The following is a 57,671-nucleotide window of genomic DNA, read 5'->3' on the forward strand; positions in this document are numbered from 1 at the left end:
GAGCAGGACCGCCAGCACGGCCACGGCCGCGAACAGCGCCCCCAGCGTGACCGTGCCGTACCGGCCCAGGTCGTGGAGCACGTGCAGCAGGCCCACGCCGGCCGACTCGTGCGCGCGGGCCAGCGGCGTGCCCAGGTCGAGCTGGTCGCCGGCCAGCCGGCGGCGCAGGTCGGCCAGGGCCGCCTCGTCGCCCTGGAACAGCATGGGCCCGACCACGGCGAGCGCGGCGGGCACCTTCCCCTGCCGCAGCAGCCCGATGACCTGGCCGCCGACCCTGGTCCGCCCGGCGTCGGGGAGCCGGGCCAGCAGCACGGAGCCGATCTGGTCGGCCTGCTCGCCGGTCAGGTCCATCGTCGGGATCCCGGCGGGCCGGCGTCCCTGCGCCATCTGGTCGAGGCCGCCGACCAACACCTGGGTGACGGCGGCGACGTCGTGAGCCTGGAAGGTCGGCGTGCCCGACACCTGCCCGGCCAGGTAGATGGTGGCGAGCTTCGCGATGGCCGCGAACGTCGGGCGCAGGTCGACGCTGAGCGTCAGCGCCGGGCGCTGGCCGGCGAGATAGCCCGACACCTGGGCGCTGAGGTTGTCCACGGCGCCGCGCACCGCCGGGGCCGGCGCGACCAACCGCAGGTTGTCGACGACGACGTCCGGCGGGACGGGCAGCCCGGCGAGCAGGTCCCGGGTGACGCCGGCCAGCGCCGGGTCGGCCAGCACCTCGTCGTAGAGCCGACGGTAGAAGTCGGTCTCGTCGACGGCCTGCCGGTAGTAGCCGGCGCGCTGGACCGTCAGGTTCGTCGTCAGCGCCACGACCGCCACCGGCCAGCACAGCAGCGCGATGCCCAGCGCCAGGGCGATCCACGCCCGCCCACGCCGCACCGCTGCGGCGGAAACGTCGAGGCGGCGCACCGTCGGGACATGCCCGGTCGGGATGGCCCCGATGCCGCCACGGCACCGGGGTCACACTTTCACCTCATCGGGCGGGCCCACCGGCGGGTCGGCGGCGGGCCCACCGGCGGGCTGGCGGCGGGGCTACCGCTCGACCTGGGTCTTCAGGTCGTACAGGGCGGACTCGACCAGTTTGTCCTCCGCCTTTCGGCGCAGCAGGCCGGGGATCGGCACCTTCAGCTCGACCGTCAGGTCGTAGGTCACCTCGGTGCTGCCGTCGCCGAGGTCGGTCAGCGTGTAGCTGCCGTCCAGCGTGCGCACCCGGTCCGATTCGAGCATCGTCCAGGTGACGGAGGTCGGGCCGGCCCAGTCGTAGACGAGGGCGTAGTCCTCCTTGCCGAAGGTGGTCTTCGCCTGGAAACGGGCCTTCGCCGGCAGGCCGGCCGGCGTGGTCTCGATGACCTCCGCCGAGGTGAGCGCTTCCGACCAGTCGGGATAACGGCTGATGTCGGCGATGACGGCCAGAATCGCCGCAGGCTGCGCCTTGATGACGATCGTGGACGAGACGTGATCGGCCATAATGGCAGGTCCTCCACATATTCCGGGTACGTACGGGATTCGGCAGCGACCAATCGTGGCAGCACGACCGATCTTTCCTGACGCGAAACGGAACGTATAAGAGCCCGGGCGGAACGGTAAACATAAAATACCCGAACGTGTGGAATTCTCTTCGATCGCGGGTGCTCGACCGGTCACGCGCGTAAGGGCGGCCTCGGTGCGGCGACCTCGGATTATCCGTCGCGCCTGACCCTCGGCCCGGCCATGCTTTTGCGTCGGGCCGAGGGTTACGGTTGGGAAAGGTTGTTCAGGCGGGGTCGTAGGCGAGGTTGGGGCGCAGCCAGCGCTCGACGTCGGCGACGCCGAGGCCGCGCCGGCGGGCGTAATCCTCGACCTGATCCCGGCCGATGCGCCCCACGGTGAAGTACTTCGAGTCGGGATGGGCGAAGATGAGCCCGCTGACGGCCGACGCCGGGGTCATCGCGAACGACTCGGTCAGGCCCAGGCCGGCCTGGCCGGCGTCGAGCAGGTCGAACAGCGCCTGCTTCTCGCTGTGGTCGGGGCTGGCGGGGTAGCCGAGCGCCGGACGGATGCCGCGGAAGCGCTCCGCGTGCAGATCCGTCAGATTCGGCTCGGCGTCCGGTTCGAACCACTCGCGGCGCGCGGCCAGGTGGATGTGTTCGGCGAAGGCCTCCGCGAGCCGGTCCGCGAGCGCCTTCACCATGATCGATCGGTAGTCGTCCTGGTCGGCCTCGAACTCGGCGGCGAGCTTGGCTGCGCCGTGGATCGCGACGGCGAACCCGCCGAGGTGGTCGCCGGCGGGCGCGACGTAGTCGGCGAGGCTGCGGTTGGGCCGGCCGGCGGGCTTCGCCGTCTGCTGGCGCAGCATCGGCACCCGCAGCCGGCCGTCGCGGGCGCCCGCCACCGCGCCGGCCTCGATCACCAGGTCGTCGCCGTCGGCGAAGGCGGGCCAGAAGCCGTAGACGCCCTTCGCCTGCAGGCTGCCATCCTTGATGATCTGGTCGAGCAGCACGTTCGCCTCGTCGTAGAGCTCGCGGGCGACCGGCTGGTCGAGGATCGCGGGGAACTTGCCCTTCAGCTCCCAGGCGAGGAAGAAGAACTGCCAGTCGATCATCTCGCGCAGCGCGGAGAGATCCGGCGTGACGACGCGGCGCCCGGTGAAGGCGGGGACGGGCAGCTCGTCGAAGGAGACCTGCTCGCGGTTGGCCCGTGCCTGCGCCAGGCCGAGCAGCGGCTGCGCCCGGCGGTTCTCGTGCTGCTCGCGCAGGCGCGCCTGCTCGGCCCGGTTGCGCACGTCGAGCTGCTCGGCCCGCTCGGTGTCGAGCAGATCCGAGACGACCCCGACGACCCGGGAGGCGTCGATCACGTGGACGGTGGTGGCCTCGTACGCCGGGGCGATGCGCACCGCGGTGTGCTGGCGCGAGGTGGTGGCGCCGCCGATGAGCAGCGGCAGGGTCAGCCCGCGGCGCTGCATCTCGGCACCGACCGCGACCATCTCGTCCAGCGACGGCGTGATCAGGCCGGACAGGCCGACCGCGTCGGCGCCCTCGGCGACGGCGGTGTCGAGGATGACCTTGGCGGGGACCATCACGCCGAGGTCGATCACCTCGTAGTTGTTGCAGCCGAGCACGACGCCGACGATGTTCTTGCCGATGTCGTGGACGTCGCCCTTGACGGTGGCGAGCACGACCTTCCCGTTGCCGCGCCGGGCCGCCGGCCGGCCCGCGGCGCTGTCGGCCAGCGCCGCCTGCGCCTTCTCGGCCTCCATGAACGGCTCCAGGTAGGCCACCGAACGCTTCATCACCCGCGCGCTCTTGACCACCTGCGGCAGGAACATCTTCCCCGAGCCGAACAGGTCGCCGACGATCTTCATGCCGTCCATCAGCGGGCCCTCGATCACGTCGAGGGGGCGCGCCGCCTGGGCCCGCGCCTCCTCCGTGTCGGCCTCGATGAAGTCGACGATGCCGTGCACGAGCGCGTGGGACAGCCGCGCCGCGACCGGCGCCTCGCGCCAGGACAGGTCGACGACCCGCTGCGTGCCCTTGCCGTTGACCGTCTCGGCGAAGGCGACGAGCCGGTCGGTGGCGTCGGCGCGCCGGTCGAACAGCACGTCCTCGACGAGTTCGAGCAGGTCGGCGGGAATGTCGGCGTAGACGGCGAGCTGGCCGGCGTTGACGATGCCCATGTCGAGCCCGGCGCGCACCGCGTGGAGCAGGAACGCCGAGTGCATCGCCTCGCGGACGACGTCGTTGCCGCGGAAGGAGAACGACAGGTTCGAGATGCCGCCGCTGATCCGCACACCCGGGCAGCGCTGCTTGATCAGCGGAAGTGCGTCGATGAACGCCTTGGCGTAGCCGTTGTGCTCGGCGATGCCGGTGGCCACGGCGAGCACGTTCGGGTCGAAGATGATGTCGGTGGCGGGGAAGCCGATCTGCTGCGTGAGCAGGTCGTAGGCGCGCCCGCAGATCGCCACCTTGCGCTCGGTGGTGTCCGCCTGGCCCTTTTCGTCGAAGGCCATGACGACGGCGCCGGCGCCGAAGTCGCGGATGCGCCGGGCGTGGTCGAGGAAGACCTCCTCGCCCTCCTTGAGGCTGATCGAGTTGACCACACCCTTGCCCTGCACGCAGCGCAGCCCGGCCTCCAGCACGCTCCACCGGGAACTGTCGATCATGATTGGCAGGCGGGCGGCCTCGGGCTCGGTGGCCAGCAGGTTCAGGAAGGTCGTCATCGCCTGCTCGCTTTCGAGCAGGTCGGCGTCCATGTTGACGTCGAGCAGGTTCGCGCCGCCGCGGACCTGCTCCAGGGCAACGTCGACCGCGGCCTGGTAGTTGTCGGCCTCGACGAGGCGGCGGAACCGTGCCGAGCCGGTGACGTTGGTCCGCTCGCCGATCATGACGAAGCCGGTGTCCGCGCCGATCTCGAACGGCTCCAGGCCGCTGAACCGGGTCCGCGGCGTGGGCGCCGGCACCTGCCGGGGGGCCGTTCCGTCGACGGCGGCGGCGATCCGGGCGATGTGCGCCGGCGTCGTCCCGCAGCAGCCGCCGACGATGTTGACCATGCCGGCGGCGGCGAACTCGCCGATCAGCCGGCCGGCCTCCTCCGGCGTCTGGTCGTAGCCGCCGAAGGCGTTGGGCAGCCCGGCGTTCGGATGGCAGGCGGTGTAGGTGCCGGCGATGCGGGACAGCGCCTCGACGTGCGGGCGCATCTCCTCGGCGCCCAGCGAGCAGTTCACGCCGACGACCAGCGGGTTCGCGTGGGCGATGGAGTCCCAGAACGCCTCGACCGTCTGCCCCGACAACGTCCGCCCGGACAGGTCGACGATCGTCACCGAGATCCACAGCGGTAGCTGCGGCGCGACCTCGCGGGCTGCGGCGATCGCAGCCTTCGCGTTCAGCGTGTCGAAGATCGTCTCGATGAGCAGCAGATCGACCCCGCCGTCGGCCAGCGCCTGGATCTGCTCGGCGTAGGCGGCGCGGACCTGGTCGAAGGTCACCGCCCGGTACGCCGGGTCCTCGACCCGCGGGGACAGCGACAGCGTGACGTTGAGCGGGCCGATGGAGCCGGCGACGAACCGTCCGCCCGCCTCGTCCGCGGCCTGCCGGGCCAACTGGGCGCCGCGCAGGTTCATCTCCCGCACCAGCGACTCCAGACCGTAGTCGGACTGGCCGATGCTCGTCGCGGTGAAGGTGTTCGTCGTGGTGATGTCCGCGCCCGCGGCCAGGTACTGCCGGTGCACGTCGAGGATGACGTCCGGCCGGGTCAGGTTCAGCAGGTCCGGGTCGCCGGTCACGTCCTTGGGATGGTCACGCAGCGAGTCAAGCCGGTAGTCCGCCGGGGTGAGGCCGGCGTTCTGCAGCATCGTGCCCCAGGCGCCGTCCAGAACAACTACCCGTCGCGCGAGCAGTTCCCGCAGCGCGGCCGCGCTGTCACGGGTACCGGGGCGACCCGCCACCTCACCGACGGAAGCAGTTCCAGCCATGAGACACCTCCCTGTCGTGGGAGGCGCCCTTGGTGACCGGTGCGGGTCGAGCGTGGCGGACCTCGGTCCGTTGCAGCGCCTCTCGACCTGACAACGACGATACCGTGCCCGCGTGATCGCTTGGCGCCAGCTCGGGTAGTAGCAGGTCGGCGCAGGGATCCCCGCCTTGCGCGGGGTTCCGGGAGCCGCCCAGCCGGTCCGCGGGGTCCGGGACGTGGCGCGGACCATCGCCGGCCGGGACCGGGCGGCCGACCCGACCGCTCGCGTGATCTTGATGTGGTGTTTCTTGGTGCGTGACGAGTTCTCGATGCGTGACGAGGTCTCGATGCGTGACGCCGACGGGAGGGAGCGCGCGATGGGGTCAGCCCTCGCCGGGCGAGCGGACTACTCCGGGACACCGCTGGCCCGCAAGCTGGGGGTGAAGTCGGGCCACCGGCTCGTGATCCTCGCCGCGCCGCCCGGGTGGGCGGTGCCGGGGCTGCCCGAGGGCGTCGAGCCGGTGCTCCTGACCGACCTGCCCCCCGACGGCGGTGGCCCGGCGGCGATCGACATGTGCGTCGCGTTCTGCCGGCGGGAGGTCGACGTCCACGCGGCCGTGACGGCGTTCGCCGAGGCGATCCGACCCGCGGGCGCGCTGTGGATCGCCTGGCCCCGGCGGGCCGCCGGTCATCGCAGCGACGTCAGCGAGAACCTCATCCGCGAGGTCGCCCTGCCGCGTGGCCTGGTCGACACCAAGGTCGCCGCGCTGGACGAGAACTGGTCCGGGCTCAAGGTCGTCTGGCGCCGCGAGCGCCGCTGACCAGCTATCCCGGCCACCGTGCGGTTCCGCGGAACCGCACGGTTGCCGGGGCCGGATCGGGTGACACCAGAACCCCACACACCAAAGGCCAGCCCCACCCGACCAGGCCGCCTAGTCGAGGCGCTCCTGTGCGATCACGCCCGCGAGGTGCGTCGCCGTGTTGAACTCGGTGAGGGTGAGCTGATCGCCGGTGCGGGTGAAGCGGGTGATGCCGGCGTTGCGGATCCCGCCCTCGGCGGCGATCCGGCCCAGCTCGTCGTAGGACAGCCCCTCGACGAGCTGGCGCAGCATGACCACGACGGCGTCGTGCGCGACGATGAGGACCCGCCGGTCGGCGTGGTCGCGGTGCAGGTCGGCCAGCAGCGAGCCGAGCCGGCGGGCGATGTCGGGGAAGTTCTCCCCGCCCGGCGGCCGGTAGTCCCACTGCCCGGCCGTCCGACGGCGCTCGGCCTCGGCGGGGAAGCGGGCCTCGATCGCGGCCCTGGTCATCAGCTCGAACCGGCCCATCAGCCGGTCCACCAGTCGGTCGTCGATCAACGGCTCGGGCAGCGCCAGGCCGCCGCGGGCCGCCGCCTCGGCGGCGATCCCGTAGGTGCGGCGGGCGCGTAGATAAGGAGAGCAGACGACGATCTCGGGGGGTTGGATGATCGGCGGGTCGGCGGCCAGCGCCCGGCCGAGCGCCGCGGCCTGCGCGCACCCCAGCGCCGTCAGCTCGACGTCGGCGTCCCGGCCCGACACGCCCGCGTCGAGCCGTCCCGCCGCCCGCGCCGCCGGGAAGGCGACATTCGCGACGCTCTGCCCGTGCCGCACCGCCGTCAGCTCGGCGACCAGACCCCCCACGCCCGTCCCCTTGCTCACGCGGCCGGTGCCGCCGGTGCGGCCGGTGTGGCCGATGCGGCCGGAGTGGCTGGCGGACGGAAGGCGTCGAGGATGAGTCGGGTGAACCGCAGCCGGCTGTCGATGTCCTGCTGGCCGGTCTCGACCAGGCGCTGGGCGCAGCCGCTGATCATCGTGCGCAGGTCGGCGGGGGTGACGTCGAGGCGCACCACGCCGGCCCGCTGCGCGCGGACGACCACCTGGTCGACGAGGGTGGTGATGTGGTCGATCTGGATCTCCGCGCTGGCCAGGGTCCGCATCCGCATCACGTCCTGGACCAGCCGGTTCGCGACGATCCGGTCGAACCAGCTCGTGATCAGCATCTCGAAGCCGGTCGCCGCGTCGGGGTCGTGCAGGGCGGTCGCGGCGATCGTGTTGAACCACCGGAGCTGGCATTCGACGACGGCGGTCAGCAGCTCGTCACGGCTGGGGAAGTTGCGGTAGACGGTCGCCTTACCGACCCCGGCTCGGGCGGCCACGTCCGGCACGGTCGCCGACAGCCCGAGCTCCGAGAACACTTCGACCGCGGCCCGGACCACCCGCTCGTGGTTGCGCCGCGCGTCCGACCTGCGCATCTCGGACGTCGTCACGGGACCATTGGAGCACATCAGGCCGCAGCGGGCCTGGCCCCGGGAAACGGTCGAGCCAGGACGGGCCGCGGTGAAAGACGCGTGCTCGGGCGCCGCTGGGAGGCGGATCAGTCGCTGGACCGGGGACATAACAGAGCATTGCACGTGGGTGTCTCAGCGTGACCAGTCGCTGAGGGCCTCGAGGTGACGCCGCATCCGGTGCCGGGCGAGCCCGCGGTCGCCGGCGTTGATGGCGTCGATGATCGCCCGATGCGCGGTCCGGGCGTCGCACACGGCCTGACCGCACCCGCCGGCCGCCGACTCGTCCTTACCGACCGGCGGGGCGGGGCGGGAACCGTCGACGTGGCGCCGCCAGATCGCCGTCAGCACCCGGACGAACGACGCCAGCGCCTCGTTGCCGGTCAGCCGGGCCAGCTCCATGTGCAGGTGGTGCCCGGCGTCGGCGGGGCCGCCGGGCGCCTCGCCGGCGTCGGCGGCGAGCAGTTCCTCAAGCCGGGCGGTGAGCTCGGGCCCGCGGCGCTCGATGAGGATGTCGACGCAGCTCAGCTCCAGCGCGTCGCGCACGATCCGCAGATCGTCGACGCCGGCCTGGCTGTACTCCAGGTACAGCGCGGTTGCCTCGACGGTCGCCGCCGGGTCGGGCTCGGTGACGACCAGGCCGCCGCCGGGGCCGCGACGCATCTGGGCCACCGAGTGGTATTCGAGCAGCCGGACGGCCTCGCGCAGCACCGCCCGGCTCACCCCGTAGCGGGCCAGCAGTTCGCTCTCCGAACCGATGACCACCCCCACGGCGACGCCGTCGCGGGCCACGTCGTCGCGGATGCGCCCCGCGACCGTCTCGGCGAGCTTGCCCGCCGGCATCGTCCCGACCGGTCCTGGTCCCGGGACCGGTCCCAGACCCGATTCGCGGGGCCGGATCCGCCGCCCGCCGGCGCTTCCTGCTGAGTCCGAGTCCGAGTCCGAGTCCGTGCCCGGGGCGGGGGCGGGGGCGTCGTCGTCGGTCGGCGCGGTCATCCACTCGTACATGGCCTCCAGGTGCACCGCCGCGAGGTGCTGGGCGCGGGCGGCGTCCCCGCCGATCACGGCCTCGGCGATCGCGGCGTGGTTGCGGTGCACCTCCTCGGTGCCCTGGGTCCGGCGGGCGGGCGAGGCGCTGTTGCGGGTTGTGGCGTACTGGTGGGCGGCGTAACGGAAGGTCAGGGAGTTGAGGACGTCGACGAACAGCACCAGCACCGGGTTGCCGGTGGCCGCCGCGATCGCGTGGTGAAGCTGGTGGTGGGCGCCGAACTCGGTCGGGTCCGCCGTCTCCTGCCGGGCGATGATCTTGCGCAGGTCGCGGATGCCGTCCTCGGTGATCCGCGCCGGGGCGAGGGTGGCGGCCAGCGACTCGATGATGAACCGCGCCCGCAGGATCGACTCGATGGAGACGCCGACGTACTCCAGATAGACGCCGAGCGCGGTCGTCACCGCCACCTCGTCCGGCGCGCGGACGATGAGCCCCCCGGACGGCCCCCGGCGCATCGTCGCCACCTGATGGTGCTCGACGATCCGCACGGCCTCCCGGAACACCGCCCGACTCACCTTGTAGCGCTCGATCAGTGTCGGCTCGGAGCCGATAACCGCCCCGACCGGCCAGCCCGCGCGGACGATGTCGTCCTCGATCCGCCAGGCAACCTGCGCGGCGAGCTTGCCACGGGCGTCGCCTCGCGGGGGATGTCTGACACTGATGGCCGGGCCGCGCGCCGACTCCACGAGCCTGTCCGTGGAGGGCATCGCCGTCGGCCTCCTCCCGGGATGGGGCATGACCCGACGGGAGGGCGCGGTACCGAACCGGGCCGGCCCCGGTTCGGCGGGGCCAGCGAGCGGAACGGGCATCTCGCCCGGGCTGCCGTCGTACACGCTCGGATGTCCAAGGATATGCGTGCTGGGACACGCCCGGGAGTGCCCTGCGGAACGCGCCGGCCGCGTTGGGTAGTCCGTACGGGGGTGTCCGCGGCCTCCCGTACGGCCGGGACGCCGGCGCTCCACCTGCGGTTGAAGCCCAGATCCCGGGCACATCGGCCGGCGGTGGGGGAGGACCTGCCGCCCGGCGGAGATGGCCCTCAATCGCCTCTCTCGGTGGTCCTCCCTGCCCCGGTCATGGCTCGAACGGGTGGCCCGGCGAGCCCGTAGGTGTGCCGCAGCCGAGCGGAGCACCCGATCGCCCGGCTCTGGCGGCTCCGGCGTGACCGTCCGGCGCGTCGTGCTCAGGTAGCGCCTGGAGAGTTCCTGGATGCTGGGAGCGTTGGGCAAGAATCCACCGCCCCAGCCGGTTCCGCTCGGCCTGCCGTCGTGTAGCATGACCTCCAGATCCTGACGGACTGCACCTCGCGGCCCGCCGGGACGACAAGTGAAGATCGTTGCAAGAACATGGTCCCGTGGTGAAGTCTGGAGTTCACGCCGCCCTGTCAAGGCGGAGGTCGCGGGTTCGAATCCCGTCGGGACCGCGTTCGTATGGCCGGGAGTCATCTCGGTCCCTACGTTTCTGCACAACCCGGGGCAGGTAGCTCAGTCGGTACGAGCGTCCGCCTGAAAAGCGGAAGGTCGGCGGTTCGACCCCGCCCCTGCCCACCACCTCTGAGCAGGCCTTTTGCCTCTCTTTTGAGATCAATTTTGCTATTTGAAGATCGTCGTGTGGCAGCGGATGTAGCAACCCAAGGCGGCTGACGGTCCAGGACATACCCCGCTGACCTGTCTAAATGCCGGACCCGACCCTCCGCCGCAACATATCGGGTCGTTGCTACACCGAGCGGCCTCGGTGGAACGTGGACTCACGGCGGCGGGGCAGGGCGCGGCCTCTGACCGCTCACCTCGCAGGAAGCGCGGGTTCTCGCCTGGATGCTGCTCCGCGCCGGCGAGCAGGATCGACGCCGGAACCGGTTCAGCACGCGGACCGGCAGACCAGAGGTGGCTTCGCAGGCGAGTGGGCCTGAAGAGTCGGCTGAAGGAGATCGTCGCCGAGGCGGAGGGTGGGTCGGCGGCCGGGCTCGGCGCGGACGTCTCGGACTGCTCGCCGCCCGAGTGGCACCGGTGTTGGTGCGGTGGCCTGAGTGGTGGGCGCCTGCTCCCTGACGGACGCCATGGTTGGGGAGCGTCGACATGCCCGCCGCAGCCGCCCAGTGGAGCACGCGGAGGCCCCGAACCATGCGGGCTGGCCGCGTACAGTCGGCGGCATGAAGCGGATGGTCCAGATCCCGTACGAGCTGGAGCAGACCGAGGACGGCACCTGGGCGGCCCATGCCTCGTTCCCCAGCGGTGGCGCGCACGGGCTCGGTGACACTCCCGAGGACGCCGTGGCGGATCTCTACGAGGCCGTCAGTCTGGTCATCGAGGAGCTGGGAGTTCCACCGGTCCTGACGATCGTGCAGGACGTCGCCTGATGCCACCACTTCCCGTCCTGCCTGGCGGGGAGGTGGTCAAGGTCCTCGAGAAGCTCGGCTTCGAGGTGATCCGCACCAAAGGCAGTCACCACATGATGAGGAACGCCGAGGGTCGCTTCACAGTCGTACCAGTTCATCCGGGCCGTGACCTCCCGGTCGGGACACTGCGTCGGATCATTCGTGACACAGGGCTGTCGATCGAGGAGTTCGTCGCCATGCTTTGATCCGCGGTCCGTTGGCCGGAGGTGTAGCAGCGGGTGTAGCAACACCGTCGGAGGCGCGGACCGACGTCGATCGGTCCGCGGCGGTTCGGTGTCAGGCGAGGTTCGACCGGGTCGTGGTCAGTACGGCGGCGACCGGTCGGCGGGGTGTCCGCGGGGCAGGGTCGACGGCCGGTGGCCAGCCGACCCGCAGGATCATCTGCGGGTGGTCGAGCCAGGTCATGAGCGTCCGGACCCGGGTGCGAACTCCAGGCAGGTCGAGTGCCTGCGTCATCGCGGAGGTGGCCAGCCCCAACCGCTCGGCGTCCACCGACAGCCGGGCGTAGGCCTCGCCCGCTCTCAGTCGGGCGGCGTCGTCGTCGTCGAGGCTGAACAGCACCACGTACGCCGGCTGTTCGTCGATCACCTGGCCGCCCCTGATGGCAGTGGACGTCGGGTCGCCGGCCGCGAAGTCGCGGACCGGCACGTCGGTGTGGCGGGGCTGACCGGGTGAGGTGCGCGGGACGGCGGTCGGTGAGATGCCTTCGCCGGCGGCTGCCGCGTCCGGCCGGACCCAGGTGGCCAACTCCGCCCGGTACGCCGGGTCGTTCGTTTCCAGGTCGTCGGCCCAGGACATCGCGACCGCGAGGTTGAGCCGGTCGTCGGCCCGAAGCACGAGGGACGCGTACAGCGAGGGATCGTCGACACCGGCACGCAGGACGTGTAGCAGGTCGGTCGAGACGACGCCAGGACGAAACGGCCGCCGCTCGGTGCGGCGCCGTCCGGCCGCCGCGACCGCCTCGTCGACGTTCCCGTCCACCGGCTGCCGTCCGTCGAAATGAAGGCGAGCCAGCAGGTCGGGCCTGGTCGAGTCGGGTAGCCGTTCGGTCGTGGTCCGCCAGCCCTCGGCCGACAGTCCCAGACCGGCCAGGTACAGCGCGCCGCCGCACGAGATCAGCAACGCCCAGCCGTCCGGGTCGACCGCGGCGAGCTGGCGCTGGCGGTCGGCCCACAGCTCGAGGGCGTCCGCCGTAAGCACGAACCGCCACGGCTGGGTGTTGTGGATCGACGGGGCCCTCACCGCGAGCGCGACGGCCCGCTGGATCTCCTCGACCGACGGCTGCGTGGCTTCGCCGACGCCGCTGCGGGTGGAGGTCATGTCGGCCACCCGTCGGAGGTCGCCGGGAGCTGGCGTCCACCGTCGCCGGGACCGGGAGAGCCGTCGCGGTGGGCGGATGGAATGTTGACGGACAACCGGAGCATGGCGGGTCCCCACAGGGAGAGATCACCGTGAGGTCCGGCGGCGAGCGAGAACGCTCCCGGGCGCGGCGCAGGCGCGGCGCTTCGGTTCCGAACTGGCTGATAGCCCAGCCGCTTGAGATTGCGCGCCCGGCGTCCTTCTTGTCAACTGGCCGACGATCTCGGCCTCAGGCCGGGTCGGTCGGGTCACAGGGATGCCAGTAGCCGCCGGCTCGCGGTGGCGACGTCGGTGTGGGCGTCGCTGGCCCGCCGCTGCAACTCATCGCGAGCTGCCTCGGGCAGTAGGCCCCGGTCGACGAGCGCCCCAACTGCCTGGTCGACGACGCGTTGCTCGGCCAGCGAGGTCCAGAAGGACTCGCCGCTCACGGCCGCTGGCCAGATCAGGTGCTGGTCCACCGCGAGCGGCGGGTGGTTCGGCCCGAGTAGCGTGCCGAGATCCTCGGCCAGCCGCACGAACGCTCCGGGCTTCCCTGCACGCAGGACCAGGACCGCGGCGGGGACGACAGCGGACAGCGGCACCGCCAGCGAGGCGAGCACCGCGACCGGCGCCGCGACGCTGTCGGCCGCCCTGACGTCGATCGCGCCCCCCAGCGAGGCGAGGGTGATCGTCACAACAAAGCAGGACGGCACCGCGAGAACGACGTCCCGGCCGAGCGCACTCAGCTCGGCCGCGAGGCCGTCCCCGCTGAGGTCTTCACCCTGGAGGAGTCGCAGGTGTTCGGCCACTGCCGCGGTGACCTGCACGGTGCTCTCCTGACAAGCGCACATTGCGCCGGGTCCCGGCCCAGTGACGACGTCTGGCGGCACGGCTAGCAGGCCGACACCCGCTCGTCGTGATCCGGGACTGAGTGTGCCAGGCGACGTCCGAGGCGGGATGGGTGAAGCTGTCCGGCCCCGCCGCGTCGCGCAGGCTGCGGATGACTGCCAATCCGCCTCCCCGACCGTAGTCCCCTCCGCGTCCGTCCGCCTCGGCAGTGATGGCTGACCGACGTCCCGCAGTGCGATCAGTACGAGGCGACGTCTGGCCCGGCAGCGGGTTTTCGGGCGCGGGCACGGCGGACCGCCTCCTCCACCAGCACCCGGGCCACCTCGGCGACCTTGACGTGCTGGGACTGGCTCATCGCCCGCAGCCGGTCGAACGCCTCCTCGGGTGTCACTCCCGTCCGACTCATGATCACCCCGAGCGCCTGATCGATGACCGCCCGATTGGTCATGGCCGCTTCCAGCTGCGCTGCCAACCGGTGCGACTGAGCCAGGATCTGCGCGTTGTGCACCGACACCGCCGCCGGTCGGGCGAACAGCTCCCCGATCCGGACTGCCTCCGGACCGAACGCGTTCTTCGCGTGGGCGTAGACGTTCATCGCGCCCACCACCCGGTCGGGAAGCAGCAGCGGCAACGAGAGCACGCTGTGCACACCCATCCGCCCGACCCGCGGGCCGAACCGTGGCCAGCGGGCCTCCCCGCCCAGCGAGCCCGACGTCTGCGTCGTTCGCGACGCGACCGCCTGCAGGCACGGCCCCTCGCCGAGCCCGTACTGCACGTCGTCCACCACGCGCACGAACTCGGCGCTCGCCACCACCGTCTGCGGCCGGTCGTCCTCGAGCATCGTCAGGCCCGCACCCTCCGCACCGGGAATCGCCCGCACCCCGAACTCCGCGATATTGACCAGCGTCTCCTGTAACGGCTGGTAGCCCGTCAGCAGCCCCGACAGCCCGGCCAAGCTTTCATCGAGGTCGTCGTTCACAGACTCTCCGATCCGCTGTGCGACGCATATGCTGCCACCCCTGAAACGGTAGCCCCCTGGGAATCTGCAGGCAGACGCCAGGATCAAGGCCCCAGAAATGTGATGACGGCCGGGCGCGGCACGACGCCGCTACCGGGTCTGTGGACCCGGACACGTACCGATGTGGCCGCCGCGAGCCGGCAGCTACTCGCGACGCTGCGCGCACCGGCGCTGGTTGAGATCGAGGATGTCGGCCGTTGACAGCCGCTGCCTGAGGCGTGCATGCTTTATGAGCTGGGCTATCAGCCAGTTCGGGACCGGAGCGCCGCGCCTACGCCGTGCCTCGGGAGCGGGACCGCTCGCCGCCGGACCTCACGGTGATCTTCCCGTGGAGACACGCCATGTTCCTCCCGCCCAGCGCCATCCTGGGCGCGTCTGTGGTGCTGGTCGCTCTAGCCTTCCTCGCTGTGCGTCGCCAAGTAATCCGAGGAGGCGCCGCGCCCCCGGCGCTGCGTCAGTGCCTCGCGCCGGCATCCGACCCCGTAGAAGTGCTTGCTTGTTCCCAGCGTCGGACGTCGCCGGAGCACGTGAAGGACCCCGGCCGTCTCCAGGACAGGCCACACGCGGTGCTGGCGGACGGGTCCCAGGTGGGTTCTGCGCAGCGCTCAATGCCTCACCGACTGAATCGAGGGCCCATGCGGTCTCGTGCACAGGTCGGGGTAGCCGGGGACGAACCTCGAGGCCTGGTGGCCGTACCAGCGTTCATCAACGAGGCATCCTCGCCCACCACGGCGGCCGGTGCGGACGGGCCGTTCTGCCGTCTCACCGCGTTGGCGAGCTCGCTGCTGGACGGGCCGGTCGCGTTCGTCGCCCTGCCCACGGCACCCGGCTCGGGGCGGCTGTCACCCAGCTCCGGGTCGCCACTTGGCCTGCTCGCGGACGCCTTCTGCCTGGATGTCCTGGACGGCGGAATGCCGCTGGTGGTCGAGGACGCGCGGACCGACCCGCGGACCCGGGACAACCCGCACGTCGCCACCGCAGGCGTCAGAGCGTGGATCTGCCACCCCATGAAGGACCCGGCGGGCGACACCCTCGGCTCGTTCTGCGTCCTGGTCACGCTCGCGCGTGCCTGGTCGGCCAGGGACCGCGAAACGGTCGCCGGCCTCGCGTACGCGGCCGCGGGCGAATTCCACCTGCGGGGCGACATGGCCCGGGCGGCCTGCGACACCCAGCGGCTGAACGCGCTGACCGCGCAGACCGCGGCCCGCTCCCGCTACCTACAGGACAGTCTGCTGCCCCCGCACCTGCCCGGCGTCCCCGGGATGCAGGTCGCCGCGCGCTACCTACCCGCCGCGGACGGGCTCGGTGTGCTCGGCGACTTCTACGACCTGTTCCCCGGGCCGCGGAACATCGGCGGCCCCCGCCCCCTCACGAACAGAGGACCCCGGCCCCTCGCCCGTCAGTGGCCGGGCGGGCGTGGATGGCCCAGAGGACGATGGGACGCGGTCATCGGTGACGTCTGTGGCCACGGCGTGGAGGCCGCGACGGTCACGGCGCTGGCCAGGTACACCATCCGCGCCGACGCGGTGCGCGAGATTTCCCCGGCCCGGGTCCTCGCCCGGCTCAACGCCGCGCTGCTGGCCCAGCGACCCGACAGCGAGCGTTATCTCACCGCCGCCTACGTCATGCTGTTCCCCAGACGGGGACACGTCGACGCCATCCTCGCCTCGGCCGGGCACACCCCCGCCCTGCTGCGGGGCTCCGACGGCACGGTCCGCGCGGTCGGGCACCACGGCCTGCCGCTCGGCCTGTTCGACCGAGCCGACCTGCACGACACCCGCCTGTCGCTGAAGCCCGGCGACACCCTGCTGCTCTACACCGACGGCGTCACCGAAGCCCGGCGAGGCCGCGAAGAGTACGGCGAGGAACGGCTGCGCGGCCTCCTCGCCGACACCGGACGGCTCGATGCGCACGACCTCGCCCACGCCGTCGAGGACGACGTGCTTGCGTTCACCGGCGGCCCACACGCCGACGACATCGCCGTCCTCGCCCTGCGCGTCGCCGACGGCTAGCCGGCTGCCGTGGCCGTCCGACCGCTGGCCCCGATCAAGATCGGCCCCGCGGATCGTCCACCGTGTGGCCCGCCAACGTGCAGGCAACGCGACAGCGGCCACCGCCACCTGCGCCGCCCGAGCGGCGCGGGTCAGACTGCGGAAGGAGATGCCCGGTGACTCTTCTGGACCCGACCCCGACCCGAACCTACAGCCGCAAGGACCTGAACCTGATCGACGCCTACTGGCGGGCGGCGAACTACCTTTCGGTCGGGCAGATCTACCTGCTCGACAACCCGCTGCTGCGCGAACCGCTGCGGGCCGAACACGTGAAGCCACGCCTGCTCGGCCACTGGGGTACAACCCCCGGGCTGAACCTGCTGTACGCGCATATGAACCGCGTCATCAAGGAACGCGACCTCAACACGTTGTACGTGACCGGTCCGGGTCACGGCGGCCCGGGGCTGGTCGCGAACGCGTACCTGGAGCAGACCTACAGCGAGGTCTACTCGGCTGTCGGCCGTGACGAGGAGGGGATGCGGGCACTGTTCCGGCAGTTCTCCTTCCCCGGCGGCATCCCCAGCCACGTCGCACCCGAGACACCGGGTTCTATCCACGAAGGCGGCGAGCTCGGCTACGCGCTGGTGCACGCGTATGGCGCCGCGTTCGACAACCCGGACCTGCTGGTGCTGTGCGTAGTAGGTGACGGGGAGGCCGAGACCGGGCCGCTGGCCGCGAGCTGGCACTCGAACAAGTTCCTCAACCCGGTCACCGACGGCGCCGTGCTGCCGGTGCTGCATCTCAACGGATACAAGATCGCCAACCCGACGGTCCTGGCCCGCATCCCGGAGGCCGAACTCGCCGAGCTCATGCGTGGCTATGGCTACATGCCGCATTTCGTGACCGGAGACGACCCCGCTGACGTCCACCACCAGCTCGCGAGGACCCTCGACGTCGTCCTGGACGAGATCGCCTCCCTCCAGCGCGGCGCTCGGGAGGCGGTCGAGGGGCCTGGTCGGACAGCGGCCACGCCGCCGCCTCGGGCGGCGTGGCCGATGATCGTGCTGCGTACGCCCAAGGGTTGGACCGGCCCGAAGCAGGTCGACGGCGTCCAGGTCGAGGGCACCTGGCGCGCGCACCAGGTGCCGCTCACCGAGACCCGAACCGACCCAGGACACCGCGAACAGCTCGAGCGGTGGATGCGCAGCTACCGGCCGGAGGAGCTGTTCGACGCCACCGGGCGGCTGGTCCCGGAACTACAGGCGCTCGCCCCTGTCGGCAACCGTCGGATGAGCGCGAACCCGCACGCCAACGGCGGCCGGCTGCTGCGCGACCTCGTGATCCCGGACTTCCGTGACTACGCCGTACCCGTCGACCGTCCTGCCACCGCTTCGAGTTCCGCCACCGGTGTGCTGGGCGCGTTCCTGCGCGACGTCGTCGCCCGAAACCCGGACCGGTTCCGCATCATGGGCCCGGACGAGACCGCCTCCAATCGGCTGTCCGCCGTGTTCCAGACCACCGACCGGGCCTGGGACGCGATCACGGTCCCCGGCGACGACCACCTGGCCCCCGACGGCCGGGTGATGGAGGTGCTGTCCGAGCACCTGTGCCAGGGCTGGTTGGAGGGCTACCTGCTGACCGGCCGGCACGGCCTGTTCAACTGCTACGAGGCGTTCGTCCACATCGTCGATTCGATGGTCAACCAACACGCCAAATGGCTGAAGACGACCCGTGCCATCCCGTGGCGGGCGCCGATAGCGTCGCTGAACTACCTGCTGTCCTCGCACGTCTGGCGCCAGGACAACAACGGGTTCTCCCACCAGGACCCCGGATTCATCGACCACGTCATCAACAAGAAGGCCGAAGTCGTCCGCGTCTACCTGCCGCCGGACAGCAACACCCTGCTCTCCGTCGCCGACCACTGCCTGCGTAGCCGCAACTACGTCAACGTCATCGTCGCCGGCAAGCAACCTGCGCTGACGTACCTGACCATGGAAGAGGCGGTCGCCCATTGCACCCGCGGGTTGGGCATCTGGCCCTGGGCAGGCAACACCGACGGCGAACCGGACGTCGTACTCGCCTGCGCCGGCGACGTCCCCACCCTCGAGACCCTGGCCGCCGCCGACCTGCTCCGCACCCACCTTCCCGACCTCAAGGTGCGGGTCGTCAACGTCGTGGACCTGATGCGGCTGGAGCCGGACACCGAACACCCGCACGGACTGCCCGACCGCGAGTTCGACGCGCTGTTCACCTCGGACAAGCCTGTGATCTTCGCGTTCCATGGCTACGCCGCGCTGGTCCACCGGCTCACCTACCGGCGCACCAACCACCGGAACCTGCACGTGCGCGGCTACAAGGAGGAAGGCACCACCACCACGCCGTTCGACATGGTGATGCTCAACGACCTCGACCGCTTCCATCTGGTCATGGACGTCATCGACCGCCTCCCGTCGCTCGGCAGCCGCGCCGCCGTCCTGCGGCAGCGGATGGCGGACAGCCGCCTCGCCGCCCGCGCCTACACCCGCCAGCACGGCGAGGACGATCCGACCGTCACCAACTGGACCTGGCCCGACCGGGCCTGACCAGTCGCGCGGCCGCACCGGTAGGTCCGTCCGGCGGTGCCACCGGCCCGTCGTCAGTCACAGTCCGCAGCAACGTCGGCGAGAGGTACGCACGTGACCGAGTCCCTTGTCGTCGACAAACCGAAGGCCGAACGGGTCGCGGTCGCCGGTGCCGAGTGCAGCACCGACCCCCGCCGCCCGGAGGAACCCTGGCACGCCGTGGACGTGGGCTGCGCGGAGGCGGCTCGATGTCACGGTGGCGCGGGTACCGGCCTACAGAGGGAGGGGACGCTGAAGACAGCGGCGAGATCACGGACGAACCGATACCGGGCGGAGGACCACCGATCATCGTGACGGATCATGCAGACTCCATCCATAACGGGAAGTTGCAGCAGGCCGTCGGGCACCTCTCGACCGGCGCCGCGCGGACCGACGCGGTCGAGTTCGAGCGGGGGGTGACTGCGATCATCGCCTTCGCCGGGCGGCACGGCCACACCCGGCCGTCGGACGGCTACCGCGACGAGTCCGGTTTCCCGCTGGCGGCCTGGGTCGCCAGGCAGCGCGAGGCGTATCTGGAGAACCGGCTGGCCGACGAGCGGCGGGCGGCGCTGGACTGCGTCGACTGCTGGGACTGGATACCGGCCCCGGCTGCCCACCACCACCGCGGCGGCGAGCATCCGGAAGAAGGCCCCTGAGCGATCGGGGTGTCGCGACAGCCCGCTCCCGGTGAACTTCGGCCTGATCCGCGGCCTAGTACTGCAACGGCACTTGCGTCGTCTGTGGTAGATGATCTGGGTTGTGGTGGTGGAGGCGTGGGCGGCTGAGCTGGATGGGCTGTGTGAGCGGGTCGGTGGCCGGTTCGGGCGTGCGGAGCCGCGGCGGCGGGTCCGTGAGTATGTGTCTGGGCTGGTCGCGGGGCTTGATCGGAAGAACGGGTGGACGCTGGCGGAGCGTGCGGGTGAGCGGTCGCCGGACGGGATGCAGCGGCTGCTGTGCCGCGCGGACTGGGATGTGGACGGGGTCCGTGACGACGTTCGGGACTTCGTGGTCGGCCGTCTTGGGGGATCCGGATGCTGTGCTGATCGTGGCTGACACGGGGTTCCTGAAGAAGGGCACCCGGTCGGCGGGGGTGCAGCGGCAGTACTCAGGGACGGCGGGTCGGCGGGAGAACTGCCAGATCGGGACGTTCCTGGCCTACCGGTCCCGGTGGGGGCATGCGCTAATCGACCGGGAGCTTTACCTGCCGGAGTCCTGGACGGACGACCGGGACCGCTGCCGGACGGCGGGTGTGCCGGACGACGTGGAGTTCGCGACGAAGCCGCGCCAGGCGATGGCCATGCTGGAACGGGCGATCACGGCCGGAGTGCCGTTCGGCTGGGTGACCGCGGACGAGGCCTACGGGCAGGTGAAGTACCTGCGGGTCTGGCTGGAAGAACAGAACCCAGTCCTCCCTTGAGTAGGCCAGCCGCCGGGCCAGCGTCGACTTCCCGGTGCCGGGCAGGGCGAATTACCACGAACCCGGCCGAACTCGCCGCAGCGGCGGCTTCTTTGGTCTCGCCGCGCTGACAAAACCGGACGACTCGGACGACCCGATCTACCTCGACTGATCGCCCGCCGTAGCCGCATGGAGAGCGTAGCTCGGCGAACTCCGGCAGCTCGCGGAGCTGGTCGAGCAGTTCCATGGTCGCGGTGACGTCGATGGTGTGGAACACCGTGACCTGCGTGACCTGCGGGACCTGCGTGACCTGCGGGACCTGCGCACTGGCCACCATCGTCCGGGCGGTCGCGGCCCGCACGCCCCGGCCGGCGGTGGGTGAGAGGGACGTGGGCGGTGAGCTCGATCAGGGCGACGTGGATGGTAGATTCTAACGAGCGCACGATTTATCATGGCGAGCGGAGGGTGATGGAGATGCTCGCGGTCCAGGTGGAGGCGCCGGGTGGGATCACGTCCCTGGTCGTGCGGTCCGTCGAGGATCTGACGCCGCGGCCGGACGAGGTGAAGATCGAGTTGATCGCGTCGTCCATCAACCCCGCCGACGTCAAGATCCGCACCGGCGCTGTCGTGCCACTGCGGGGGGCCTATCCCTTCACCCTGGGATACGACCTCGCCGGGACGGTCGTCGAAACGGGTGCGGAGGTGACTGACCTGGCCCCAGGTACACAGGTACTCGCCATGTCGGCCGTGGCGCTCACGGGGGTAGGCACGTGGTCCGAGCGCGTCTGTCTGCCTCGGACGTCCGTGGCGCGCCTGCCCGCGCACATGGATCCGCTCTCGCTGGCCCGACTCCCTCTCGCCGGTCTCACCGCCTACCAGGCGGTCCAGCGAGCGAAGCCGGGGCCGGGGACGGCCGTCCTCGTCTGCGGGGCGGCCGGCTCCGTCGGTCGTCTCGCCGTCGAGCTGCTGCTTGACCGGGGTGCGCGGGTCCACGGACTGGTTCGCCGCCCGGAACAGGCAGATCAGTTGCCGACCCATGAGCTGTTCACCCCACACGTCGGCCAGCCGCCGACCCGTTCGGTCGACGTGGTCATCGACGCGGCCGGAGCCGACTTCTCCCCGGCGCTCGTCGACGGCGGCCTCTACATCTGCCTTGTCCCCGACCGTGCGCCCGCGCGTGACGTGCTCGCGCGACGGTTGCAGCGCCGCACCGTCCTCGTCACTGAGGAGTCCGGCGCCGATCTTGAGGAGTTGGTCGAGCTCTTGGGCGCGGCCGTCCTCACCCTCGAGACGACGAGCATCTTCCCCATGAAGGACATTCACGCCGCGCACAGGGAGTTCGAGCAGGATGGTCAACGAAACGTCGTCCTCATCCGTGAGGACTGGTGACAGTATGCTTCTCGAGAACGCGTTCGAGCATCTCGAGATTGAAATCAGTGGCGCCATTACCACCGTCTGGCTCGCGCGTCCACCGGTAAACTCGGTCTCGCAGGCCATGTACCGTGAACTCGAGGTGTTCTTCTCGTCGCACGACGCCTACGCCCCCAGCACGAAGGCCATCGTGCTTGCCGGCCGGGGTCGTCACTTCTGCGCGGGTAATGATCTGCACGAGTTCGGAACGCTGACCCCGGAGAACTCCGACGAAAGAATGGCCGAGGTCCGCGCCGCTTTCTTTGCCATCCAGGACTGCCCGGTCGCCGTGGTCGGCGCGGTACAGGGCGCGGCGGTGGGCACCGGCCTCGCGATCGCCGCCTCGTGCGACTTCGTGGTTGCCGCCGACAATGCGCGGTTCTGCACCCCGGAGATCGGCGTCGGAATCATGGGGGGCGCCCGTCACCTCGCCCGCCTGGTGCCCGAGCCGATTCTGCGCTGGATGTATCTGACCGGAGAGCCGATCGATGTGCGCCGGCTCGAGGCGTTGGGTGCCGTCCTCGCGGTGACCACACCGGAAGCGGTGGTCGCCCGGGCTCGCGAGCACGCAGGCCGCGTCGTCCGGCACAGCTCGGCCGCGATCCGGATGGCCAAGCGCAGCCTGAACGCCATCGAGGTCATGGATCTTCAGCCCGGCTACACGTTTGAACAGGGCCTCACCCGGGAGCTTTCGGGTCATCCTGATTCGGTGGAGGCGCGCCGGGCCACGCTCGAACAACGGATCCCGAACTACTCCGCGTGATGTTGTTGCCCCGGTCGGCTGAGATCAGCGCGTACGCGGGGCGATCCACAGGCCTTCTGCCTCGGCGACCAGCCTGTCGCCGTGGCACAGTTCGCCGCGGAGGAAGCGCTTGCGGCCATCCACGGCCTCGATCCAGACCCGGCAGTGGAGCTCGACATCCAACGGAGCCAAGCTCCGGTAGTCGATTCGGAGGAAAGCGGTGCGGGCTACGCCGCCGGTCACGGATCCGTTGGCGACCATTCCGAGCGCGTCGTCGAAGAAGAGGCTGAGCGCACCGCCGTGAACGGATGCGGTGCCGCCGAACCGAGGGCTGAACTGAACGCGTCCGACCAGCTGCCCAGTATCCCCGGCGTCGATGGCGAATGCCGGGACGAGACCGCGCTCCGCGGGGTTGAAGCGAGGGTTTCCGGGCGCATGCGCGGGTGCTTCCACGTTCTCAGGCAGAGTTGGCAGCGATCGCAGGGCATCCTCCACCTGCGTCAGGGCTCGCTCGCATTTTCTCAGCGTGTCGGCGTCGGGCTCGATCACCGCAAGTCGATCGAGTATGCGAACCGCGGCGTCGACGGCGTTTCGGTAGGTCCTGCGCTCGAGCGCGGTCGGGGCGCTTGCGACCATGGCATGAATCCTTTCCATCACAAAGAACGGTTGGTGGGCTGGTCGACATGTGCTGATCTATTGACGCGACATCTGGACGTGGCCTACGGTACCTAACGAGCGCTCGATCGAATCTAGCCCGGAGGGATGTCCGATGAGCCATACCGGGGCACGACTCTTCGACGAGTTCACCTTGCGCGAGGTCACCCTGCGCAACCGCGCGGTCCTCTCTCCGATGTGTCAGTACTCCGCCACCGACGGGCTCGCGAACGACTACCACCTGGTCCACCTGGGGCGGTTCGCGCTGGGTGGATTCGGTCTCGTCATGGCCGAGGCCACCGCAGTAACCGCTGATGGGCGGCTGACCTACGGTGACCTCGGGCTATGGAGCGACGACCAGATCGACCCGTTGCGCCGGATCGCCGACTGTGTGCGCGGGGCGGGCGCGTGCTTCGGGATCCAGCTCGCCCACGCCGGCCCGAAGGCGGCCACGCTCCCGCCCTGGGCGTCCGAGCCGGACCGGCCGGCGTCGGGCCGGTGGGAGATTCGGTCGGTTACGGACGCGCCGTACCTCGAGGGGTGGCAGCGCCCCGTGGCGCTGCGGTCCGAGGAGCTCGCGGCGCAGCTCGATCTCTGGCGCTCCGCCGCCGAGCGTGCGCACCGGGTCGGTGCGGACGCCATCGAGCTGCATATGGCCCACGGGTATCTCCTGCACTCCTTCCTCTCGCCACTGAGCAACACGCGTGAAGACAACTACGGCGGCTCCCTCGAGGGTCGGATGCGGTTCCCTCTTCAGGTCGTCGACGCCGTGCGGGCCGCCTGGCCGGACGGCAAGCCGTTGCTGGTCCGCGTCGCAGCCGTCGACAACGGCACCGACGGCATCGACATCGAGCAGACCGTCGAGTTCGCCCGGCGCCTGAGGGCACTCGGGGTTGACGCGGTCGACTGCTCCTCGGGAGGCTACGGAGGCAGTTACACCCACGGGATCCGACCCGGCTACCAGGTCGGTTGGGCCGGCGAGATACGGGCCCGCGCCGGCGTGCCGACGGTCGCGGTGGGTCTGGTGACCGAACCAGCGCAGGCGGACGCCATCGTGCGGGACGGGCACGCCGACCTCGTCGCACTCGGCCGTGAGGCGCTCGCGAATCCCAGCTGGCCGGTGCACGCGCGCGACCAGCTCGGCCAGTACGATTTCGCCGATCGCTTCGACCTTCTGCCGATCCAGAGCAGATCCTGGCTGGCCAAGCGGCAACGGCAGTTGGACCGTCTCACGCGTGGTGAGCGGCCGGCGGGTGGGCGGTGATGAGTGGTCCGGAGGAGTTGGTCGACCGGCTGGAGGAGCTCTGGGTGCGGGCGAAGTGCGTCGAACTCGGCGCCCGTTACTGTCACGGCGTCGACCGGGCTGACCAGGAGACGTTCCTGTCGATTTGGCACAGCCGAGGCGAGTACGTCATCGGCCGGCGATCCGGGCGCTTCTCCGGTCACACCGAGCTCGCCACCGCTCTGGACTTCGTGCGCGCGGCGTACGCCTCGACGCACCACTGGACCACGAACCAGGTGGTGACCCGGTCGGGCCCCGACTCGGCGACCGGGGTCAGCGACTCCTTTGCGATCTGCGTCGACCATGACGACCGGCCGAGCCTCGTGGCGGCCACGTACGATGACGAATACCGGCTCGTCGACGGTGAATGGAAGATTCTTCGTCGTATCGTGCGCAGGTGGCTGGTCACGGATGGAATCGAGGTGGCCGTCCGGCACCTGGCATCGCAAGGGATGGGGAGGAAGGCAGACCCGTGAGAATCGCAGGGTCCAACCGTGACGAGACCTGGAAGCGGGTGCGTGCCGCTGGTGTGAGTCTGCTGTACCGCCACGGCTTTGAAGCTATGAACACGCGACAGCTCGCTGAGGCGGCCGGTCTCAAGCCGGGGTCGCTGTACTACTACTTCTCCAGCAAGGAAGATTTTCTGCACCGTCTCCTGGTCGACCTGCTCGACGAGATCCTCCTGGACCTCGAGCAGAACCTCGAAGGCCTGACGGAGCCCGTCTCTCGACTCGAGGCCTACGTTCGCACCCTCGTCCGGTGGCACGTCGTCCGACGTGAGGAGACATTCATCGCGAGCATCGAGGTCCGGTCGCTCACGCATGATCGACAGGAGTCTTACCTGCAACGGCGGGATCGGTTCGATCTGATCCTCGCCGAGATCCTTCAGGACGGCGCTGCTGCCGGGATCTTCGATCTCACCCACCCTCGGATCACGCGGAACGCCATCCTGTCCTCGCTGACCGCGATTTCCAGCTGGTATGACCCTGCCGGCCCCTTCGGGCTCGAAGTGCTGACCATGGACTTCCTTGAACTGACGCGCCGCATGGTCGGCCTGAAATGAGCTGGCTGACGCGCCGCCGACGGTGTGCGGCGTAGCCCCGGCGCGCATCTCGAGGTCGAAGCACCGGCGTTACCGACACATTCGTCGTCCTGACCACCCGGTAGTTGTCCGGGCTGGTCTCTGATCGCGCGCCAGGGCGGTCGCGGAGACGCACCGGCCGCTTCCAACACCAGCCACCTGGTCAGCGCGATCACCTTCGGTACCTCAACAGCCGCGGGCGCCGCTCGGGCGCGGGCGGCTGGAGCGCGTCCCCGCGCTGGCCCCAGCGCCGGATCGGCCGCACCGGCGTCCGCCGTCCCCGTTGACCACGCGTGGCGAGTGACAGTAGTGTAATGAATCAAGCGTCCGCTCGAATAGTGAGACCGACCACAGGCGCCGCACGATCAAGGAGACGGCGATGGAGCGCAAGCAGCTCAAGGGAACCCGGCTGGCCGCGGGGATGCGTTTGTTCGATCCGGCCGAGGTCCAGCGTTTCCGGGCTGAGGGACAGTGGCGTCATCGGACCTTCCTGGACGACTTTCTCGATCACGCCGACAGCACTCCGGACAAGGCCGCCGTCGTCTCCTACGCCAAGGGCCGCCTGCTGCCGGAGACCGTGACCTATGGCCAGCTGCGTGCCTATGTCGACCGGTTCGCCGCGGCGTTACTTGACATCGGCACCGGCCCGGGGAAGGTGGTGTCGATCCAGGTTGCGAACGGCTGGGAAGGCCCGGCACTGGCGCTCGCCACCATGCGCGTCGGTGCGGTTCCCAACCCGATCCCGATCATCTATCGGGAGCACGAGGTGCGGCACATGCTCGAGGAGGCGGGGAGCGCGGTGTATGTCGCGCCCCAGCACTTCCGCGGATACGACTTCGCGGAGATGGGGGCTCGCCTCCACCGCGAGATCGCGTCGCTGGAGCACGTGTACTTCATCAACGCCGACGATGCCGTCAGCAGCGAACTGCACTTCGCGCGCCAGTTTATTGAGCCTCGGCGGGAGTTAGATCCGGCTCTCGGCGCGACACTCGATTCGCTGCGTCCGGGAGCCGACGACCTCGCGATGCTGGTATTCACCTCCGGCACGACAGGCAAGCCCAAGGCGGCCCTGCACACCTTCAACACCGCATGGTCCGGCTATCGCAACGTCATTGTGAACGCCCTGGATCTGAAGTCCGACGACATTGCGTTCATGGCATCGACCCTGGGGCATCTGACCGGATTCATCCACGGCATGCTCGTCCCCCTCTCCCTGGGGCAGAAGGTCGTCTACCAGGACCAGTGGGACGTCGACCAGATGCTGGACCTGCTGGAGACCGAAGGGCTCACCTGGACGCTCTCGGCCACCACCTTCGCACTCGACATGGTCGACGCGCAGAAGCACCGCCCCCGGCCGCTCGCCAGCAAACTTCGGGCCTTCGCCTGCGGCGGTGCCTCGATCCCGCCCGGCGTCGCGGTCGACATGGACCAGATCTTCTCGACGAGCCTGGTCCCCCTGTGGGGGTGCTCCGAGACCGGGATCGCCAGCATCCACCACCTCGGTGCCGCACTGGACGTGCTCGACGCGAGCGACGGCTACCCGGTGCCCTGGCAGGAGACCCGGGTGGTGGACGACGACCTGGCGCCGGTTCCCGCGGGGACGATCGGCAATCTGCAGGTACGCGGGCCCGGGGTGTTCGCCGGCTATTTCGGCCGGGAGGATCTCACCCTGGATGCGTTCACCGCGGATGGGTGGTACGACACCGGAGACCTCGGCAAGGTCCTTCCGGACGGCGCGATCCGGATCGCGGGGAGAAGCAAGGACATCATCATTCGAGGTGGCCAGAACATCTCCGCGGTCGAGATCGAGAGCGCGCTCTACAAGCACCCGGAGGTCCAGGAGGTCGCGGTCGTCGCCTATCCCGACGAGCGGCTCGGCGAGCGGGTCTGCGCCATGGTCGTTCCGCGCCCGTCCGGCTCCTCGCTCACACTGGAGAACGTCGCCCGCTTCCTCGACGCGGCCGGCATGGCGAAGCCGTTCTGGCCGCAGCGTCTGGTCCTGGTGGACCAGCTCCCTCGCACGCCCTCAGGAAAGGTCCAGAAGTTCGTGCTGCGCAGGGAACTCGCCGACGTACTGCGAGAGGAGCAGGCATGACCGCCCGCTCGCTGCCAGGCGCCCGCCGGTGGGCGGACGGATGAGTGCGAACCAGGGCCCGCCGGTCTACATCTCCGGATCGGCTCAGGAGATCGTCGGCCGCGGCCGGCCGGCCCCGGCGTACCTGAATCTGCTCGCCGCGGCCGCCGCCGATGCCGTCGCCGACGCGGGCCTCGACCGAGCGGCCATCGACGGTCTGGTGCTCTCCTCCTCGATCCCGCAGCCGTTCGAACGTAATCCCGCCGAGGTCGCCGAGTATCTGGGCCTCGGGGCCGCCTATACGGCGATGGCCCCCTACGGCGGCCGGCCGGCCACCGACGTCCTGCACCTCGCCCGCTCGGCCGTTCGCGCCGGACTCGCCACCAACGTGCTCGTGCTGTCGGCCGACACCTTCGCCTCCACGCTCGGCCTCGAGGGGGCGATCGACCTCTATATGAAGAGTTTCGACGCCAGCTACGAGCGACCGTTCGGTCCGCTGATCCCGACGGCTTTCGCGCTCATGGCCGCCCGGCACGTCCACGACTACGGCACCAGCATGGAGCAGCTCGCCCGGGTCGCGGTCAGCATCCGCAAGCACGGCCTGCTCAACCCACACACCGAGGTGTCGGGCGAGCTGACCGTGCGATCCGTCGTCGACGACGTCCTGGTGTCGACGCCGCTGACGCGGTCGATGCTCGCCCTGATCTCCACCGGTGGGGCGCAGGGCTTCGTCGTGACCCGCGAGCGGGTCGACCGCCGCTCGGTGGCGCTGCTGGGGTACGGCGAGGCGAGTGCGTTCATGAGCCTGTCCCAGGCGCCGAGTCTGGTCCACTTCGCGCACATCCGCCGGGCCGCGGACCTCGCTCTGCGACAGGCGGGCGCGGAGCTGACGGACGTCGACTTCGTGCAGTTCTACGATCCGGCCACGATCGTGCCCCTGATCCTGCTGGAGTCGATCGGATTCTGCGGTCCGGGCGAGGGCGGCGCCTTCGTCGAGGACGGTGCCATCGAGATCGGTGGCCGTCTGCCGATGAACACCCACGGCGGCACGCTGGCCTTCCGCCATCCCGGCATGGGCGCCGCCCTCGACTCGGTCGTCGAGGCGGTCACCCAGCTTCGCGGTGAGGCGGGGCCGAGGCAGGTGCGGGACGCCGGGCTCGGGCTCGTGCACGGACAGGGGAGCTGGCTGGCGAACAACGGGTTCCTGATCCTGGGGAGGTCGTGATGAACGACAGCGCCGACGCGGTGAGGGCCGACGCGGTGAGGGCCGACGCGGTGCGGAAGGTCGACCCGTCCGGCGACGTGGAGGCCACCTTCTGGGACGGCTGCTCGCGCCGGGAGTTCTGGCTCCAGCACTGCACGGCCTGCGACGCCTGGCAGTTCTACCCGCGTAGCCTCTGCTCGCACTGCTGGGCTCCCACCTCGGAGCTCGAGTGGCGTCGGCCGGCTGGCGGCGCGGTCCTCGAGTCCTTCAGCGTGGTGCACCGCGGCAGCGGCCCGTTCGCCGGCTACGCACCGTACGTCGTGGCCCTGGTCCGCTTCGACGAGGGGCCGATCATGATGTCCAACGTCGTGGGTGACGTCGAGGGCCTGGCCATCGGGGACCGCCTGGAGCTGGACTTCGCCGAGCGGGCCGGCCGTGTCGTCCCGGTCTTCACCCGGGCGGGCAAACTGTCATGAGTGAGAGCGTGCTCATCACCGGGGCCAGCGCTGGCCTGGGCGCCGGCATGGCGCGGATCTTCGCCGCGCGCGGCGCCGACCTTGCGATCACGGCTCGCCGCCTCGACCGGCTGAACGAGCTCCGTACCGCCGTCGTGACGGAGCACCCGGGCCGGACCGTCGCGACCTACGCCCTGGACGTCAACGACCACGACGCCGTCTTCGAGGCGTTCGAAGCCGCGGCGCAGCACCTCGGGCACCTGGACCGGATCATCGTCAACGCCGGGCTGGGGAAGGGCTCGGCGGTCGGGGCGGGGCACTTGCGCGGCAACCGCGACACCGCTCTGACCAACTTCGTAGGCGGCATCGCCCAGTGCGAGGCCGCCATGCGCATCCTGTACCGGCAGGGCCGCGGCCAGCTCGTGGTGATCTCCTCGGTGGTGGCCGCCCGAGGCATGCCCGGACCGATGAACGTGTACGCCGCCTCGAAGGTGGCACTCACCCACCTCGCCGAGGGCATCCGCGGGGATGTCCGGGCCAAGGGGCTTCCCATCACGGTCTCGACGATCCGGCCGGGCTACATCGACTCGGAGATGCAGAGCAGGTCCGGGCGACGCCACCCGCTGCTGATGGACGCGGACGTCGGCTGCACGGCGATGGTCGACGCCATCCAGCGAGAGGTCCGTGACGCCTGCGTGCCGCGCTGGCCCTGGACGGCGTTCGCCGCCGGCCTGAAGGTCCTGCCCATGTCCGTCGTCCGTCGGATGGTCTGACCCGGCGCCCTCTCTGTGCGGAAAGAGGCTCCTGATGAGCTACCAGCATGTCCGGCTCGAGCGGGTCGGCGCCACGCGCGTCGTCACCATCGACAACCCGCCGGTGAACGCCCTCCATCCCGACGTCGCGGCGGACATCGAGCGAGCGGCGCGCGAGGTCGAGGAGGACACCACGGCCCGGTCGATGATTCTGACCGGGGCGGGACGGTGTTTCGTCGCCGGTGGCGACATCCGGTACTTCACCGAGATCGACCGCCGGGGCGCGGCCGACATGGCACTGCGGGTGCAGCGCATGCAGAACACCCTGTTCGATCTTCGGGTCCCGGTGATCGCGGCGGTCAACGGGCACGCCCTCGGGGGCGGTCTGGAGCTCCTGCTGTCCTGTGACTTCGCCATTGCCGACGAGCGGGCGAAGATCGGTGTCACCGAGGTGCAACTCGGCCTGATCCCCGGCGCGGGTGGAACGCAGATGCTGTTTTCAGCTCTTCCCGTCGGCACGGCGAAGCGGCTGTTGTTCACCGGCGACCGGTTGACGGCCACCGAGGCTGCGCGGATCGGCCTCGTCGACCAGGTGTGCGACGAAGGGAAGGCCGTCGAGGCCGCGCTCGACGTCGCCGCCCGGATCAACTCCGCGGGGCCGTTGGCCGTCGAAGCGGCGAAGCGGTCGGCCAACTACCGCCTGCGGCATTCGCTCGACGAGGGACATCGACGCGAGGTCGAGATCTTTGCCGCTCTGTTCGAGACCGCGGACCACCGTGAGGGCATCGCCGCCTTCCTCGAGCGCCGCGCTCCCGCGTACGAGCGACGGTGAGGACTGTGGACGGGGACGTCGCCGTCGTCACGGGGGGCGGTGGAGGTCTCGGCGCTGCGGTGTCCCGGCGCCTGGCCGACGACGGCTGGAGCGTGGTGGTCGTCGACATCGTCCCGGAGGGCGCACGGGCGGTGGCGGAGTCCATCACCTCGGCCGGCGGCCGGGCCGTCGTGGCGGTCGCTGACATCAGCGACCCGGCGCGGGTCGATGAGCTCAGGGACGAGGCTGCGGCGGCGTTCGGCCGACCGGTGGCCGCGCTCGTGAACCTGGCCGGTGCGGTGCGTAACTCGGTCCTGTCCAAGCTGTCCGACGCAGACTTCGAGCTCGTGCTGCGGACGCACCTGTTCGCGACGATGCACACGGTGCGTGCCTTCGGGCCCGGGATGAAGGCCGCGGGCTTCGGCCGGATCGTGAACACGAGCTCGGTGGCGGCGCGTGGGGTCGTCGCCGGGATCAGCTACAGCTCGGCCAAGGGCGGGATCGAAGGCCTGACCCGGTCGGCCGCGGTCGAGCTGGCCCGCCACGGGGTCACGGTCAACTGCATCGAGCCCGGCGTGATCGCCACCGGAATGTTCCTCGGCACGCCGGCGGAGTTCCAGGCGGCCCAGGTGGCCCAGATCCCGGTGGGCCGGGCGGGCCACCCCGAGGAGATCGCGGCGGCCGTCTCCTTCCTGGTCTCGCCCGAGTCGGCCTACATCACGGGGCAGACCCTGACGGTCTGCGGCGGGCTTTCGGTCGGCGCCCTGCGCTGAGCTGGTGCACGGCTCTTGACCCCGGGACCTGTGTTCCCCACAATATCGAACGGGCGCTTGATTTTATTTCAGGGAGATGCGAGATGCGACTTGCCGTCGTACACATCAACGCCGAGCGTGGATCCGAGCCGTACACCGAGATGGTCACCGAGGTCTTCAACCGCGTGAAGCGTCCGGAGACCGAGATCGTTCACCGCTGGGCCAGGCTCAGGCGCGCCTCCGACACCGTCTTCGGCTACCCGTACCTGCTGAACGCCGTCGACGTGATCCACAACATCCTGGATGCCGGTCGCAGCGGGGTCGACGGCGCGATGGTCGCGTGCAGCGGGGACCCGGGCATCACCGAGGCGCGCACCCTGGTCGACATCCCGGTCGTCGGCCCCTGGGAGGCGACGCTCCATCTCGCGAGCTCCTACGCCTACCGGTTCGGCGTGGTGACGGTCGAGGACCGCGCCTGGGCGGAGACCTGTCACAGCCTGATCGCCCGCAACGGTCTGCTGGACCGGTGCGTCGGCGTCGAACGGATCGAGACGCCGTCGGCGAAGGCGTTCACCGAAGGCTTCGGCAATCCGGACTTCGTGGTGGAGGACATTCGCCGCCAGGCCGGGAAGCTCGTCGACCGGGGCGCCGGTGCCATCGTCATCGGCTCGGCCGGTCTGAGCACGATGGCGGCGGCCGCGGGTCTGCACAGCATCGACGGCGGAATCCCGGTCTTCGAGACCCTCAGCGTCGGGCTCAAGACACTCGAGCTGCGCGTCGAGCTGACCCAGAAGGGCGGCCTTCCCCCGACCAGTCGCACGGGCTACACCCAGCGGCTCGCCGAGGCCGACACCGATCGCGTCCGGGCCCTGTTCGGGCTCTGAGCGCGGGTTCAACCAGAGGAGAAGAAGATGGTGAACGCTTCCGTTGCCCACTCGCTGCTGACCGAGGAGGAGCGCGAGTTCCAGACGGTGGTGCGCCGATTCATGGACACGCACGTCCGGCCGATCGTGCCCGACATGGAACGCGCGGGACGGCCGCCGGCCGAGCTGCTCAAGCTGATGGGGGACCAGGGGCTGCTCGGCTGCTTTGCTCCGGAGGAGTACGGCGGTGGCGGCGGAAGCCTGATGACCCGGGCCATCGTGGCCGAGGAGACGGCGCGGGTGGATGCCGGCCTCGATGCCACGCTCTTCGTGAACATGAGCCTGATCGCGCGCCACCTGATCAAACGAGGCACCGAGGGACAGAAGCGCAAGTACCTCGTGCCGCTCATCGCGGGAACATCGTCGGCGTCCATCTGCCTGACCGAGCCGCACGGCGGTTCGGACGCGCTCAGTCCCAGGACGACAGCCCGGCTCGACGGGGACGAGTGGGTCATCGACGGCTCCAAGACCTTCATCACCAACGCTCCGATCGCGGACGTCTTCCTGGTGTTCGCCCGGACCAGCGGCGAGAACCGCCGAGCCCGGGGTGGCACCGCGTTCTTTGTCGAGAAGGACACCCCTGGCCTGTCGGTGGGCCAGCCCTTCGACAAGCTTTCGCTGCGGAGTTCGCCGACCGCCGAGGTCTTTCTGGACAATGTGCGGGTCTCGCGGGACCAGGTACTCGGCGAGGTCGACATGGGCTTCTACTACATGCTCGAGGGCCTCGACCTGGAGCGGGTGTTCGAGGGGGCGTCCAACACCGGCATAGCCCAGGCCTGCCTGGAGCTGGCGGTGGAGTACTCCGGCCAGCGGACGGTATTCGGCGAACAGCTCTCGTCCTACCAGCTGACCCAGGACAAGATCGCCCGAATCGCGACCGGTGTGGAGATGTCCCGCGTGATGTTCTATCACCTCATCCGCGAGCTGGAGCGGGGCGAGGAGCTCACCAGATCCTCGGCGATCCTCAAGCTCTACAGCTCGCAGGTGGCGGTCGAGGCTTCGCGGGAGGTGGTCCAGATCCTCGGCGGCTACGGCCTGATGGAGGAGTACCCCGCCGCGCGGCTCTACCGCGACGCCAAGCACCACGAGATCGGCGCGGGCACCAGCGAGATCATGAAGGTGATCATCGCCCGCGAGACCTACAAGGCCGCTGGTGCGGGACGATGAGCATCGAAACCAACCGCTACCTCACCGAGGACGCGCTCGAGCTCCGTTCCGTCGTGCGCCGGTTCGTGTCCGAGAAGATGTCGCGTTCCGACGCCGCGGGGTGGGACAAGGCGGCGCATTTCCCGCGCCCCGTCCTCGACGAGTTGGCCGAGCTGGGCGTGATGGGCCTGGCCATCCCGGAGGAGCACGGCGGTGTCGGTCGCGACATCCACGCGACGCTGATGGTGATCGAGGAGCTGTCGAAGCGGAGCATGGCCGTGGCCATCCCGTACATCATGGCCGCCTGCTACGCCGGGATGACGGTCGTCGACTGCGCCTCGAAGGAACAGAAGGCGCAGTGGCTGCCGGAGATCGCGGCCGGGCGCATGCTGTTCGCCTACGGCTGGACGGAGCCGGATGTCGGGGCCGACCTGGCGAGTGTGAGAACCACGGTGCGGCGCGACGGTGACGAGCTGGTCATCAACGGTGCCAAACGCTTCTGCACCGGCGCCGGCCTCAGCGACTACATCTACACGCTGGCGAACTCCGACCCCGGCGGAGCGAGGTACCGCAACCTGAGCCTGGTCCTCGTCCCGCCCGACGCCGAGGGCGTGACCATCACGCCGATCGACGCGATGGGCATCAAGGGCAGCCAGACGACCGATGTCGTCTTCGACGACGTGCGAGTGCCGGCCGACCTGCTGATGGGGGGTGAGGACGGGTGGAACCGCGGTTGGTCGATGATCACTGGGACCGGTCTCGACGTCGAGAAGCTCGAGGTCGCGGCCATGGCGCTGGGCCTGGGGATCGCCGCGTACGAGGACGCGCTGGCCTACGCCGAGCAACGCGAGCAGTTCGGTGTGCCGATCCTGAAGCACCAGTCGGTCGCGCACACCTTGGCGGACATGCGGGTCCAGCTCTACGCGTCGCGCCTGGTTCTCGACGATGCCGCCGAGTTGGCCGACCGGAACGACGTCTGTGGCGTGCAGACGTCCATGGCGAAGCTCTTCGTCACCGAGACCTGCCGGCAGGTCGTGCTCGACGCCCAGACGATCCTCGGCGCGTACGGGTATGTCGCCGACTTCGATGTGGAGCGCTACGTCCGCGATGCCCTCCTGATGCCGATCATCGGTGGCTCGTCGGCGATCCAGCGCAACAACATCCACAACTGGTCGCGTCGGCGCTGATGGCCGTCCGTCCGTGACCGGACCCTGGAGGAACATCGTGCGTAGGGCGGGTGCGGCTGACCTGGCACCTCGAATACCGATCTACCGGTCGCACGCTCGAATCCTTGTTGACCAACTTCCCGCATCGCTCTAGTCTCGAGCGCTCTCACCAGATTCAGCGGCGTCAGGTCGGAGCTGTCATGACATGTTCTCCCGTTCCTGCCGACCTCACCCGCTTCGTGGGCCGGGAGCAGGAGTGCGTCCAGATCGCGGAGCTCCTGTCCTGCTCGCGGCTGATGACCCTGACCGGACCCGGCGGGGTGGGAAAGACCCGATTAGCCAAAGAGGTGCTGCGCCGGCAGGCGGGCGACCTGGTGGACTCCGTCGTCTTCGTCGAGCTTGCCGAGGTCGCCCACGGCGACCAGGTCACGGCGGCGATCGCCGCGGCGCTGGGCCTGGCGCTGGACAGCGGCGGCGAATCGCTGCCGAGCCTGGGCCGGGCCCTCCAGGAGCGCGACATCCTGCTGGTACTCGACAACTGCGAGCACCTCCTCGCCGCGTGCGGGCGGCTGATGGGCGCCCTGCTGCCCACAGCGCCCGGGGTCAGGGTTCTCGCGACGAGTCGTGAGCCACTCGGCATCTTCGGCGAGCGCACCTGGCGGGTTCCCCCGCTGAGCCTGCCGGCGCCGTCGTCGAACTCCGCTGCCGACAGCGATGCCGTGAAGCTCTTCCTGGACCGGGCGCTGTCGGTCGCACCGGACTTCGTGGTCACCGCCGACCGGCTCCGGATGGTGGGTGAGCTCTGCCGCCGCCTCGACGGCATCCCTCTCGCCATCGAGCTGGCCGCGGTCCGCACGCGCTCCTTCGATCTTCCGCAGATGCTGTCGGATGACGTGCCGATCTTCCGCGTGCTCGACCGGGGGAACGAGGCTGGCCCACGCCGCCACCACACCCTGCGCAAGGCGATCGAGTGGAGCCACGATCTCTGCACGCCCCAGGAGCAGGCCTTGTGGAGCCGGCTGGCGATCTTCAGTGGGTCCTTCAGCCTCGCCGCCGCCCGGGAGGTGTGTGCCGGTGACGGCCTGACCGGGGACGAGATTGTTCCACTGATCGGGAATCTGGTGGAGAAGTCGGTCGTAACCTGCAACGTGATCGAGGCCGCCCCACGCTACCGGCTTCTGGAAAGCCTGCGCGTTTTCGGGCTCGAGCGTTGTGAACAGGTGGAGACGTGGCGTCGTCGGCACCGCGACCACTACCTCGGTCTGGCGCTGGAAAGTACGCACACCTCGACCGGGGACGAGCAGCTCGTCACGGTCCGGCGGCTTCAGGGTGAGCTTCCCAACATCCGCTCCGCCGTCGGCTACTCCCTCTCGCGGAGCTCGGAGCGGCTGATCGGCCTCGAGATGACGGGTGCGCTCTGGTTTTACTGGAATGCCTGTGGCCACCTGCGTGACGGCTGTCGTTGGTTACAACGCGCGCTCGCGGAGAATCCCGAGTCGACGCCGGCGCGCGCAAAGGCCCTGTGGGTGCTCGGGTGGTACGAGATGGTCCAGGGAGACAAGGCCAACGCTCGGTTTCACCTGGAGGCGGCCCGGGACATGGGTCGGGCGATCGGTGACGCCTCGGCGGCCGCGACCGCCATGCAGTTCCTCGGCACGCTCGAAGAGCTGGACGGGAACTCCGAGGGCGCCCTGCTGCTGCTCGAGGACGCCCAGCGCCGCCACCGGAAGGCCGGAGAGGACGGGGCGCTGAGTATCCTCTGCGGCGCCCAGCTCGCAATGCTCCACACTCTCGCCGGCCGGATCGATGAAGGGCGGCGACAGTGCGACGTGGCGGTGGCCCAGGCGGAAGCCCACGACGAGCGGTGGGCGGCCTCCTGGGCGCACTGGAACCGCGGACTGGTCCACCACTTCGCCGGAGAGCCGGCACGTTCCGTCGAGTCACTGCGTATTGCCCTCACCGCCAAGGCATCCCTGCGTGACTGGCTGGGCGCTTCAGCCTGCGTCGAGGTCATGGTGTGGGACGCGGTAGACCTGGGACGGCTGGAGTACGCCGCCCGGCTGCTCGGGATTGGTCGCATGCTGTGCCGGGCCATGGGCGGGCGGCAGCCCCTGTTCGGATCGGCGTTCTTGACGGCGCGACGGGCGGAGTACGTGGAAGGCATCCGTCATGCGACGGGAATCGAGAACTTTGAGCGTGAGTTCGCCGCGGGGCTCGCCCTGGACGTCGAGGATGCCATCGACTTCGTCCTGGACATGTCGTCGGTCCGGGCCAGCCTCACCGTCCCGCCGGACCGCTCGCACGGCGACGCGCTGACCGCTCGCGAGCGGGAGATCAGCCGCTTGATTTACCAGGGGCTGAGCAACGCCGACATCGCCGGGTCGCTCACCATTTCGCGACGCACCGTCGAGGGCCACGTGAACCGAATCCTGGCCAAGCTGAACTTCCGCTCCCGCTCCCAGGTCGCCGTGTGGATGGCACGCCGAGAGCCGGTCGAGTCCGGGCGTTAGAAGCCTGCGACCGTTCACCACCTCGAGTTGACGGGATTGCGGCGGAATACCCGACGAGGAACAGGATCCCGCGCGTCACCGCGCGGGATCTCGTCGATCCCCGCCTCACCCCGGCGAGATGTCCACCGGCGGTCTAGTGCTCGTGCGCGATGATGCCGCGGATGTTCTTGTGCGCCATCAGGTCGTCGTAGCCCTCGTTGACCTGCTCCAAGGTGTAGATGCTCGTGATGAGCTCGTCCAGCTTGACGTGGCCGGTGCGGTAGAGGGAAAGCAGCTTCGGAATGTCGTACAGAGGGTTGCACCCGCCGTAGAGGGAGCCCTGTATCCGCTTGCCCCAGAGTGCCAGCTGAACCCCGGAGAGCTTGATCGTCTCGTCCTCGTACTGACCCATCGACGTGATGACGATGGTTCCGCCCTTGGAAGTCGCCTCGTTGGCCTGCGATACGACCTCGGCGGTCAGCTCGTCGACCGTGATGATGGTGCTGTCGGCGCCGACCCCGCGCGTGAGCTGCGTGACCAGCTCGAGTGCCTCATCCGCCGTGGCGGCGGTGTGCGTCGCCCCGAAGCGCTTCGCGCTCTCCCGTCTGTCCGGCGCGGGATCGACGGCGATCAGGTGCTGCGCGCCGGCGTAGGCCGCACCCTGGACCGCGTTGGTGCCGATGCCGCCGATGCCGTAGATGACCACGGTGTCACCGGGCCGGACCTCGGCCGAGTTGACCGCGGAACCCCAGCCGGTGGGTACCCCGCAGCCGACGAGGGCCGCCTTGTCCAGTGGGAGGTCGTCGTCGATCTTGACGATCGAGTTCTGGTGCACGGTCGCGTACTGACTGAAGGTGCCCAGCGTCATCATCGAGCCGTACTCGCCGCTCTTGCCCCTGAAGGGGAAGCGGCCACCCGGGAGAAAGCCTTCCAGGCCGTTCGCGCCGAGGTCGCACAGTCGGGAGTTGCCGGTCGCACACCAGCGGCACCGGCCGCACACAGGGTAGAAAGAAGCGACGAAGTGGTCGCCGGGATGGAAACCGGTGACGTTGGACCCGGCCTCGAGGATCTCGCCGGCTCCCTCATGGCCGAAGACCATCGGGGCTCGGAAGGGGAGGTGGCCCTTCACCATGTGGAGATCGGAATGGCAGAGGCCGGAGTAGTCGTAGCGGACGAGCACCTCCTCGGCCCCCGGCTTGACGATCTCGAGCTCCTCGATCTCGAACGGCTTGCCCGCCTCGTAGAGGACTGCGGCCTTGGTCTTCACGGCAGTGGTCCCTTTCCTGCTTCAGGTGGATGGCTACGCGTGTTGACGCATCAGTCGCCCCACGCGGGGGCGGGGGTGGACAGTGCGAGGCCGTAGGCCCGCTTCTGGATGTCCGGTTCCATGCTGATCTGGATGGACTTGGCCTCCGTGTAGGCGTCGAGGGCGTTCACGCCGAGTTCGCGACCCACCCCGCTCTGCTTGAACCCACCGAACGGGTAGTTCTCGTTGGCCATGTGGAAATCGTTGATCCAGACTGACCCGGCCTCCAGCCGTCGGGCCACGTCCAGTGCGGCGTCCACGTTGCTGCTCCAGACGCCGGCGGCCAGGCCGAAGTCGCTGTCGTTGGCGATCTCGATGGCCTCGTCCACCGTGTCGTAACGCAGGACGCACAGGACGGGGCCGAAGATTTCCTCCCGAGCGACCCTCATGTCGTTCGTGACGTCGGTGAGGACGGTCGGCTCGACCCAGTACCCCTTGTCGGTGCCCGCGGGCACGCGCCCGCCGCACGCGACGGTGGCCCCCTCCACTCGGGCCAGCTCGACGTACTTGAGGACCCGGTCCCGCTGCGCCGCGCTGATCAGCGGGCCGAGGTTGGAGGTGGGGTCCAGCGGGTCGCCGATCCTGACTGTGGCCAGCCGCTCGACCAGCCGAGCGACGAACCGGTCGTGGACCGCACTCGGCAGCAGCAGGCGGGTCCCGGACTCGCAGGCCTGTCCGGCGTGCATGAGGAAGCCCCAGATCGCGCCGTCGACCGCCATCTGCATGTCGGCGTCCGCCAGCACGATGTTCGGGCCCTTGCCGCCCAGCTCGAGCGTGACTCGCTTGAGGTTGCTCCGGCCCGCGGCCTCGGCCACCTTCCGGCCGACCTCGGACGAGCCGGTGAAGCCGATCTTGTTGACATCGGGATGGGCGGCGAGGTGGGCGCCGACGACCTCGCCGTCCCCGGTGACGACGTTGAACACGCCGTCCGGCAGACCGGCGGCCTGCAGCTCCCGCGCCAGTTCGAGGGCGCCGATCGGGGTCTTCTCGTCGGTCTTGAGGACCACGGAGTTGCCCGCCGCGAGGGCGGGGCCGATCTTCCAGACCGCGAGGGCCAGCGGGAAGTTCCAGGGCACGATCGCCGCGCAGACGCCGATCGGCTCCCTGCGGATGACGCCCCCGTGCGCGATGCCGCCGACGACCGGCCCGGGAGCCTCGAACTGGTACCGGCGGGCCAGCTCGGCGAAGTACCGGAGATTGGACACCGGCGTGATCGCATTCAGGCCCATGGAGAGGTACAGCGGCGCGCCGCCCTCGCGCGTCGCCGTCGCCGCCAGCTCCTCGGAACGAGCCTCGAGAGCGTCGGCCACGGCTTCCAGCACCGCCGCGCGGCGCACCGGCGGAAGACTGCGCCAGACGCCTTGGTCGAACGCACGGCGGGCCGCCGCGACGGCGGCGTCCGCCTGGTCAATGCCGCCTTTGGCCGCCGTGGCGATCGTCTCCTCCGTTGCGGGATTGACGATGACGTACTGTTCCGAGGTGTCGACCCACTGTCCGTCGATGAACAGCCGATAATGTGGGACCGAGACCTCGCTGGACGCGAGAGCGGGGCTTTCGATGGTGAAAGTCATAGCCTGTCCTTGCCGAGAGGGGCCCTTGCCGAGAGGAAGGACGGTTGCTCGCGAGGGAGCCGTCAGCTGGCGGGAGTGAACTCCACGATCAGAGATTCGGGACCGCGGGTGAACAGGCCCGCGTCGGTGGGTTCGATGCCGTCCGCGAAGCGGATGTCCGGCATCGCGGCGAGGATCTGGTTGATGGCCGTTTCGGCCTCGCGCTTGGCCAGCAGGGAGCCGACGCAGAAGTGGCGGCCGAGTGCGAAGGCGATGTGGTCGGCCGAACCGGCGAAGGCCTGCCTGATGTTGATGTCCGCGCGGAAGATGTTGTATGTGTCAGGGTCATCGAACCGACGCTCGTCCCGGTTGGCCGCGCCGTTGACACAGCCGACGACGCTCCCCACCGGGATCACGGTTCCCGCCACCTCGACGTCGTCGGTCGTCGTGCGGAGGATGATCTGCACGGGTGGGTGGTAGCGAAGCGTCTCCACCAGCGCGCGGGTCGCGAGGGAGGGGTCCTGGCGGACGGCCTCAAGCTGCTCAGGGTGCATGATCAGATATTTGAGCGTGCTCGCGATCGACTTGTCGGTGGTCTCGCCACCCGCGATCAGCAGCAGGCCGATCAGGGCCTTGATCTGCTCGTCGGAGAACTGCTCGTCGTTGATTTCGGCCTGGGTGAGGCGCGAGATCAGGTCGGTACCGGGATTCCGCCGACGCTCGGCGATGATCGGCAGAATGTAGGCCGGATACTCCTGCTGGGTGCGCATTCCCCAGGCGTGGATCTCCGGGTCGTTCGTGAGATTCGCGAGGAACGCCATCAGCGAGGAGTACCACTCGTGAAACTTCGGCAGATCTTCACGGGGCAGGTCTAGCATCTTGACGATCACGTTGATCGGGAACCATTTGGTGAAATCCTCCGCCAGGTCGACGCGACCGGCGGTCCGGAACTTGTCGATCATCTCGGTCGCCAGTTCGTCGACCTGGGGGAGCAGCTCCTCAAGGTAGTTGCCGCGCAGGGCCGGCGTGATGAGCTGCCGGTTGATGGCGTGTTCGCGTCCACCCATCTGGATGACGGTCTTGCCGATGACGGGCTCCATCTGGAACGCGTAGTTCTCGTTCGAGAAGCCGACCGAGTCCTTGTAGATCCGGGCCACGTCCTCGTACCGACTGACGAAGTAGTAGCCGCTGACCTCGTGGTGCAGCACCGGATAGAAGTCACGCATGATCTTGTAATAGGTGTGCGGGTCGCGAGCGAACTCCGCGGAGAGGACGTCGGGCTTCTCCGGGACGGTGGTGGGGGTGGTGGTCACCGTTCTCCCAACTCTGGGTGGTCGGCTGGCGGGGCCGGTCGATGTGACGAGCGTCTCCCTCTGGACGCCCGTCGTCTTGCGCGAAAACACCTGATCTGACACCTGACCCGGCACCTACCCGTCGACGGGCGTGCGTGAAGAGTCACAGCGTGTGACGAGGTGCGACTGCGCATATCGGTGCAAAGCCGGCTGGAGGTAAGCGCTGGTCAGGCGGGCGGTGTGACAGCGGCTCGCCCCCGAACACGTGAGCAACTGGGTGTTTTCACCTGAGACACACGTCACCAGGCGATGGGACAGTCCTCGACGTCACGAGGGTGCCTCGCACCGGCCTGACCGCCCTCACCGGCCTGACCGCCCTCACCGTTCTGACTCCAGACACCAGACACCAGCGCCGCTGAAGCGGCCGGCGGCTGCCCACATTCACTTTGGGCTATCGGAGGACAGCAGTGCGTACGAGAAAGAGGATCGGCCTTAGCCTGGCGGCGGCGGCCGCAGTGCTTGTGGGCGTCGCCGCGTGTGGCTCGAGCGGTTCGTCGGACACCGCCGGCGCGTCTGGCGCCGCCGAGCCGCAGAGCACGGCCAGCTCGTCGTCGGAGGCGGCAGAGTACCTGGCCAAGGTCGTCGCTGCCCCGTCGGGGATCGGCTACTCGACGCCGATCACCAAGAAGGCTCCTCCCGGGCTGAGAGTGGTCGTCCTGGAGGCCAACGTGCCCATCGCTCGCCGTATCGACGAGGAACGAGCGGCCGCCGCGGAGGCGTTGGGCTGGAAGTATTCAAAGATCGTCATTGGTACTGGCGCGGAGGACGCCGTCAAGGCGATGTCGCAGGCTCTCGATCAGAAGCCGGACTTCATCTTCGAGGCCGGCTACAACATGTCGGCGTTCGGCGACCAGGTGTCCCGCGCGCAGAGCCAGGGCGTGAAGATCATCGCACAGTGCATCACCGACAAGCCGTCCGGCCCGCTCATCGCCGTCGACTGCGACCTGCACTCGACCGACCTGATGGCGAAGGCCACAGCCGCCTATATCGCGGCTCACGGCAACGGCGAGGACGTCATCCAGCTTCTTTCGTCGACGGCGTTCCCCATCGACGACTACTACGGGAAGTCGCTGGCCAACCAGCTCAAGCCGTGGTGCCCCAAGTGCGAGGTCAAGACGGTGTCGTTCCAGCTTTCCGACCTCGGGACGAAGCTGCCCGGCATGGTCGTCAGCGCGCTGCAGCGCGCTCCCGACACCACCTACATCGTCTCGTCCTTCGGTGACGCCCTGACCGGGGTCGAGCCGGCGCTGGCGGCGGCTGGGCTGACCGGCAAGGTCAAGATCGGCGGCTACCTGCCCGGCGTCGACCAGTACCAGGGACTGCGCGACAAGAAGCAGGTCTTCTGGGCCCAGGATCAGGCGCCGATCGCTGGCTGGCGGGAGATGGACATCGCGGTCCGGGCCGCTGTCGGCGATCCCATCAGCACGGTGACGAACACCGCCCCGGTGTCCCAGGTGCTCACGTCGGACAACATCGGCAGCGCGTCCTTCGACACCTCGGGTTTCTGGCTCGGCGTGCGCGACTTCGCCGACACCTACAAGAAGCTCTGGCTGCTGTCCTAGCAGCCTCGCCCACTGGGTCGCTTACGATTGAGGATTCTGGATGAGTAACTCGTCGTCACCAGCCCTGCGGGTGGTGAACCTTGCGAAGACCTTCGGCGGGGCCCGGGCGTTGAAGGCCATCAGCCTGGAGATCGCACCAGGCGAGATCCACGGACTCGTCGGCGAGAACGGGTCAGGGAAATCCACCTTTGTGAAGATCCTTTCGGGCTACCACAGCCCGGAGCCGGGCGGTGTGATCGAAGTCGGTGGGAACGAGCTTTCCTTCGGTAAACCCGCCGATTCGCACGCCGCCGGGCTCCGGTTCGTGCACCAGGATCTTGGGCTTATCGACGACCTCAACTGCGCCGAGAATCTGGCCCTCGGTCGAGGATTTGACACCGCGTTCGGTCGACGTATCCGGTGGCGCTCCGAGCACGAGGCGGCGCGCAGGGCGCTGGCCGCGCTCGGTTACGAGATCGACGTCCGCCGGCCGATCGGCCGCCTGTCGGTCAGCGAGCGAACCGCCATCGCTGTCGCGCGGGCGGTGTCCGACCACGGCGGGCGGACACACGTCATCGTCCTGGACGAGCCGACCGTCAATCTGCCCAAAGCGGAGATCCAGCGGCTCTTTCGGCTGCTCCGACTCATCCGCGACCGGGGCGTAGCGCTGATATTCATCTCCCATCATCTCGAGGAGATCTTCGAGCTCGCCGACCGCGTGACCGTCCTACGCGACGGCGAGGTAGTCGTGAGCCGTTCGGTGACCGAACTCAACCATGACTCCCTCATCGAGCTGATGCTCGGCCGTGCGCTACGCGCCGTGCGGAGTGACGCGCGGGCTGCCGCCGGCGCACCGGTGCTGACCGCGAGTGGCGTGTGCGGTCAGGTCGTTCAGGACGTCGACCTGACTGTCCACGCCGGCGAGGTGGTCGGCGTGGCGGGCATCACCGGGTCGGGCCGCGACGAGCTGGCTCGGCTCATCGCTGGCAGCGCGCCTTTCGCTGGACGCGTCGCCATTGACGGTGAGCCGCTGCGGTCCAATCGCCCGGATCTGTTCATCAGAGCCGGCGTGGTGGGCGTCCCGGCGGAACGTACGGTGAATGCCGCGCTCCCCGACCATTCAGTCCGTGAGAATCTGACGATTTCCCACCTTGCGCCGTACTCCAGTTTTGGATTGCTGCGGCGTTCCGCCGAGCGCACCGACGTGCGCACCCTGCTGGAGAAGTTCGACATCCGCCCCGCGCGTCCGGAGCAGCCGATCGACTCGCTGTCCGGCGGTAACCAGCAAAAGGTCATGATCGCCCGAGCAATGCGGCTGGGACCGAAAGTGCTCGTCCTCGACGAACCGATGCAGGGCGTCGATGTCGGAGCGCAGGCAGAACTGCACAGACTCGTCCGCGCGTCCGTCGAGAACGGTCTGGGTGTGCTCGCCTGCAGCTCCAGCAGCGAAGAACTCTCAGAGATCGCCGACCGGGTGCTGATAATGCGCAGCGGCCGCGTCGTCGATGAGCTCACGGCGCCGCTTGCCGCCGACGATATCAGCGCCGCGACTCTCGCTAAGCAGAAGGAGACAACGTGAGCACCACCGACACCGCGGCAACTTCGGAAGCGACGCGAGTAACCGGCCGCGACTCGGCTGGCCCCACGAAGCGCTCAGGCCGGATCATTCCGCGGCTGGGCCTCGATCGGTTCAGCGGCCTGTACGTGCTGGCCGCATTGATCATCGCCTACGGCATCTGGCTGCCCGACACGTTCCTGACGAGCCAGACGGCACGCAGCGTCGCGGACGGCCAGGCGATAGCCGCCATCGTCGCCCTCGCGTTGGTGGTGCCGCTCGCCGCCGGAGTCTTCGATCTTTCCGTCGCTGCGACTCTAGGGTTCAGCGTCTGCCTGGTGGCGTGGCTGCAGGGTCATCATGTCAATGCCATTCTTAGCGTGCTGACTGCTGTTGCTGCCGGCATCGTCATTGGTGCTGTCAATAGCCTAGTCATCATTGTACTCCGGGTTAATTCTTTCATCGGGACCCTGGGGATGGGCAGCCTGCTGGCTGCCGGCTCCTACTGGATCACGGATGGCCAGACGCTGATCAAGGGTTTCTCGCCCGATCTACTCAAGGCCGGGCGCGCGCAACCAGCGGGCATTCCGGTGACGGTGTGGTACCTGGTTGGTATCGCCCTGGTCCTGTGGTTTGTCCTCGAGTACACGCCGGTGGGCCGGTACTTCTACGCGGTGGGCGCGAACCCGCAGGCCTCTCGGCTGGCCGGCCTCCGAGTGGACCGCCTGGTGGCCCGCTCGCTGATCCTCGCGGGGTTCTTGTCCGCCCTGGGAGGCGCGATTCTCGCCGCCAAACTGGGACTCGGCAGTCCCGACGTGGGGCCGCCCTACCTGCTGCCCGCCTTCTCGGCCGCGTTCCTCGGCGCGACGCAGATCAAGTCAGGACGGGTCAATGTTCTCGGCACTCTTGTCGCCGTCTACCTGCTGGGTGTGGGCGTGAAAGGCCTCCAGCTCGCCGGCGCACCGTCGTACGTCGGTGACCTGTTCAACGGGGCTGCGCTCATCATCGCCGTCGCGCTCGCCGCCCGGACGAGCCGGAAGTGATTCGGCCGCTGGACCGACCGCAGCCAGGGAAGGCGCTGCTTGGCCTTATCTCCAGTACCCGGTGTTCGGTATCGTGTAGTGCCTTCACCGGTTGACGCAGAGCCCCTCAGAGACTCGAGGTGAGGATGAGGGTTCCGCCGTGTGCTTGGGCGCTTCTTTTGACGATTGCCAGGCCGAAGGCCGACACCTGCGTGGTCGGTGCGTATGCGTTCGGTGCCGCGACGAAATGGCTCCCCAAGTATAAAAACTAACTGCGGGGCGAGGCGGCAGGCGATCTTTCGGCCGGCACGGCTTCATCCGACCAGAATCAGCTTGACTCCGACCGCTTCATAGGTTCCACGCGCGCGTGCATCCCTTGTCGCGAGGGCCAGGCCATGCGCTTTGGCGGCGAGCGCCACCAGCCCGTCATACACGGCGCCCCCGGCGATGCCGAGTTGACTCAGGGTTGTGTGGATCTTCTGGGAGAAGTGCGTTCGTGTACGGGTCATCCCGCCTTCGTCAGCAGGCTCACCGCGCGGTTCTTGTCGTAGCTCCAGCTGGTGCGAACGCAGACACGAACCAATCGTGCCAGACCGACGGCGCCTTGCCGCTACGACCGGTGTTGGGATCGAGCATCGAGGGTGGGTGCCTCGGTGAGTACGTGGTCCACGCCCGATGAGCGCAGGACGTTGAACTCGTAGACGATCCGCCCGTCGTCGATCATGGCTGCGCGGAACGCCTCCTCGTCATATTCGGTTCCGAAGAAGTCGATCGGTCCCGCCGGCCGCCCTCGGATCTTGCGGAACAGGCGGACGTTCGCGTCTATCCCCGCCGGTCCGTCGATGATCGTCACCGTCGTCTCGAACGAACGGTAGCCGTGGCCCTGTTCGAACACGAACAGGGTCGATCGGGGATCGCGCAGCAGCCGACGGGTGCGGGCCCGGTCGACGGTACCGGTACTCCACAACCTCCCGTCCACGATCGCCACGATCACCCGCGCCGCCTTCGCCGTTCCGTCCGCGGCCAGGGTGATCATCGCGGCCGAGGGATTTTTCTCGATGAAGGCGATGTCCACGGCGGAGAGCGTCATCTCCGGGACGGCCACAGGAACATCGGTCATCTCAGGCTCCTTTTTGTTTGTGGGAGCGCTGCCGTAAACGGCATACACAGCGTGCGCGGCCAGCGCTCTTCGCCTGGGGCGCCCGCTGCGGAGGTGGGCCGCCGGCCAGCAGGCAGGGACTCGGCGAGGGGCGCCCACGGCCCTACACTGGTATTTCCTATCAGTCCGATGAGGACGAGTCACCAGCGTGAGCCGGAAGTGAGAGAGAGGTCGATGGTATCCACTCGCTTGCGCTCGGATGCCGCCGCAAACCGTGCGAGGATCCTCGAGGTGGCGCGGGAGGCCTTCGCGGCCGAGGGGCTGGAAATCTCGATGGAAGAGATCTCGCGTCGCGCCGGACTGGCAACGGCCACCCTGTACCGGCGCTTCCCCACCAAGGAAGCCCTTGCCGCGGCGGCCTTCGCGGAGCAGTTGGCGGCCTGCGGGCACATCCTCGACCTGGCGTTGGCCGACCCCGACCCCTGGCGGGGATTCTGCCGTTTCGTCCTCAGGCTGTGCACCCAGCAGCAACGCGACCGACGATTTCTGACCGCATTCGCCGCGGCGTTCCCGCACAGGACAGAGTTCGAGGTCTTCCGCCGGCGGGCCGACGAGCGGTTCGCGCAGTTGGTGTGCCGCGCGCAGGAGACCGGCTCGTTGCGGCCTGACTTCGTACCCGCCGACCTTTCGCTGATCCTGCTCGCCAGTGGCGGCATCGATGCCGGCGGGCGGGAGCTGACGACCGCGGCATCGCGGCGGCTCGCCTCGTATCTGGTGCAGGCGTTTCGCGCCGACCGGGCCACCCCGCTGGCCCCACCCCTGCGAACAGCTCTCGACCTGCCCGGCTCTCGCCAGCCCTGATCGTGTCCCGCGGCCGTCCCGAGACCGTGAGAAGTCGGCTGGTTGGGTGACCGTGGCCGTCTCGTCCGCCGGCTGACGGCCAAGCGGGGCGGGCCAGGCGGAATGCCCTGATGGGCCGTTCGCTGTCGTCATCCGGGTCTCGCCGGATTCCGGGTGGCGATTTTGTCGGCCGTTGGGCGGGGACGGAGAATTCTGGTGGTCCGAGCGGCGCCGCCGGATCCCGTGACGCCGGAACTGAAAGAATCGGGTGAACTCGGCGGAGGTGACATCCGCCCCCCATGCTCGGGCCCGATGAGGTGGAACCGATGACTCGCAGCATCGCGGCCGCCGGCGTCCCGGTGGAGGCCGCCGCGGTCGACCAGCCCGGCTCGCCGCTGCGTGCGGCGGACCCGACGGTGATCGGCGATTTCCGGGTCCTGCGCCTGCTCGGTGAGGGCGGCATGGGGACGGTCTATCTGGGTGAGTCGTCAACGGGCCGGCCGGTCGCCATCAAGGTGATCCGGCCGGAATATGCGAACGTGACGGAGTTCCGGGAACGTTTTCGCCGGGAGACCACCCATGCCCGCCAGGTCGCCGGATTCTGCACTGCCGAGGTGCTGGACGCGTGTCCGGACGCCGAGTTTCCGTATCTGGTCACCGAGTTCGTTCCCGGACCGACCCTCGGCGCGGCGGTGACGGCCGGTGGCCCGCTGTCACCCGCCGATCTGGAACGCCTCGGTATCGGGATGGCGTCGGCACTGACGGCCATCCACGCGGCCGGGATCGCGCACTTCGACCTCACCCCGTCGAATGTCCTGTTGCATCCCGCGGGGCCACGGGTGATCGATTTTGGCATCGCGAACGCCCTCGGGGCCGCCCTGCCGGTCGACGATGACGCCACGTGGATCGGCACGCCCGGGTACATGGCGCCGGAGCAGGCCCACAGCGATCGGGTCGGCGCGGCGGCGGACGTGTTCGCCTGGGCGGGGGTGCTGGTCTTCGCGGCGACCGGTCGGCCACCCTTCGGCGACGGTGCGCCCGACGTGGTCGTGCACCGGACGCTGCACGAGGAACCCGACCTGTCCGGGCTGTCCGGCCTGCCGGCCGGGATGATCGGGCTGGTCCGACGCGCGTTGCGGAAGGACCCGGACGCCCGGCCGACCGCGGGCGAGGTGCTGTTGGGCCTGCTCGGCGGCACGGAGGCCGACGCGGCGCCGGCCGTCGCCCGGGCCCTCGACGGCTGGCGTGCGCCGACCCTGCGGTTGGTCGGCGGCGAGGACCCGGCGGCTCAGGTGCTCCACGGCTCGACCGCCGTCATCGACCCGCCGACGCTCCCACAAGTCCAGGAAGCGGCACAAGTCCAGGCAGCCCCACGAGTCCAGGCAGCCCCACTAGTCCGGGAAGCGGCACGAGTCCAGGAAATCCCACAAGCCCGGGCCGAGTCGACGGCCGGCCAGCGTGGTGGTCGCCGCAGGCGGGCCGCCGTGCTGGCGGTCGCCGCCGTCCTGCTGGCCCTGATCGCCACGGCGGTGCCGGTCGCGATGGGGGCCGATCGGGAGCAGATGTCCCCTCCGACGTCCGTCGGCGCGGAAGCCGGCTGGCTGCCCGTCGTCTCGCCGCCACCGCCGAACCAACCGGGTGGGGGCGGCACCGCGGCGGCGACGGACGCGCGACCCGAAGCCGCCCGCACGGTTCTCACCACGCCGGATGACCGGCCGCCGGGCGGAACGGCAGCGAAGGCCGCGGGGCCCGCGGGGCGGACCTTCCCCGCCCCGAAGACGACGCCGACATCCCGGCCACCAGCAACCACGCCGCTTTCCGCGGCGGGAGTCCCGGTGCTGCGGGAAGCCGTCCCGTCGACATCGGGAGCTGTTCCGCAACCACCGGAAACCCAGCCGGGGGACGTCCGGTCGACGGCCAGTGCGATCACGCCCGATCCGGCGTCCTCAGGCGCGGCGACGGCCGGCCTCGACCGATCCCGGACGTTCTCGCGGCCGGGCCGCGCCGGAACTCCGCTCAGCCGGGATGGTGACTGGTTCAGGCACCGCCGGCACAGATGATCAATAACCTGGGTCGCACCCGGAGAACATCAATGACCTGGGTCGCACCCGGTGAAGAAGCCGTGGGCACGATGAGCCCCGGCCGCCGCGGTGACCACGGCGGCCGGGGCCGGTGCTGGCGGGCAGGCAGCCCCTACTTCGAGGCAGCCCCTACTTCGAGGCAGCCCTGCTACGCAGCAGACCTCATCGGCACTGGCCGAGTCGCAGGCCGGTCACGGTGTTGCCGGTCTGGCGCAGGGTGGGGCTGTTTCCGGCGCAGACGAGCGCGCCGGTGACGCGGTTGGCGGTGAAGGCGGGGACGGCGTCGTCCGGGCTCAGGCCGCTGCCGCTGTTGTTGTTGATCGCGACTGCTCCACCGATCGTGTTGCCGGTGATCTGCACGCCTCCGGTGCCGCGACTCACGTCCAGGGCACCGTTGACGGTGTTGGCCGCGCAGGGCAGGTGGTCTGAGCCGATCAGGACGTAGCCGGTGGTGGCGAGGACCGCGACGGGCCCGTTCACCGACGCCTGGCACAGGGTGACGGCGGCGGCCTGGCTGCTGGCGACCGCCCCGGTGATCTGGCCGCCGGTCACGGACAGCGCTCCGCCGGGCCGCACGGCCACCGCTCCCAGCTGCCGGCCGCCGGGGCCGATGCAGAGGGACTGACCGGCGGAGACGATCAGCGGCCCGAGGTGGGCCGTGGTCAGGCAGGGCTGGCTGAAGCCGACCGTGATCGTGGTCGGCGCGGCGCTGGTGCTGGGCCGGAAGGTCGGGCCGCCGCTGTAGCTGGCGGTGATGGGGTGGGCGCCGGGCTGCAGCTGGGTGGTGCTGAAGGTGGCCTTCCCGGCGTTGAGGGGGACGGTCGCCAGGGGGGTCGTGCCGTCGGCGAACGTCACGCTGCCGCTCGGGGTGCCGACGTCTGCCACGCCCGGTGCGACCGAGGCGGTCAGTTCGGTGGAGTGCCCGAACAGCGGGCCGGTGGTGTTCGCGGTCAGCGTGGTCGACGTGTCGTGGTCGAAGTCGGCGCACAGCGCGTAGGCGCTCGCGACCTGGTCACCCGTCCCGCCGGACCCGCCCGCCGCGAAGATCGCGCTCCAGGACGTGGGGTTGCTGGCGCCGTTGACGTCGGGATCACCTGCCGTGTCACTGGGGTAGCTGCCCCGCAGATGGGTGCCGCCGGCCGGGTTCCCCGAGGTCACTCCCTTCTGCATGCTCTGGCCACCGCCGAGCAGGCTCAGATCCGTCGGGCAGCTCGCGGTGGCGATCGCGTAGGTGCTGCCCTCCTGCGGGCCGAACCGGTCCGTCCGGACGACCTTGATGTCGGTGTCGCCCGGCTCGGCGCACACGGCGTAGGAGAAGGTCTGCGACGTCCCGTCCCCGTGGCCGTTGATGAGACCCATGGCGGTCCAGTACCGGGGGTTGGTCGCGCCGTCCGGGAGTGGGTTCCCCTGGGCGTCGCTGGGAAAACTGCCCAGCGACTTCAGGCTGGGAGCCTGCGGGGGCAGGGTGTGCCCGCCTCCGCCCACCACGACGGTCCCGTCCGGGCACGCGGTCGTGACGTAGGCGAGGCTGGGCTGGTTCGGGCCGGGGACGGAGGAGACCGAGACCACCCGATGGTCGAGCTTCGTCCCCTCCGCGCACATCGCGAAGCTGGTGATCTTGTCTCCGTCTTCGGCCTGCCCGCCGAAGTTGCCCAGGGCCGCCCAGAACTCGGGGTTCTGCGCACCGTTCGCGAGCATGGTCCCGCTCGCGTCGCTGGGGAAGTTCCCCTTCGCGCGCAACCCGTTGATCGGGGGCGCGGGGTCGGTGGCGTCGATCTTGCTGCCCCACATGCCGCCGCTGACCAGCACACTGCCCGCGGGGCACGAGGTCACCGCGGTCGCGTAGGCCCCGGACGCACCCGGGACGGGCAGGTTGGTGGTGGTCACGTGGATCACCGGCTTCTGCGGCGCGGCTACCGCAGGCTGACCCGGTGTCGGCGCCGCGACGGCCGGTGCCGCGCCGGCCGGTGCCGCCGCGGCGAAGACCAGCGCGAGCGCGGACGCCGCGACCACCACGCCACCCGGCGACGACCTGAACACCCGTTTCGGCCAAGCCAGGCCCTCGGCCCGGCCCCTGCAAAGCATGTCGCTGTTCCCCCGGAGTCATCTGGTTGGTTTCAGGCGGGGCAGCGGCCTGCGCCCGCGGCCCCGCCAGGAGATGACGCGCGACTGGACCTGCTGGAGTTCCCGCAGTTGCGGATCGGATCGTCACCTGGCAGAGCGACAGGACTGTACTGCACACTGAGCCGCAAATGCGCAGATTTCCCCCGAGATATTCCGTATCTACGGTAAGAGGGCGGGCTGAAAACCACTATCCGCGGAGGATCTCAGGTGGCCGGTAGTTCCGTGGGTGGGTACGCGTCGGGCGCCACGCCCACCCACGGAATCGCGCTACTACTCCGTGTTGTGGCTATCCGCGCCGGGGATCGTCAGTTGCCGGCCAGGCACAACGCCCAGACATGGGATCTGGTGTCACTCGTCGAACCGCTTCCGCCGGTGTGCGTGGTGGACGTCCAGCTCGCCGGCGAGGTGGTGAGCGGGTTGCCGCTCCCGTCGCTGGGGTAGCTGCCGTTGAGGTGGTCACCCTGTGACCCGGGGGCGGTGAAGTCGGACGTCGTGATGTCGTTCCCGGTGATGCCGGCGCCTCCGCTGATCAGCGTCCCGTTGCCTTCGCCGCACCCGGTGGTGGTCTTCTGGGGCGCGGCGACGCTGGTCGGGCCGCTCGTCTCGTTGTACCGCACGGTGACGGTGACGCCGCTGACGTTGATGCCGCTCCCGCTGCAGATCGCGTAGGCATAGGTGGTGTTGGTGCTGCCCGTGCTGGTGCCGCCGTACGAGCTGCCCGCGGCCCAGGAGGTCGGGTTGGTCGCCCCGTCGGCGGCGGCGATCTTGCCGTTGTCGTGCGTGCCCGCGCCGGTGCCGTCCACGTAGGTGGGGTAGCTGGCGATGGGCTTGAGCGCCCCCACGGTGCCCGGGACGGTTCGTGCCCCGCCGCCCAGCAGGCGCGTGCCCTCGGGGCAGGTCGCCACCGTCAGGTCGGTCGTTCCGGCGGCGGTCGGCCCCGCGACGGTGCTCATCACGATCTGGGTACCGGTGATCGTGCCGCCCGGGTCGAGGCACATGGCATAGGGGGTCGAGCCGAAGGCGGAATCAAGCCCGCCGCCCGACCCGCCCGTGCCGCCGATGGCCCGTGCCTGGGTCGTGTTGGTGCCGACGACCCCGGCCGAGTAGCCGTTGGCGACGGTGTACTCGGCGGTTCCGTCGAAGGGGACGATCCCCTTGACGTGAAGATTGCTCTGCGCTGTTCCGGTACCGACGGTCTGCAGAATCCCGACCCCGGAGACAACGTCGTTGGCGTCGCCACCGGTCCGACAGTTCGCGCTGCTCGCACTCTCCGAATTGGCCGACGTCGGCCCGGCCGTGGCGCCGGGGCTACGGACCGTGAGGGTGGTCGACGCGTAGGCGGTTCCCGGCAGTGCGACGGCGAGGGTGGCACCCAGAACAAGCGTGGTGAACAGGGGAGCCCGTAGGGACTTCTTCGTCATCAACTTCTTCCTTGATGGGCGGATGGGTGACCTGCCGACCGAGGCAGGCGGGGCGGTACTGAGGTCCGGAGACGTGGCGACGGGTTCATGGACCGCCCGCATGTCACTCTCCGAAGCAAGATGGATGCTCGGGAATGGGAGCATAGAACAACCGATGTTGCAGATGCGTGGTTATTTGGATGATCGGTCCGCATCTGCGTTTTGTGATCATCGCCTGGTGGTGTCGACGGCAGCCCGCCAGCACCCTGGCGCGGGGGTCCGTCAGGACGGCGCGGGCGCACCGCACTGCCTGGGCACCGCCGGGCGTCCAGGTGCTTCGGTGGTCGGCTGCGCTCAGGCGCTCAGGCGCTCAGGCGCTCAGGCGCTCAGGCGCTCAGGCGCTCAGGCGCTCAGGCGCTCAGGCGTGCAGGTGCTTAACCGCTCAGGTACTCAGACGCCGGTATCGGGCGAGGCGACGCAGTCCGTCCGCGGCGGGACGGCCGGGGCGGGGCTGGAGGGCCGCCTCGAGCCGGGTGCGCACGGTGGGCTCGTCGAGATGCATGCCGATCGCGACCAGCCCGTCGGAAGCTTGCGTCGCGGGCCTGACCGCGACGTGGATCTGGCGTCCGACGACATTGACGACGTGGCCGCGCATGCTCCGCCCGGTGTCCACGGTGACAGTGCCCTTGAGCCGGTACAGGTCCGCGGGCAGGTCCTCAAGCAGGTCGACCAGCCGGCCGGGATCGACCGGGCCGGTGGCGGGGACGGTCACCGCGCTGACCCGCGGGTGCGGCTCGCCGTCATGGTCGCCGTCGTGATCGTGCCGGGCCAGGGCCGCGAGCGGGAGTTCGTCGACCGGGTCGTGCGGGCTCGCGGCGTCGAACACGAGAACCGGGTCGATGCGGCCGTGGGTGATCTCGACGACGTGGGCGTGGGGATTGCTCGCGCGAACGCGGCCGGCGATCCGCGCCACCGTCTCGGCGCGGTCTGCCGGCGCAATCCGGTCGGTCTTGTTGATCAGGACGAGTGAGGCGGAGGCGAACCGGGCCGGCGGTAGGCCGCCCGTGTCGACGGTGTCGAAGTAGGCGGCGGCGTCGACCACGTCGACCAGACCACCGGGACGCACCCGGTCCACGCCGCTGAACCGGATGAGCCTGGCCAGATGCGGGGGGTCGGCCACGCCGCTGGCTTCCACGATCACCGCGTCCAGCCGCAACCGCGGATGGGTCAGCTTCGCCAGCGCCTGGTCCAGACCGTCGGTGTCCGGCAGGCAGCACAGGCAGCCGCCCGCGATCGAGGCCGGCTCGTCCACCTGGCCGGTGACCAGCGCGGCATCGACGTTGATCGCGCCAAAGTCGTTGACCACCACCCCGAGGCGCGCCCCAGGCGCCTGGAGCAGGTGGTTGAGCACCGTCGTCTTGCCCGCGCCCAGGTATCCGGTGAGCGCGATCACGGGTACTCGCACGCCCATCCCCGCCCGTCTCCTGTCATGCCGCGATCCGCCCGTGCCGCGATCCGCCCGTGCTGAGCTGCGCCGGTGGCGCGAACCGCGTTGGCTGGTGTGCAGATCCCGGGCTCGGCCCACGAAGACTATCCACCCAGGCTGCCCGCCGACCCGGCGGCCACGAGACGAGCCACCCCGCCGCGGGTGCTTCCCGGAATGGGCACCTGACGGGGAGCCATAAGGCCCCGCCACCAGAGTGGAAAAGCATTGCCGAGCCCGAAGGTTGTCGTCGGATTGCTTGCTAGGATCGGCGCGCGGGCGACAGCGCCGGGGCCCGGCGGTCGAGAAGTCTGGTCGTGCCCGGCGTCCGCGGATACTCCGGAAGGACATTCTCGTGAGCAGCAGGATAAACTGGCTCGTCTGCAAGGTCGGCTGCATCGAGTGCGGCATGATAGAGGACCCGGCGCTGAGAATCATCGGAGTTTATGCGGACGAGCAGGAGGCCATCGCCGCCGCGCGCAGTACTGCCCAGACGATCGCGCAACGGTGGGGAATGACCAATCCCGACGAGCCGTATCCGGTGAACGCGAGCGAGACGCTGGGTTCGCGAACGGGCGCCGGCTGGATGTGGACACCCGCAGACCACGAGCAGGTCTTCGCGGTCCAGGTCCCGTCCTGACAGCTCCGTTGCCTGTCGGTGGCGGACTTGGATCGATCCGCTTCCGAACCCGACCGAGGCGGTTATCCTGCGGTGGCGGTTTTGAGTAGCCGGCCGCTGCCGTCGTAAAACCGTAGAACGGACGCCTTGGACCGCGTCCAGTCCGAGATCATGTTCTTGCCGGTCGGTTCCGGTCCATCCACCTGAACGGACCGGGTGATGAAGAAGCCGTCCTGGATCGGGACCTGATTCGTCTGCCCGTCGGGTGTGGTCGCTGTGATCCGCGCGACCTCGGCGCTCACCCGCCCGCCGACGGTGTGCACCGTTCTGGTTCATCGGGCCGCTCCGACCACCCGAATCCGTGGCGGCCGGAAATGTCGATGGACACGGGGTCGGGGACGGAGCGAGTGGGCGCCGTCATGCTCATGAACCCGTAGGCCAATGAGATGTCCGGCCGTCCGGCGGCGTCGAGCGGGATCTCGCACTCGGTCGTCGTAGCGCCAATGGCCAGCAGCACACTCATACTGATCCCCATACCGTCGCGGACCGCCGCTCGCGGGACCAGACCGAAGGTGGGGGACCGGGCCGGATCAGCCTGACCGGGACCCGACTGCGCGCACTCCAGGGGAATCGCCGCCTTCTCGGCCGCGGACAGGTGAACGGCCGTCATCGTGTGGCTGGAGGGTGGCGCGACCGGTACCAGCCACACGTGATCGTCGCTGCCCGTCCTCGTGCCGCCGACCGCGACGGCGACGATGGTCACGGCGGCCGCGAATGCCGTGACCAGCGGGATCGTCCGCCTCGCCGCCCGTCGTCGACGTTCCCCGGAGACCCGCGCCTCGACGCTGGTCCAGATGCGCTCCGAGGGATGTGCACGCAGATCCCCCGCCGCCGCGCGCAGCCACGCGACGGTGGCCTCGTCGGTTGTCATGCGGAACCTCCCGTCATCGATTCGATGCCACCGGAATGCAGCGCGGGGTGTAGCCGCAGCTTCGCCAGTCCTCGGGACGCCTGGCTCTTCACCGTCCCGACCGACCGGCCGAGCACCTTGGCCACCTGATCCTCGGAAAGATCGTCTGGGTCAGGTCCTCCGCCTCCGTGGCGTCCCCGCAGAGCAGGTAGGCCAGTCCCAGCAGCCGCGGCAGCCGCGGCTCGAAGAACTCCCGGTGTCTGTCCTCATCCATCCGCCCCTCCACAGCCATCCAGATCCCGCCGAGCGGCCCGCGGGTTGCTCCATCCGCACACCTCGTCTCACCCGCAGGCGGTGCAGCCGGAAGCGCAACGAGAATTCGCTGGTCAGAGCGGCGGCGGCTGTTGCCGGGAGCGCGGCGGTGACGGTGTACTGCGGTGACGGTGTACTGCGATGACGGTGTACTGCACGGGGCTGGGCAGGTCGGGCCCGGATGACGCAGACGGAGAGCACGAGGGCGGCGCCGCCCGACGGATGGAGACGCGGATGACCATGGCCACGGGAACGGGCACGGGGGCGGGCGCGCAGTCGCCCGCGCCGCACGTTGCCGATCGCCACGAGCTGATCCGGGTGCAGGGCGCGCGGGAGAACAATCTCGCCGACATCAGCATCGAGATCCCGAAGCGCCGGCTGACGGTGTTCACCGGCGTCTCCGGCTCGGGCAAGAGCTCGCTGGTGTTCGCCACGATCGCCGCGGAGTCGCAGCGGATGATCAACGAGACGTACAGCGCCTTCGTGCAGGGTTTCATGCCGACGCTGGCGCGCCCCGAGGTCGACGTGCTCGACGGGCTGACGACCGCGATCATCGTCGACCAGCAGCGGATGGGGGGCGACGCCCGTTCGACGGTCGGCACGGTCACCGATGCGGGCGTGCTGCTGCGCATCCTGTTCAGCCGGCTCGGTCGGCCGCACATCGGCCCGCCCGGCGCGTACTCCTTCAACGTTCCCTCGGTCCGGGCGAGCGGTGCGATCACGGTCGAGCGCGGTGCCGCCAAGGCGGTGAGGAAGACCTTCACCCGCACCGGCGGCATGTGTCCGCGTTGCGAGGGCCGGGGCGCGGTCTCCGACTTCGACCTGACGCGGTTGTACGACGACAGCAAGTCGATCAACGAGGGCGCGCTCCTCGTTCCCGGCTACAGCGTCGACGGCTGGTACGGGCGCATCTTCGGCGGCTGCGGCTTCTTCGACCCGGACAGGCCGATCCGCCGGTTCACCAAGCGGGAGCTGCACGACCTGCTCCACAAGGAGCCGACCAAGATCAGAGTCGACAACGTCAACCTGACCTACGAGGGTCTGATCCCGAAGATCCAGAAGTCGTTCCTGGCCAAGGACGTCGACGCGTTGCAGCCGCACATCCGCGCGTTCGTGGAACGGGCGGTGATCTTCACGACCTGCCCCGACTGCGGCGGCAGCCGGCTCAGCGAGGCCGC

48 protein-coding genes, 2 tRNA genes, 5 pseudogenes and 1 riboswitch (1 of these 56 running past the window's edge) are annotated in these 57,671 nt (G+C 69.6%); of the genes and pseudogenes, 32 read left to right on the forward strand and 23 right to left on the reverse strand.

Annotated elements, in window-relative coordinates:
• The 3 genes and pseudogenes from ND748_RS01325 to metH form a co-directional block, all read right to left on the reverse strand.
• Positions 1-906: pseudogene (locus ND748_RS01325) on the reverse strand (hypothetical protein); the annotation flags it as partial.
• 123 nt (positions 907-1,029) lie between these two features.
• Positions 1,030-1,464 carry an SRPBCC family protein gene (locus tag ND748_RS01330; protein ID WP_251743471.1) on the reverse strand — a complete coding sequence of 145 codons (435 nt, stop codon included), beginning with the start codon at positions 1,462-1,464 and terminating at the stop codon, positions 1,030-1,032.
• 286 nt (positions 1,465-1,750) lie between these two features.
• Positions 1,751-5,443, reverse strand: coding sequence for a methionine synthase (gene metH, locus ND748_RS01335; protein WP_251743472.1), 3,693 nt, complete (start codon positions 5,441-5,443; stop codon positions 1,751-1,753).
• Between the two features lie 14 nt (positions 5,444-5,457).
• Positions 5,458-5,533, reverse strand: a riboswitch (S-adenosyl-L-homocysteine riboswitch).
• Between the two features lie 265 nt (positions 5,534-5,798).
• Between metH and ND748_RS01340 the strand changes: the two genes are divergently transcribed.
• Positions 5,799-6,242, forward strand: coding sequence for a DUF3052 domain-containing protein (locus tag ND748_RS01340; protein WP_285901451.1), 444 nt, complete (start codon positions 5,799-5,801; stop codon positions 6,240-6,242).
• A gap of 111 nt (positions 6,243-6,353) precedes the next feature.
• On the opposite strand, the gene ND748_RS01345 is transcribed toward ND748_RS01340, so the two are convergent.
• The 3 genes from ND748_RS01345 to ND748_RS01355 form a co-directional block, all read right to left on the reverse strand.
• Positions 6,354-7,073 (reverse strand): histidine phosphatase family protein, encoded by a 720-nt coding sequence (locus ND748_RS01345; RefSeq protein WP_285901452.1) that lies wholly within the window; start codon positions 7,071-7,073, stop codon positions 6,354-6,356.
• A 23-nt stretch (positions 7,074-7,096) separates the two neighbouring features.
• The gene (locus ND748_RS01350; protein ID WP_251743475.1) at positions 7,097-7,693 is read right to left on the reverse strand and encodes a TetR/AcrR family transcriptional regulator; all 597 of its coding nucleotides are present in this window, start codon (positions 7,691-7,693) and stop codon (positions 7,097-7,099) included.
• Positions 7,694-7,861: 168 nt separating this feature from the next.
• A complete protein-coding gene (locus ND748_RS01355) occupies positions 7,862-9,481 on the reverse strand; it encodes a FadR/GntR family transcriptional regulator (protein ID WP_251743476.1) in 1,620 nt (539 codons plus the stop codon).
• Between the two features lie 638 nt (positions 9,482-10,119).
• Between ND748_RS01355 and ND748_RS01360 the strand changes: the two genes are divergently transcribed.
• The 4 genes from ND748_RS01360 to ND748_RS01375 all read left to right on the forward strand — a co-directional run bounded on the left by ND748_RS01360 (position 10,120) and on the right by ND748_RS01375 (position 11,351).
• Positions 10,120-10,194: transfer RNA gene (locus ND748_RS01360), tRNA-Asp, on the forward strand.
• Between the two features lie 50 nt (positions 10,195-10,244).
• Positions 10,245-10,321 (forward strand) — tRNA-Phe (locus tag ND748_RS01365).
• Between the two features lie 599 nt (positions 10,322-10,920).
• On the forward strand, positions 10,921-11,127 hold the full coding sequence (locus tag ND748_RS01370; RefSeq protein WP_131784330.1) for a type II toxin-antitoxin system HicB family antitoxin: 207 nt from the start codon (positions 10,921-10,923) through the stop codon (positions 11,125-11,127).
• Entirely contained in the window at positions 11,127-11,351 is a 225-nt protein-coding gene (locus ND748_RS01375) for a type II toxin-antitoxin system HicA family toxin (RefSeq protein WP_251743477.1), read from the forward strand. Before ND748_RS01370 ends, ND748_RS01375 begins: the two co-directional genes overlap by 1 nt.
• 91 nt (positions 11,352-11,442) lie before the next feature.
• Here the strand turns inward: ND748_RS01375 and ND748_RS01380 are convergent, their stop codons facing one another.
• The 3 genes from ND748_RS01380 to ND748_RS01390 all read right to left on the reverse strand — a co-directional run bounded on the left by ND748_RS01380 (position 11,443) and on the right by ND748_RS01390 (position 14,332).
• Positions 11,443-12,486: a nitroreductase gene (locus ND748_RS01380; RefSeq protein WP_251743479.1), complete on the reverse strand. Its 1,044-nt coding sequence runs from the start codon at positions 12,484-12,486 to the stop codon at positions 11,443-11,445.
• 287 nt (positions 12,487-12,773) lie between these two features.
• Positions 12,774-13,331, reverse strand: a complete 558-nt coding sequence (locus ND748_RS01385) for a hypothetical protein (protein WP_251743481.1) — start codon at positions 13,329-13,331, stop codon at positions 12,774-12,776.
• A 260-nt stretch (positions 13,332-13,591) separates the two neighbouring features.
• Positions 13,592-14,332: a GAF and ANTAR domain-containing protein gene (locus ND748_RS01390; RefSeq protein WP_251743482.1), complete on the reverse strand. Its 741-nt coding sequence runs from the start codon at positions 14,330-14,332 to the stop codon at positions 13,592-13,594.
• 725 nt (positions 14,333-15,057) lie between these two features.
• Between ND748_RS01390 and ND748_RS01395 the strand changes: the two genes are divergently transcribed.
• From ND748_RS01395 to ND748_RS01425, 7 genes and pseudogenes are all read left to right on the forward strand, one after another.
• On the forward strand, positions 15,058-16,383 hold the full coding sequence (locus ND748_RS01395; RefSeq protein ID WP_251743484.1) for a GAF domain-containing SpoIIE family protein phosphatase: 1,326 nt from the start codon (positions 15,058-15,060) through the stop codon (positions 16,381-16,383).
• 155 nt (positions 16,384-16,538) lie between these two features.
• Positions 16,539-18,944 (forward strand): phosphoketolase, encoded by a 2,406-nt coding sequence (locus ND748_RS01400; RefSeq protein WP_374215820.1) that lies wholly within the window; start codon positions 16,539-16,541, stop codon positions 18,942-18,944.
• 329 nt (positions 18,945-19,273) lie between these two features.
• Positions 19,274-19,618 carry a helicase associated domain-containing protein gene (locus tag ND748_RS01405; protein WP_251743485.1) on the forward strand — a complete coding sequence of 115 codons (345 nt, stop codon included), beginning with the start codon at positions 19,274-19,276 and terminating at the stop codon, positions 19,616-19,618.
• Between the two features lie 103 nt (positions 19,619-19,721).
• Positions 19,722-20,364: pseudogene (locus ND748_RS01410) on the forward strand (IS701 family transposase); the annotation flags it as partial.
• Positions 20,365-20,603: 239 nt separating this feature from the next.
• Positions 20,604-20,792: a hypothetical protein gene (locus ND748_RS01415; protein ID WP_251743487.1), complete on the forward strand. Its 189-nt coding sequence runs from the start codon at positions 20,604-20,606 to the stop codon at positions 20,790-20,792.
• A 40-nt stretch (positions 20,793-20,832) separates the two neighbouring features.
• Entirely contained in the window at positions 20,833-21,747 is a 915-nt protein-coding gene (locus ND748_RS01420) for an NADP-dependent oxidoreductase (protein WP_251743488.1), read from the forward strand.
• 4 nt (positions 21,748-21,751) lie between these two features.
• On the forward strand, positions 21,752-22,531 hold the full coding sequence (locus ND748_RS01425; protein WP_251743490.1) for an enoyl-CoA hydratase-related protein: 780 nt from the start codon (positions 21,752-21,754) through the stop codon (positions 22,529-22,531).
• 24 nt (positions 22,532-22,555) lie between these two features.
• Here ND748_RS01425 and ND748_RS01430 read toward each other — a convergent pair whose 3' ends face one another.
• The gene (locus ND748_RS01430; RefSeq protein ID WP_251743491.1) at positions 22,556-23,146 is read right to left on the reverse strand and encodes a PaaI family thioesterase; all 591 of its coding nucleotides are present in this window, start codon (positions 23,144-23,146) and stop codon (positions 22,556-22,558) included.
• Positions 23,147-23,279: 133 nt separating this feature from the next.
• On the opposite strand from ND748_RS01430, the gene ND748_RS01435 reads away from it, so the two are divergent.
• The 13 genes from ND748_RS01435 to ND748_RS01495 all read left to right on the forward strand — a co-directional run bounded on the left by ND748_RS01435 (position 23,280) and on the right by ND748_RS01495 (position 37,320).
• Entirely contained in the window at positions 23,280-24,428 is a 1,149-nt protein-coding gene (locus ND748_RS01435) for an NADH:flavin oxidoreductase/NADH oxidase (RefSeq protein ID WP_251743492.1), read from the forward strand.
• Positions 24,428-24,922, forward strand: coding sequence for a nuclear transport factor 2 family protein (locus ND748_RS01440; RefSeq protein WP_251743494.1), 495 nt, complete (start codon positions 24,428-24,430; stop codon positions 24,920-24,922). The genes ND748_RS01435 and ND748_RS01440 overlap by 1 nt, the downstream gene beginning before the upstream one ends.
• The gene (locus ND748_RS01445) at positions 24,919-25,509 is read left to right on the forward strand and encodes a TetR/AcrR family transcriptional regulator (protein WP_011601446.1); all 591 of its coding nucleotides are present in this window, start codon (positions 24,919-24,921) and stop codon (positions 25,507-25,509) included. Before ND748_RS01440 ends, ND748_RS01445 begins: the two co-directional genes overlap by 4 nt.
• Positions 25,510-25,906: 397 nt before the next feature.
• The gene (locus ND748_RS01450; RefSeq protein ID WP_251743495.1) at positions 25,907-27,622 is read left to right on the forward strand and encodes an AMP-binding protein; all 1,716 of its coding nucleotides are present in this window, start codon (positions 25,907-25,909) and stop codon (positions 27,620-27,622) included.
• Between the two features lie 40 nt (positions 27,623-27,662).
• Positions 27,663-28,826, forward strand: a complete 1,164-nt coding sequence (locus tag ND748_RS01455; protein ID WP_251743496.1) for a thiolase family protein — start codon at positions 27,663-27,665, stop codon at positions 28,824-28,826.
• Positions 28,826-29,281 (forward strand): Zn-ribbon domain-containing OB-fold protein, encoded by a 456-nt coding sequence (locus ND748_RS01460; RefSeq protein WP_251743497.1) that lies wholly within the window; start codon positions 28,826-28,828, stop codon positions 29,279-29,281. The genes ND748_RS01455 and ND748_RS01460 overlap by 1 nt, the downstream gene beginning before the upstream one ends.
• The gene (locus ND748_RS01465; RefSeq protein ID WP_251743498.1) at positions 29,278-30,033 is read left to right on the forward strand and encodes an SDR family oxidoreductase; all 756 of its coding nucleotides are present in this window, start codon (positions 29,278-29,280) and stop codon (positions 30,031-30,033) included. The genes ND748_RS01460 and ND748_RS01465 overlap by 4 nt, the downstream gene beginning before the upstream one ends.
• 34 nt (positions 30,034-30,067) lie before the next feature.
• Positions 30,068-30,844 (forward strand): enoyl-CoA hydratase/isomerase family protein, encoded by a 777-nt coding sequence (locus tag ND748_RS01470; protein WP_251743499.1) that lies wholly within the window; start codon positions 30,068-30,070, stop codon positions 30,842-30,844.
• A complete protein-coding gene (locus tag ND748_RS01475) occupies positions 30,841-31,596 on the forward strand; it encodes an SDR family NAD(P)-dependent oxidoreductase (protein ID WP_251743500.1) in 756 nt (251 codons plus the stop codon). Before ND748_RS01470 ends, ND748_RS01475 begins: the two co-directional genes overlap by 4 nt.
• 83 nt (positions 31,597-31,679) lie before the next feature.
• A complete protein-coding gene (locus tag ND748_RS01480; RefSeq protein ID WP_011601454.1) occupies positions 31,680-32,459 on the forward strand; it encodes an aspartate/glutamate racemase family protein in 780 nt (259 codons plus the stop codon).
• 27 nt (positions 32,460-32,486) lie between these two features.
• Positions 32,487-33,665 (forward strand): acyl-CoA dehydrogenase family protein, encoded by a 1,179-nt coding sequence (locus ND748_RS01485; protein WP_251743502.1) that lies wholly within the window; start codon positions 32,487-32,489, stop codon positions 33,663-33,665.
• Positions 33,662-34,831 carry an acyl-CoA dehydrogenase family protein gene (locus ND748_RS01490; RefSeq protein WP_251743504.1) on the forward strand — a complete coding sequence of 390 codons (1,170 nt, stop codon included), beginning with the start codon at positions 33,662-33,664 and terminating at the stop codon, positions 34,829-34,831. The genes ND748_RS01485 and ND748_RS01490 overlap by 4 nt, the downstream gene beginning before the upstream one ends.
• A 179-nt stretch (positions 34,832-35,010) precedes the next feature.
• Entirely contained in the window at positions 35,011-37,320 is a 2,310-nt protein-coding gene (locus tag ND748_RS01495) for a LuxR C-terminal-related transcriptional regulator (RefSeq protein WP_251743505.1), read from the forward strand.
• Positions 37,321-37,453: 133 nt separating this feature from the next.
• On the opposite strand, the gene ND748_RS01500 is transcribed toward ND748_RS01495, so the two are convergent.
• From ND748_RS01500 to ND748_RS01510, 3 genes are all read right to left on the reverse strand, one after another.
• Positions 37,454-38,566, reverse strand: a complete 1,113-nt coding sequence (locus ND748_RS01500; RefSeq protein ID WP_251743506.1) for a Zn-dependent alcohol dehydrogenase — start codon at positions 38,564-38,566, stop codon at positions 37,454-37,456.
• 50 nt (positions 38,567-38,616) lie between these two features.
• Positions 38,617-40,176, reverse strand: a complete 1,560-nt coding sequence (locus ND748_RS01505; protein ID WP_251743507.1) for an aldehyde dehydrogenase — start codon at positions 40,174-40,176, stop codon at positions 38,617-38,619.
• Positions 40,177-40,238: 62 nt separating this feature from the next.
• Complete coding sequence (locus tag ND748_RS01510; RefSeq protein ID WP_251743508.1) at positions 40,239-41,468, reverse strand: cytochrome P450; 1,230 nt, start codon at positions 41,466-41,468, stop codon at positions 40,239-40,241.
• A 446-nt stretch (positions 41,469-41,914) separates the two neighbouring features.
• Here ND748_RS01510 and ND748_RS01515 point away from each other — a divergent pair, with 446 nt between their 5' ends.
• From ND748_RS01515 to ND748_RS01525, 3 genes are read left to right on the forward strand one after another with little or no spacing between them, the layout of a single operon-like run.
• Complete coding sequence (locus ND748_RS01515; protein WP_251743509.1) at positions 41,915-43,069, forward strand: substrate-binding domain-containing protein; 1,155 nt, start codon at positions 41,915-41,917, stop codon at positions 43,067-43,069.
• Between the two features lie 40 nt (positions 43,070-43,109).
• A complete protein-coding gene (locus ND748_RS01520) occupies positions 43,110-44,627 on the forward strand; it encodes a sugar ABC transporter ATP-binding protein (RefSeq protein ID WP_251743511.1) in 1,518 nt (505 codons plus the stop codon).
• Positions 44,624-45,646, forward strand: coding sequence for an ABC transporter permease (locus ND748_RS01525; protein WP_011601464.1), 1,023 nt, complete (start codon positions 44,624-44,626; stop codon positions 45,644-45,646). The genes ND748_RS01520 and ND748_RS01525 overlap by 4 nt, the downstream gene beginning before the upstream one ends.
• A 106-nt stretch (positions 45,647-45,752) precedes the next feature.
• Here the strand turns inward: ND748_RS01525 and ND748_RS34875 are convergent.
• The 3 genes and pseudogenes from ND748_RS34875 to ND748_RS01540 all read right to left on the reverse strand — a co-directional run.
• Positions 45,753-45,912 (reverse strand): annotated as a pseudogene (locus ND748_RS34875) (ATP-binding protein); the annotation flags it as partial.
• A 27-nt stretch (positions 45,913-45,939) separates the two neighbouring features.
• Positions 45,940-46,110, reverse strand: a pseudogene (locus ND748_RS01535) (VapC toxin family PIN domain ribonuclease); the annotation flags it as partial.
• Positions 46,111-46,235: 125 nt separating this feature from the next.
• On the reverse strand, positions 46,236-46,745 hold the full coding sequence (locus tag ND748_RS01540) for a hypothetical protein (RefSeq protein WP_251743515.1): 510 nt from the start codon (positions 46,743-46,745) through the stop codon (positions 46,236-46,238).
• A gap of 270 nt (positions 46,746-47,015) precedes the next feature.
• On the opposite strand from ND748_RS01540, the gene ND748_RS01545 reads away from it, so the two are divergent.
• Together ND748_RS01545 and ND748_RS01550 are read left to right on the forward strand one after the other, a co-directional pair.
• Complete coding sequence (locus tag ND748_RS01545) at positions 47,016-47,585, forward strand: TetR/AcrR family transcriptional regulator (protein ID WP_251743516.1); 570 nt, start codon at positions 47,016-47,018, stop codon at positions 47,583-47,585.
• 305 nt (positions 47,586-47,890) lie between these two features.
• Positions 47,891-49,624 (forward strand): serine/threonine protein kinase, encoded by a 1,734-nt coding sequence (locus ND748_RS01550; protein WP_251743518.1) that lies wholly within the window; start codon positions 47,891-47,893, stop codon positions 49,622-49,624.
• Between the two features lie 183 nt (positions 49,625-49,807).
• On the opposite strand, the gene ND748_RS01555 is transcribed toward ND748_RS01550, so the two are convergent.
• From ND748_RS01555 to ND748_RS01565, 3 genes are all read right to left on the reverse strand, one after another.
• Complete coding sequence (locus ND748_RS01555) at positions 49,808-51,658, reverse strand: Ig-like domain-containing protein (RefSeq protein WP_251743520.1); 1,851 nt, start codon at positions 51,656-51,658, stop codon at positions 49,808-49,810.
• Between the two features lie 416 nt (positions 51,659-52,074).
• Positions 52,075-53,190, reverse strand: coding sequence for a hypothetical protein (locus ND748_RS01560; protein WP_251743521.1), 1,116 nt, complete (start codon positions 53,188-53,190; stop codon positions 52,075-52,077).
• 421 nt (positions 53,191-53,611) lie between these two features.
• Positions 53,612-54,640: a GTP-binding protein gene (locus ND748_RS01565; protein WP_251743523.1), complete on the reverse strand. Its 1,029-nt coding sequence runs from the start codon at positions 54,638-54,640 to the stop codon at positions 53,612-53,614.
• A 367-nt stretch (positions 54,641-55,007) separates the two neighbouring features.
• Between ND748_RS01565 and ND748_RS01570 the strand changes: the two genes are divergently transcribed.
• Positions 55,008-55,292, forward strand: coding sequence for a hypothetical protein (locus tag ND748_RS01570; protein WP_251743524.1), 285 nt, complete (start codon positions 55,008-55,010; stop codon positions 55,290-55,292).
• Positions 55,293-55,354: 62 nt separating this feature from the next.
• On the opposite strand, the gene ND748_RS01575 is transcribed toward ND748_RS01570, so the two are convergent.
• The 4 genes and pseudogenes from ND748_RS01575 to ND748_RS34420 all read right to left on the reverse strand — a co-directional run bounded on the left by ND748_RS01575 (position 55,355) and on the right by ND748_RS34420 (position 56,455).
• Positions 55,355-55,573 (reverse strand): hypothetical protein, encoded by a 219-nt coding sequence (locus ND748_RS01575; protein WP_251743526.1) that lies wholly within the window; start codon positions 55,571-55,573, stop codon positions 55,355-55,357.
• Positions 55,570-56,202 (reverse strand): hypothetical protein, encoded by a 633-nt coding sequence (locus ND748_RS01580; RefSeq protein WP_251743528.1) that lies wholly within the window; start codon positions 56,200-56,202, stop codon positions 55,570-55,572. The genes ND748_RS01575 and ND748_RS01580 overlap by 4 nt, the downstream gene beginning before the upstream one ends.
• A pseudogene (locus ND748_RS33720) lies at positions 56,199-56,348 on the reverse strand (sigma factor-like helix-turn-helix DNA-binding protein); the annotation flags it as partial. The gene ND748_RS01580 and the pseudogene ND748_RS33720, both read right to left, overlap by 4 nt.
• Positions 56,291-56,455: a sigma factor gene (locus tag ND748_RS34420; RefSeq protein ID WP_251743539.1), complete on the reverse strand. Its 165-nt coding sequence runs from the start codon at positions 56,453-56,455 to the stop codon at positions 56,291-56,293. The pseudogene ND748_RS33720 and the gene ND748_RS34420, both read right to left, overlap by 58 nt.
• 272 nt (positions 56,456-56,727) lie before the next feature.
• On the opposite strand from ND748_RS34420, the gene ND748_RS01595 reads away from it, so the two are divergent.
• Positions 56,728-57,671, forward strand: the beginning of a protein-coding gene (locus ND748_RS01595; RefSeq protein ID WP_251743530.1) for an excinuclease ABC subunit UvrA. It continues 1,531 nt past the right edge of the window; only the first 944 of its 2,475 coding nucleotides appear in the window; it begins with the start codon at positions 56,728-56,730; its stop codon lies off the right edge, out of view.

It is taken from the genome of Frankia sp. AiPs1 (assembly GCF_023716945.1).
In the GTDB taxonomy this organism is placed as follows: Bacteria; Actinomycetota; Actinomycetes; order Frankiales; family Frankiaceae; genus Frankia.

Coding starts and splice junctions, on each gene's coding strand:
- ND748_RS01330 (WP_251743471.1), bottom strand. CDS start 1,464: ATGGCCGATCACGTCTCGTCCACGATCGTCATCAAGGCGCAGCCTGCG.
- metH (WP_251743472.1), bottom strand. CDS start 5,443: ATGGCTGGAACTGCTTCCGTCGGTGAGGTGGCGGGTCGCCCCGGTACC.
- ND748_RS01340 (WP_285901451.1), top strand. CDS start 5,799: ATGGGGTCAGCCCTCGCCGGGCGAGCGGACTACTCCGGGACACCGCTG.
- ND748_RS01350 (WP_251743475.1), bottom strand. CDS start 7,693: ATGCGCAGGTCGGACGCGCGGCGCAACCACGAGCGGGTGGTCCGGGCC.
- ND748_RS01355 (WP_251743476.1), bottom strand. CDS start 9,481: ATGCCCTCCACGGACAGGCTCGTGGAGTCGGCGCGCGGCCCGGCCATC.
- ND748_RS01370 (WP_131784330.1), top strand. CDS start 10,921: ATGAAGCGGATGGTCCAGATCCCGTACGAGCTGGAGCAGACCGAGGAC.
- ND748_RS01375 (WP_251743477.1), top strand. CDS start 11,127: ATGCCACCACTTCCCGTCCTGCCTGGCGGGGAGGTGGTCAAGGTCCTC.
- ND748_RS01380 (WP_251743479.1), bottom strand. CDS start 12,486: ATGACCTCCACCCGCAGCGGCGTCGGCGAAGCCACGCAGCCGTCGGTC.
- ND748_RS01415 (WP_251743487.1), top strand. CDS start 20,604: ATGGTCGCGGTGACGTCGATGGTGTGGAACACCGTGACCTGCGTGACC.
- ND748_RS01420 (WP_251743488.1), top strand. CDS start 20,833: ATGCTCGCGGTCCAGGTGGAGGCGCCGGGTGGGATCACGTCCCTGGTC.
- ND748_RS01425 (WP_251743490.1), top strand. CDS start 21,752: ATGCTTCTCGAGAACGCGTTCGAGCATCTCGAGATTGAAATCAGTGGC.
- ND748_RS01430 (WP_251743491.1), bottom strand. CDS start 23,146: ATGGTCGCAAGCGCCCCGACCGCGCTCGAGCGCAGGACCTACCGAAAC.
- ND748_RS01435 (WP_251743492.1), top strand. CDS start 23,280: ATGAGCCATACCGGGGCACGACTCTTCGACGAGTTCACCTTGCGCGAG.
- ND748_RS01440 (WP_251743494.1), top strand. CDS start 24,428: ATGAGTGGTCCGGAGGAGTTGGTCGACCGGCTGGAGGAGCTCTGGGTG.
- ND748_RS01450 (WP_251743495.1), top strand. CDS start 25,907: ATGGAGCGCAAGCAGCTCAAGGGAACCCGGCTGGCCGCGGGGATGCGT.
- ND748_RS01455 (WP_251743496.1), top strand. CDS start 27,663: ATGAGTGCGAACCAGGGCCCGCCGGTCTACATCTCCGGATCGGCTCAG.
- ND748_RS01460 (WP_251743497.1), top strand. CDS start 28,826: ATGAACGACAGCGCCGACGCGGTGAGGGCCGACGCGGTGAGGGCCGAC.
- ND748_RS01465 (WP_251743498.1), top strand. CDS start 29,278: ATGAGTGAGAGCGTGCTCATCACCGGGGCCAGCGCTGGCCTGGGCGCC.
- ND748_RS01470 (WP_251743499.1), top strand. CDS start 30,068: ATGAGCTACCAGCATGTCCGGCTCGAGCGGGTCGGCGCCACGCGCGTC.
- ND748_RS01480 (WP_011601454.1), top strand. CDS start 31,680: ATGCGACTTGCCGTCGTACACATCAACGCCGAGCGTGGATCCGAGCCG.
- ND748_RS01485 (WP_251743502.1), top strand. CDS start 32,487: ATGGTGAACGCTTCCGTTGCCCACTCGCTGCTGACCGAGGAGGAGCGC.
- ND748_RS01490 (WP_251743504.1), top strand. CDS start 33,662: ATGAGCATCGAAACCAACCGCTACCTCACCGAGGACGCGCTCGAGCTC.
- ND748_RS01495 (WP_251743505.1), top strand. CDS start 35,011: ATGACATGTTCTCCCGTTCCTGCCGACCTCACCCGCTTCGTGGGCCGG.
- ND748_RS01505 (WP_251743507.1), bottom strand. CDS start 40,176: ATGACTTTCACCATCGAAAGCCCCGCTCTCGCGTCCAGCGAGGTCTCG.
- ND748_RS01520 (WP_251743511.1), top strand. CDS start 43,110: ATGAGTAACTCGTCGTCACCAGCCCTGCGGGTGGTGAACCTTGCGAAG.
- ND748_RS01540 (WP_251743515.1), bottom strand. CDS start 46,745: ATGACCGATGTTCCTGTGGCCGTCCCGGAGATGACGCTCTCCGCCGTG.
- ND748_RS01550 (WP_251743518.1), top strand. CDS start 47,891: ATGACTCGCAGCATCGCGGCCGCCGGCGTCCCGGTGGAGGCCGCCGCG.
- ND748_RS01560 (WP_251743521.1), bottom strand. CDS start 53,190: ATGACGAAGAAGTCCCTACGGGCTCCCCTGTTCACCACGCTTGTTCTG.
- ND748_RS01565 (WP_251743523.1), bottom strand. CDS start 54,640: ATGGGCGTGCGAGTACCCGTGATCGCGCTCACCGGATACCTGGGCGCG.
- ND748_RS01580 (WP_251743528.1), bottom strand. CDS start 56,202: ATGACAACCGACGAGGCCACCGTCGCGTGGCTGCGCGCGGCGGCGGGG.
- ND748_RS34420 (WP_251743539.1), bottom strand. CDS start 56,455: ATGGATGAGGACAGACACCGGGAGTTCTTCGAGCCGCGGCTGCCGCGG.